Source organism: Acidithiobacillus albertensis (assembly GCF_001931655.1).
In the GTDB taxonomy this organism is placed as follows: Bacteria; Pseudomonadota; Gammaproteobacteria; order Acidithiobacillales; family Acidithiobacillaceae; genus Acidithiobacillus; species Acidithiobacillus thiooxidans.
The window spans coordinates 2367407-2421338 of sequence record NZ_MOAD01000001.1 but is presented as its reverse complement, the minus strand read 5'-3'; the positions used below and the strand labels follow the sequence as shown (position 1 = coordinate 2421338).

Genomic DNA, 53932 nt, shown 5'->3' with positions numbered 1-53932 from the left:
ATTCTGGACAGGGTGTTTCACCTGCGGCAAAGACTATTGAGACCACGTTCCTGAGGAACGTTTTGCAAGGATTTTTGGGAGGAATTGAACATGAAAGTGATTTTGCTGGAACGTATTAACAAACTGGGTCGCCTGGGTGATGTTGTCGAAGTCAAACCCGGTTATGGCCGTAACTTTTTGGTGCCCCAGGGCAAGGCAGTAGTGGCCAATCAACGGAATCTGGAAGAATTTGCCGAGCGCAAGGCGGCTTTGGAGCAGGTTGAAATGGAACGCCTGCAGGCCGCCCAGCAGCGTGCAGCCGCTCTGGCTGATGCCGTCGTGAAAATTGCCCTGCAGGCGGGTGAAGACGGTCGTCTGTTCGGTTCTGTGGGTTTGCACGATATCAGTGCTGCTCTCAAGTCACAGGGTCATGAAGTGGCGCATACCGAAATTCGTCTGGTAGATGGCCCCATCAAGCGGATTGGTGAATTCCCCGCCCGTATCCATCTGCACCCTGAAGTCGAGCTGGATGTCATGGTTTTTGTCGAGCGGGCCTGATTGCCGGGCACGCTGAGACGCGACCTTGTACGAAGAGGATGACTACGGCGGCGGGGTGAAAGCTCCGCCGCATTCCATTGAGGCCGAGCAATCGGTGATCGGTGCGTTACTGATTGACCCGGAATCTGCGGATCAGGTCATGGAAGCGGTCGCCGCAGAAGATTTTTATGAGCGTCGGCATCGTCTGATATTTCAGACGATCAGTAACATGCTCAATGCCGGTCGCGTCGTGGATGCGGTCACGGTGTCAGAAACCTTGCAGGATCATGAGCATCTCGCTGATGCCGGCGGTGTACAGTATTTGCTCTTGCTGGCCAATGAAACGCCCTCTGCGGCCAATGTGCTGGCTTATGCCCGCATTGTGCGTGAGCGGGCCACCCTGCGCCAATTGATTCGTGTCGGCCGGGAAATTGCCGAGTTGGCTTACCGGCCTGATGGGCGCGAAGCGCGTATGCTTCTGGATGAAGCCGAAAGTCGGGTTTTCCAACTGGCAGAAGGGCAACAGCGGGCAGGTAAAGGTTTTGTGCAGCTGAAAGAAGCCTTGCCCGCCGTAATTGATCGTATTGAGGCGGTCGCCCGTGACAAAAAAGGGGTTACCGGTCTGGCTACGGGTTTTGCTGATCTGGATGAAAAAACTTCGGGTTTGCATCCGGGTCAGCTGGTGATTGTGGCAGGTCGTCCCAGTATGGGAAAAACATCCTTTGCCATGAATGTGGCCGAGCACGTCGCCTGCGTTGAAGGCAAAAATGTGCTGGTGTTCAGCATGGAAATGCCTACAGACGAAATTGTTTTGCGGGCCTTGTCATCACGTGGTCGGGTCGATCAGCACCGTCTGCGTAACGGCACTTTGGGAAATGACGATTGGCCAAGACTGGCCCATGCCATTGGCGAATTGGGCACCGCCCCGCTTTTTGCCGATGATTCTGCGGCCTTGTCTCCTGCCGACCTGCGCTCCCGGGCACGCCGCCTGAAGCGCGAGCAGGGCCTGGATTTGATTGTGGTCGATTATCTGCAGCTCATGCAGGTTCCGGGTAGAGGCGATAACCGGGTGGCCGAAATTTCCGAAATCAGTCGTTCATTAAAAGCCCTTGCCAAGGAGTTGTCCATTCCTGTCATCGCCTTGTCCCAGCTCAATCGCAGTCTGGAAAACCGCACTGAAAAGCGTCCACAAATGTCGGACCTGCGCGAGTCCGGGGCCATCGAGCAGGACGCCGATCTGATCCTGTTTTTGTATCGGGACGAGGTGTACAACAAGGATAATGAAGAGGTAAAAGGCATCGCCGAAGTCATTATCGGCAAGCAGCGCAATGGACCCATCGGAACCGTGCGGATGAGCTTTTTCGGTGAATATACCCGCTTCGAAAATTATGCGCCAACGGGCGGCGAATACGGTCACTGAGTTTCTCCGGTTGCGCGCACAGCCATAATCCTAAAAACGGCAGTTGCTATGAGTGCTTTTTGCTCCGTTGTTCCTCGCCTGTTGTTCTAGGGCTCATCCTGCTGTCAGGAGAGAACTCGCCCTTCGGGCTCAAACAGCTCTCCTGACGGGCGCAGGATTTCACCAAGAACAACAACGGCTCAGAACAAAAGTCGCTACAAAGCACCCACGGCAACTGCCGTTTTTAGGATAATCATGAACATCACAGCCGCTGTAATGCTTCCCTCCGCCTGTCGTTTTCAGATTTAACGGCGCTTGGATTATCATAGCCCCATGACCCGCCCCATCATCGCCGAAATTTCCTCTTCAGCCTTGCGCCATAATCTTCAGGTGGCTCGTAATCATGCGCCTCAGGCCAGAATCATGGCGGCGGTCAAGGCCAATGCCTATGGTCATGATGTGCGTGTTTGTGCTCCGGTTCTGGCTGCAGCCGGTGTGGATGCTTTTGCCGTGGCCTCTCTGGAAGAAGCCGAAACGCTGCAAGCTTTGGCATTGAACAAGCCCATTTGTCTGTTGGGCGGTCCTTTTACAGCGGAAGAAGTACTGCTCGCCACCGAACGCGCTTACTGGCTGGTCATTCATGAAGATCGCCAACTGGCCTGGCTCGAAAGCCAGATCCCGCATCGTGCCCTGCAAATCTTCATCAAGGTGGATACGGGCATGCACCGTCTGGGCTTTGCGCCGGAACGATTGGGGGAGGTTTTTGCAAAACTGCAGTCCTATCCGCACTGGCAGGTGCTGGGCCTGATGAGCCATCTGGCGCGTTCTGATTGCCCGCAAGATCCATTCAATGATCAACAGATAGCGGTATTTGAGCGCATGGTCAAAGCATATTCAGGTCGCACGCTGGGCCAGCATAGTCTGGCCAACTCCGGGGCTGTTCTGAGTCTGCCTTCGACCCATCAATACTGGGTACGGCCGGGTTTGATGCTGTACGGATTATCGCCCTTCACCGGTAAAAATGGTGTGGATCTGGGCCTGCAACTGGTGCTTTCCTGGCAAAGTGAAATTGTCGCGACGCGCCATCTTCAGGCGGGTGACTGGCTGGGTTACGGCGCCACCTGGCAGGCAGCAGAGGCCTGTCGGGTGGGGGTTGTCGCAGCAGGTTATGGCGATGGATATCCGCGTCAGCTGGGATCAGGTGCTGCCATCAGGGTGGCCGGTCAGGAAACCCGTACTCTGGCGCGGGTCAGTATGGATATGCTTTTTGTAGATATTACCCATATTCAGGCAGATATTGGCAGCAAGGTGACGCTGATGGGTGGCGAAGGACCTACTCTGGAAACGCTCGCTCAGCAGCTGGATACCATCCCTTATGAAATGAGTTGCCGCATCCAGATGCGCGTTCCCAGGAGGCTGCGGGCATGAGTCGCGATAAAAATGTATTCGTGTGCCAGGATTGCGGGAGCAGCAGCAGCAAATGGCTGGGCCGCTGTCCGGATTGCGGGGCCTGGAACAGCTTTGTGGAACAGCGTGTCGAAAAAAGCAGTGCGCGATCGCAGACCGCTTTTGCCAATGCGAGCCCGCCCCAGTTTCTCCATGCGGTACCTTTGGAAGATGCTGGCCGAAGAACGACCGGATTGTCAGAGCTGGATCGGGTACTGGGAGGTGGCCAAGTCCCCGGTGCGGCTATTTTGCTGGGGGGGGAACCCGGAATCGGCAAATCGACCCTGCTTCTCCAGACGGCCCATCATCTCAGTCTGAGTAGCAAGGTGCTCTATGTGACGGGAGAAGAATCGGCGGCTCAGGTGGCCATGCGCGCCCAGCGTTTGAGCCTCGGGAAAAGTCCGGTGCGGGTTTTGGCTGAAAACCATCTGGAAGCCATCGAAGCACTACTGCAGGCTGAAAAACCCGATTTGTTGCTGATTGATTCCATACAGACCGTGTATACCGATAGCCTGCAGTCGGCACCCGGATCTGTAGCCCAGGTGCGTGAATGTGCCGCCCGTCTGGTGCGTTTTGCCAAGGCCAGTGCAACCACCGTCTGGCTGGTTGGGCATGTGACCAAGGAAGGTGCTATTGCCGGTCCGCGTGTTCTCGAACACATGGTCGATACGGTGCTGTACTTTGAGGGAGAAGCTGGCAGCCCCTACCGGATTGTGCGCGCCATCAAAAATCGTTTTGGTGCAGCCAATGAGTTGGGCGTATTCCAGATGCAGGAAGCCGGATTGAGTGAGGTGGCCAATCCCTCGCAGCTGTTTCTCTCCCAGCATGAAAAACCGGTACCCGGCAGTGTGGTGCTGGCAACGCAGGAGGGTACACGGCCGCTGCTCGTCGAGGTGCAGGCACTGGTGACCCCCAGCCCATTGGCTAATCCCCGCCGCGTCGCCATTGGCTTGGATCCCAATCGCCTGTCTTTGTTGCTGGCTATATTGCATCGGCATGGGGACAGCATGTTTTTTGATCAGGACGTATTTGTGAATATTGCCGGGGGAATCCGGGTCAATGAACCCGCCGCCGATCTGGCTGTGGCCTTGGCCTTGTTGAGCAGTTTTCGTAACAAGGCCTTGACGGGAAGACGGGTGGTGTTTGGAGAACTTGGTCTGGCCGGAGAGGTGCGACCCGTAGCCGATGCCCAGGGGCGTATTCGCGAAGCGGTCAAACTGGGCTTTAAGGGCGCGATTACTCCGCGTGGAGATCAGTTGCAGGCTCCCGGCACTTTCCAAGTCACTTCGGTACTGCGCCTGGGTGATGCTATGGATGATGCCTTTTCGGGATCTTAGAGAGATTTTCCCCAACGGGTTTTCATGGCTTGCAAAATCTTCAAGGAGTCGTTACGGTAGCGACTCTACAGTCGTCAATTTGTCACGTAATTTGCTGATATATGTGGTTTATTTTTGCTTTCAAAGAGGAGAAACACCATGCAGAAATCGTTGGGTCATTCTATTAAATTCGGATTGGTCGTGTTGGCGCTGGGAGGATTGGGACTAGTCAGCAATGTGGCTTTTGCCAGTGATGCCATGGCCGCAAGCCCGGCCCAGATTAAGGATTTTGCCCATGCTGTTGCGCAGATCAAACCCCTGAACGTGCAGGCTCACTCTGAAATCAGTCAGAAAGGCGTGAGTAAAGCCAAGCAGGATGCGGTCAAAAAATCCTATATGGAAAAAGTGGACAAAGTGCTGGCGACCAACCATCTGAGCGCCGGACAATATTCCAGCATGCTCAAGCAAACCCAGACTGATCCAGCCTTTGCCAAGCAGGTTGAAGCGGCGATGCACTAAAATCCAGATTGATGCGGCAAAGCCTTCAGGCCAACTGTCGTTTTTAGGTTGATTTGTGAGATAATAGGGGCATAGGAGGTTTACCTTATGCCCATACTTGAGTTACCTACTCCCGATTATCCATTCCGACGCCGTCAGCTCATGCAGAAAATGCATGACTCTGCCGTTGCTATTATTCCTACGGCTGTCCCCAAGCAGCGTAATAGTGATGTGCAATATCCGTTTCGAGGCGATAGCGACTTTTTATATCTCACCGGATTTGAGGAGCCTGAGGCCGTCCTCGTCCTGATTCCTGGACATTCTGAGGGGGAGCAAATTCTGTTCTGTCGTCCTCGTGATCCGGCTCGGGAAACCTGGGATGGGCGCAGGTCGGGCCTGGAGGGGGCGCTGGCCCAATGCCAGGTGGATCGCTGTTATTCCATTCATGACTTGAATGAGCAAATACCGGCGCTTCTGGAAGGCCGGGAGCTTCTGTTTTATCCCATGGGGCAAAACAGTGATTTTGACGCCAGAGTCATGCATTGGCGAAATCTGGCGAAAAGCAAGATTCGTCAGGGTATTCGTTATCCGCAGGAAGTAGTGGATGTCGGCGGTCTGGTTCATGAAATGCGCCTTTTTAAGGATCCTGCCGAGCTGGAGTGCATGCGGGCCGCCGTGGGCATCAGTGGTGCCGGACATCGTCATGCCATGCGCCAGTGTCAGCCGGGAATGATGGAATATGCCCTGTGTTCGGAAATTGAACATGTTTTTCGGCGCCTGGGTTCACCGAGCGTGGCCTATCCCAGTATTGTCGGTGGCGGTGAAAATGCCTGTATTCTTCACTACACGGAAAATAATGCGGAATTACGTGACGGAGATCTGGTTCTGATTGATGCCGGGGCAGAAGTTGCCGGATATGCGGGGGATATTACCCGTACTTTCCCGGTGAATGGTGTGTATAGTCCTGCCCAGCGGGAAATCTACGAAATCGTCCTGGCTGCTCAGGAGGCTGGAATTGCTGCGGTGCAGGCCGGGAGGCCGGTTTCTGATTATCACGATGAGGCGGTCAAGGTTTTGGTAGATGGCCTGCGTGATCTGAAAATCCTCTCAGGCAGTCGTGATGCCCTGATTGAACAGGGAGCGTATAAAGCTTTTTATATGCATGGTACCGGTCACTGGTTGGGCCTGGATGTGCACGATGTGGGACATTATCGCAATAAAGACAAGACCTCACGGAAACTGGAATCCGGAATGGTGTTGACGGTAGAGCCGGGTCTGTACTTTGCTCCGGCGAATCTTGCGGTACCGGAAAGGTGGCGGGGAATCGGCATCCGGATCGAAGACGATGTGGTGGTAACAGCGGCCGACCCCGAGATTCTTTCGCAAAATGTCCCTAAAAAAGTGGCAGACATTGAGGCCATGATGGCTGCGGGGCCGGCCTGAGCTGAAGTGTTCAGACGCCGCTGGTAGCGGGTTTGCTGGAATGCACAAAACGCAAGCGGGCTTTTCGAACACCAAAATCCATGGCTTGCTGGACGCTGCCCATAAGAATATCTGCGGCCATGTGGTAACGGGGATTCATGGTGTCCCATACGATGCCATGAATGATTTTTCCCGAAGAGAGAACGATGTTGATTTTTTCTCCACAGCGATTGCTGCCATTGCTGCGAAAGAAAAGGTCAGGTGACAGGGCGATCTGGTCAGGCCGGGTGGGTCCGCAGGCTGACATGCCAGGATTGCTATTGGTTTGGCTGGGTAAAGCGTTATATGCCGTAACCCGGCGCAAATAAAAAACTTGATGGTGGATGATGAGAGCGCCATCCCCTTGTGCAGCAGTGGATTCATTGCGGGTGTTACTATCTTGATCGCTGGTTTTTTCCAGGGAACCAGATTGAGAAGGGTTCATGACGTTGGCTGTTTTCGGAGTGAGTTGAGTGAGCATCCCGGCTGGTAATCCGGAAGAATTAAGTGCCAGCGCATTCGGTAATAATAAAGCCATCAGGGCAACGCCCATTCCTGCAGACAGACTTTTAATCATAGGGTTCTCCCACTTTGAGCTGGCATTCTGGAGCCGGTTTCCAGTCGAAACACAGACGGGTATTGTTCTCAAATCATGAAAAGGAACAATATTTTATAAAAAATGTTGAAAAAATCAAGGAGATAAATTAATTTTATTAAAAACAATTGGTTGCGATTGTGTACCGGCTTGTGCGTGGTGTTGCGCTGCCTTTTTTTGCCAGATGGATTCAAAAAACTAGTATCCATAGTGACGCTAAGACTAGCGTATAGTTATTTTTTTAGTTATGATCCCTCTGCTCGTTTTCCAACCCAACAAAGGAGACTGCTATGAGCAAGTTTACCACAGCTTTGAAAGTAACTGCGCTGATTTTGCCCTTGGGCCTGGCCGGTTGCGCTACCAGTTCTGACCTCGCTAAGGTTTCTGCCAAGGCTGATGCCGCGCAGTCCACCGCCAACGAGGCTCTTGCCAAGGCCAATGCCGCACAGAGCACTGCAACTGACGCTTTGAGCAAGGCTAATGCCGCACAGAGCACGGCTGATCAGGCCATGAGCACTGCCAATTCTGCCAACCAGAAGGCTGAAGAAGCCAATGAGAAGGTAGAGCGCATGTTCAAAAAGGCGATGATGAAGTAATTTTATCGTCGTACTGGATGTGCAAAGGCCCCGCCGGTTTCCGGCGGGGCCTTTGGTTTTTGGTGCTTACATGAGGCTATAGAAAGTTTGGTGTGGTCTTGGTTAACCCGCCTTGCGAAAATGCAAATCCACATGAATATCCACAAAAGGACACAGTACGCCCCCACTGGCTGACGCTCAATCAATCCGAGCTCCGTGAGTACCACCACATCATCATGTACGCGGCGCACATCTCGACCTATCTGCCGGGCCAGCTCGCGGATGGAGACATCCCCTAACCGCATAATCTGGCGTAGTAACGACCAGCGTAATGCCGTTAGTCGGCCAAGAAATACATCCGCCGATTCAAAATTCAGGGTTTCTCCTTGGTAGGTTTCAGACTGAGCAGCCTTGCCCGCACTGCGTAGAGCAGCCTGCCAGTCCGGTTGTACGGTAATGGTCAGTGTTCGCGCTTCCATCGTTCCACCTCTGCAATAAAATCCTCAATCAATTGATCCACACTGATAAATGCGTAAGCCGTTTCTTCATCGGAAAAGTGAACATGGTCGCCTTTGCCACGCTCATTATCATAACCAATAACCCCTCACCTTGACGAAACAAGGTATCAACATAATCATCAATATGAATCTGGATTGGGATGAAGAAAAAAGGCGGGCTACCATCGCGCATCGGGAACTGGACTTTGCAGATTGCGTAGAAGTGTTTGCCGATGTCACCTTTGAGTTTCCTGATAAGCGCAAGGACTATGGTGAAGCGCGTACCGTTTGCATCGGATTCCTGAAAAATCGCATGGTTGCGGTGGTGTACACGCAACGTGAGGATACCCGGCGGATTATTTCAATGAGGAAATATAATGAGCGTGAAATCAAAATCTACCGCGAACGTCTGGCTAGATGAAGACGACGCAGAGGAATTAACCGGTAAAGAACTGGATCACCCGGAAGGCCGCTGGCTGCAAGACGGTCAGCCCATAGAAACCAGACAAGGGCAAGCTGCCTTTCGTGCCCACTTACGAAAAAAGCAGGTTAATATGCTGATTGATCCGGACATTCTCGACTACTTTCGCCAAAAAGCGGGGCAACGTGGGTATCAGACGCTGATCAACCGCACCTTGCGGGAATCCTTGCTGGATGCCGTGCGCAAAGTGGTTCGGGAAGAATTGCACCATACGGACTAAAGCGGCTAGTGGTCTGTCCGCGAGGTCATTTAAGGGGGCATCATGAGCGTAGACCGTGATCGTGGGGTGGCGATTGTCAACGAGGCTGTAGACCCTCTGGATGGGGATACCGTGTTTGGGCAGCGATGGGGTAGTGGCGAACGCATCCGCATAACGCCCAAGGAATTGAATGCCCTGATGGAAGGCAAAATCATTGCCGTGGATGTCGAGGGTGAGTATGTGGTGTACCTTCAACTGGATGATGAATCCGAGGATTGAGCCTTGCTACCAACCATTGAAGTGGAAATTGATGCACAGGGACAGGTTCATCCCGTGGGGTTGGGCAAGCAGCTTCCGGCGTGCCGTGCCTTGTTGGCCTTGCTGACGCCGCTTGCCAACGAGGAATCGCTGCTTTCAGAATCCGTGCTGGCGGAAGACTGGTTGAAACCCTCAGAGGATGAGGCATGGACCTACTTGCAGCCGGTCAGGTAATACGGGGGAAACCATGATCAGCGAACTGGACACCGTCATTCTGGTGAAGGATCGACCCCATGAGGGTCTGGTGAAAGGTGATGTAGGGGCCGTGGTATTCATCCATGAAGGCGGAAAAGCCTTTGAGGTTGAGTTTACCACTTTGGCCGGTGATCCATTGGGGGTACTGACCTTGGCAGAAGATGAAATTCGGCCTATTTCCGCAAGGGATGTGCCGCATGTGAGGGTGGTGTGATGAAGTTTGGTTTTTTCAAGGGGAAGGGCAGAAGAAAAATCTGTGTTTGTTGTGGGGCATAGTCAATGAAACTTGCAGAAACCCAAAGGGCTTTCACCGAGTCCATGCGATCAAAGTATCCGAACCTGTTCCCTGAACCGGAAAATGAGGACTATGCCATCAATCGGTATGGGATAGAGGTCTATCAAGGCTGGTTTCCCATCGTTGAGCACATGATTGACCAGATTGCGGCCTACGCAGAACACCATGAGATTGACGATTTCTTGCGGATCACCCAGATCAAAACGGATTACTGCCTGTTGCGCTGCAATACAACGCTGCAGAACGATGAACTGAACCAGATCATCAACGCACATAACGAACAGGCTACTCACACCTGTGAACAATGCGGGAACCCGGGCGAAATTCGCGTGGAACGCCGTTGGAAGACTGTGCTTTGCGACATGTGCAATAGTAAAAAATGAAGACGTAGATCATTGAGGCAATAAAAACAGGGCGCACTGGCGACCAACGATTCCGCTGTGCAGTCTATGGGCGACGAAGCCCTGAAACTGATTGTCAAGGAAGTGGCCGATACTGTGCGCCAGAACACTCGCATCGACTGGTCCATCCGCGAACAGGCGCGGGCACATCTGCGGCGCATGGTCAAACGGGTTTTACGGAAACACGGTTATCCGCCTGATATGCAGGAAGGGGCGGTGCATACGGTTATTGAACAGGCTGAGGGGTTGGTGGCATAACCAAAGCCCGTTATACCAGCACGGCAATCTTGGCGTAACTTTGGAACCAGTCATCCTGAAAGACCGGCAAACCCGGTCCGTTCAGGCGGATACACCAGACGGCACCGTGCAGGTCCCATACAGCATGGCACAGACTTCGGGATGGTGCACAGAAGCCCCCACACTCAAAGAAGTTTCTCGCTGTTTGGCATCCAGTCCTGCCAGTAGCGGCACAATAGGGGATAATTCCACCGGCATTATAGTGCTTCCACCACCACCGCCGTCCCATAGGCCGTGACCTCATTCATGGCCTGCCCCTGTCCTGCATCAAACTCACCGGAATCAAAGCGCATCCCCAATACCGCGTTGGCCCCAAGGGAGCGGGCATGTTCCGCCAGTTGTTCCAGAGCATCATCACGGGTCTGAGCAATCATTTTTAAGTAGCCAGACTGTTTTCCGCCAAAAACGGCACGGATACCGCCCAGAAGATTGCCGACGATATTGCGGGACCGGACACCCGTACCATAGACCGGCCCAAGGACCCGAACCACCCGCATACCGGGGCAGTCGTTGATGGTGAGTATCAGGATATTATTTTCCATCACCATCCCCTTCATCGTCCATCACAGGTCCAGCACCCTTAGTAATTACAAATCCCCGCCACGGAAAGGCGGTCCCGGACTGCATCAATGACACGCCGGCGATCCGGCATGGCCAGACGGCCTATGCGTTCCGCCATGTCCATCTCTACAGTGGCGATTTTTGCTGAGCGCACCACCGATGCCACCGGCAGGCCGACACCTGCGAGATCGGCAATCTCAACATCTCCGGGCCACCCCCTGTTTTCCGCGCTGGTGACCATGAGTACCCACAGCAGACGTAGAGACCCTGTACCGTTGTTGATAGCAAGGACCAGAGCGGGGCGGTACTGATGAACAGGTCGGTTGGTATAGGGGAACGGTAGCCTTACGACATCCCAAACTTCACAACTGCCCATAGGCCCGTCGATCTGCTTCGCTGTCCCATTCGGAAAATAGCACGAAGGGGTCTTCCTCAGCTTCTTGAGTCGCTTTACTCAGAATGACCCGGCCATCCTCAATGCGGTAGGCGATCGCATCCCCCTCACGAAGATGCAATGCAACCCGCACCGGCTGCGGAATGGTAGTTTGGGCCTTGCTGGTCAATTTGCTGGTAATCATGGCGCTCATGCATGCGGGTTCCGAGACGACTTATGGTAAGGATATTTCTTGCTATCTACAAGCCTTGATAAAAATTAAGACGCAGAAAATCACTTAGCAAGCATCGCTAAGTGATTGTCTTATATGGGGTGGCTGACGGGGCTCGAACCCGCGACAACCGGAATCACAATCCGGGACTCTACCGACTGAGCTACAGCCACCATATTGGAGAGAACGCATGATACAACGGCCAAAGTCTGGCCGCAAGGCGACAGGCAGGAGTTAATTCTCAGTCCATGAATAATGAGCTGACAGAGTCTTCTTCAGCAATGCGACGAATGGTTTCCGCCATGAGTTCGGCGACCGACAGTACGCGAATTTTCGGGCTCTCCTGCGCTTCTTTACTGAGCGGAATGGTATCCGTCACCACCAGTTCATCCAGTTCAGAGCGCGCTATCCGTTCCATGGCCGGTCCGGAGAGAACCGGGTGAGTACAATAGGCGCAGACCTTGACTGCCCCTTGGGCTTTGAGGGCATGAGCAGCCTCACAAAGGGTATTGGCGGTATCTACCATATCATCTACCAATACGCAGGTGCGTCCTTCGACGTCACCAATAATGTTCATAACCACGGATTCATTGGGGCGGGGACGGCGTTTATCGATGATGGCCAGATCCACTTCCAGCCGTTTGGCAATAGCGCGGGCACGAACTACACCCCCTACGTCAGGAGAAACGACAATGAGTTCCGGGTAGCTTTTCCGCCAGATGTCACCCAGTAAAATGGGGGAGGCGTAAATATTATCCACAGGAACATCAAAAAACCCCTGAATTTGATCTGCATGCAGATCCATGGTCAAAACCCGATTGGCCCCGGCGCTGGTGATGAGGTCCGCCACCAGCTTGGCCGTAATAGCCGTGCGCGAGCGGGATTTCCGGTCCTGGCGTGCATAACCAAAATAAGGCATGGCAGCAGTAATCCGGTTGGCCGAAGCGCGTTTCAGGGCGTCAATCATGGTGAGTAATTCCATGAGATGATCATTGGTAGGTGCGCAGGTGGGCTGAAGGACGAATACATCGCGCCCCCGGACGTTTTCGAGGATTTCGACAAACACTTCGCCGTCACTGAAAGAACTAACCTCGGCGCGACCAAGGGGGATTTGCAGAAAACGGGCTACTTGCGCAGCAAGAACAGGATTGGCGTTTCCACTGAACACCATAAGATTGCCGTGGGCCATGTGATGTCATTCTCTCTGTGCAGGTGGCAAAACAGTCCGAGGACAATTGGCTGGGGCGCCAGGGATCGAACCTGGGAATGCCGGAATCAAAATCCGGTGCCTTACCGCTTGGCTACGCCCCAATAACTCATTGCTCGGCAGGATCAAATAGAGGATGCCGATTACATCCTTTAACTGCCCAGGATCGCCATGGCAAAGGTACTTGTCCAGCGATGATCCGGGCGCTACTTGCATCTTCTGCAACCCCAAAAACACAGGCACCGCTCCCCGTTAAACGAACATCGCGCAATCCATGACTTTTCAGCCATTGGATAGCGGATTCGACCTCCGGGTAGCGTGCACATACTGTGCTTTGCAGGGTATTTTCCATGACCCCGCCGAGAAACGCGCCTATTGTGCTGGGCGGGTGCTGTCGTGTCAATTCTGGAGCGGTAAAAATTTCCCGGGTACTGACAGCAATGCCGGGATGTACGAGTACATAATGAGATTCGAGTACCTCATCCAGGGCGGATAGCTGTTCACCGATCCCTTCTGCCCAGGCGCTCTGTCCAAAAATGAACACCGGAACATCCGCACCCAGTTGGGTGCCGAGTGCCATCAGCTCCTGGCGGGTAAAGCCGGTTCGCCAGAGGCGGTTGAGTACTATCAGGGTGCTGGCGGCATCCGAGGAGCCTCCGCCAATTCCGCCGCCCAGCGGCAGAACCTTGTCGATGTGAATATGGACACCTTCCTGGATGCCAGCGCTTTCCATCAGCAGGCGCGCCGCACGGATGGTGAGATCATCTGCCTCAGCGACGGTTGCGGCTCCGCCACTTCGGGAGAATTGGCCGGCGGGTCGCGAACTGAATTGTAGCTGATCGGCAAAATCAATAAATTGAAAAACGGTCTGCAGTTCATGGTAGCCGTCGGGCCGTTGTCCGACGACCCGGAGCATCAGGTTCAGTTTTGCCGGGGCAGGGTAGGAAATGCTCATGTTTATTCTGCTTGACCCATTTGCCACTGAGTAATGGCCATACGCAGGGCAATGCCATCCGGACCATTTGCCTGCAATAATTTGGGCATAGTCAGTCCGCCGACGGGGGTATATTGCAAATAGTGGACCTGCCAGGGGCCGCTGCGGAGAATGTTCGGCAATCCTAAAGCGTTGTTGCTGATGGTGCTGGTGTTACCGCGCAAGCCGAGCATCCAGTCCGGCAGCTCCGCAGCCGGCAGTTCGACATGCAGGACCATGCTCAGTAGCGTGGACAGATTACGAGCTTGCCGATGTTCTCCGGTGATGGTTTCCAGATGAGCACCGGAAGCCTCTACCGTGATGCGTGCCACGGTTCTGCCCAGAGGGTCATAAATGGAAAGTTCCTGCAGCCGGGGCGACTGTTTCCAGCGAAAGCCAAAGTTTTCATTCTGTTTGGGTGTGCTGAGGACGGCTTCGCCACTGGCACGCCAGTATTTCAAGCTGGAAATTACCTGATTACGCTCCGCTGTGGGGAGAACGTTGGTATGACTGGGGGCTACGGGGGAAATGGTCGCGCAGGCCGAGAGCGTCAAGGCGAGAATGGCCCCGGCACCGAGTTGCAGTGCCCGGTTCAGCCTCATAAAAAGAAAAATTTTGCGAAAAGAAGGTCTCATGGCTGGCGGGTCAGTTCCTGGCGGAGAGGAGTGTCGTTGGGATTTTTGTCCAGCGCCTGTTGCCAGACGTTACGGGCTTCCTGATGTTTGCCGAGAGCCCAGAGGATACGTCCCAGGTGCATGCTGAGTTCGGGATCATCAGGAAGGGCCTGGTGGGCTTTTTGCAGGTATTCCAGGGCTTTCTGGTTGTCGCCCTGACGATGATGGAGCCAGCCGATACTGTCCAGAATCTCCGGGTTTTCGGGTTCTAGTTCAATCGCTTGGTGTAATAGCGTGCTGGCTTCGGAGAGGTTCTGATTTCTTTCCACAAGGCTGTAGCCCAGAAAATTATAGGCCTGGGCATTATCAGGGGCGAGCTGAATGACCTGATGCATGGATTTCTCCATGGCTGGAAAATCATGGAGTTGTTCCTGGACGGCACCTTGGGCATACCAGAGCTCCGCATTTTCCGGAAGACGTTCGAGAGCTTGCTGAAGTATTTGCAGGGCCTGCTGCAGGTGGCCGCTGCCTTGTAACAAATCGGCCTGGAGCAGGGGAATCTGCGCCTCTTTGGGGTGAGCGGTTGCCAGAGTTTGCAGACGGGTCAGGGCTTTTTTATGGTCACCCAGCTGATACTCCACGCGTGCACTGTGCAGCTCCACTTCTGCATACAGGGGGCCGGAGTGAATGCGCTGGTACCATTGCAGAGACTCCGCCCAGTGACCCTGGGCTTCATACAATCGGCCCAAATAGTAAATGGGTGCGGGGGATTGGGGCGCGAGATCACGGGCGCGCTGCAGATTACTTTGGGCTGCAGGCCAGTTGTGGCGTTCAATGTCCATGATCCCTAAGGACAAGGCGATTTCAGGATTATCCGGGTGTTGCCGCGCCATTCCCTGATAAATCCGGTAGGCCTGGGTCGTGCCCCCCATTTTCAGATAAAGCGCGGCCAAGTACTGGTGGGCTTTTGTCGCGTCTGGATGATGCGCTGTAAAAGACTGAATACTGTGCAGGGCCACGGTCGGTCCTTGGGTGGTTTGCAGGGCCTCGGCCAGTTGAATGGCAGCTTCCTGCCAGTCAGGTCGCAGGCTGAGCGCTTTTTCCAGCCAGGTGATAGCATGATCGGGATGGTTCTCGATCAGATCAATCCGACCCAAGGTGTAATAAGCACTGGCAGAGTTTGGATTTTTGCTGGCCAAAGCAGTTAATAGTCGCTTCGCTTCGCCACTTTGGCCGTGGGCAATCAGTAATTCCGAGAGTTGCAGGGTGATTTTGGGATCATCCGGAAAACGCGCCAGAGTTGCCTGGAGCAGGTTGATGGCTTGCTGTTCTTGACCTTTGGTCAGCAGCAGTGCTGCCTCAAACTGGTCGGCCTTGGCGCTGTTAGGTGCCAGTTCCCGCCATTTTCTGGCCAGGGTCAGGGCGTCATCAAAATCCCCGAAGCGGGCGGTAGCCTGGGTGGCGCGCTCCAGAACATTTGCCTCGGGTGCCAGTTTGGCTGCTTCCGCCCATGCCGGTATGGCGAGCTTTGGCTCCTGCTGCAAGGTCGCAAATTCGGCAACCAGGAGGTAATACAACTGTTCTCCAGTCATCCCGGCAGGCTTGGTATCGGCCACAGCATTCCCAGCGATAAGGCTGAGCAGTATTCCTGCCACCATGCCGCTCAGCTTGCTTCTCATACCATCTGCTCCGGATTGATCATTCAGCGAGCACAATAACTGCTGGCGCAGCGGCTTGCAATCCTGTGCGCGGTCAGCGACAATTCAGCCCCTCCATCGTCGCTCTGCAGGGACGGTCGCTGCTATTTTCTGCTTTGGTCTAAGTCATCATACTGCCCCGATTGCGGTTCGGGAAAAGGTCGCCTTTTCTCCGGAATCGCTGGCTGCAGCTTACCGCGATCTGCTTGATCAGGGACTCGTCAAGGAAGCTCTGATTGTATCTACCTGCAACCGCACCGAAATTTACGTGCATGGCGGCCATGGGTCGAATCGTCAGGCCTTGCAGAACTGGCTCTGTGCGTTTCATCAGATTGATCCCCGTTCTCTGGATGGACACATTTATTACTCCAGCGACGCAGAGGCCGTCCGCCATCTGTTTCGGGTAGCCTGCGGCCTCGATTCCATGATTATTGGTGAACCCCAGATTTTGGGACAGGTGAAAGATGCCTATCAGGCAGCTGCCGACAGTGGTGCAGCCGGTCCAGTCTTGAATCGCCTGCTGCACTGGACGTTTCGGGTTGCCAAACGGGTGCGTTCGGAAACCGCCATTGGCTCTGCCCCGGTGAGTGTGGCCTATGCAGCGGTCAGTCTTGCCAAACAGTTGCTCGGGGGTCTGGAAGGTCGCTCGGTATTACTGATCGGGGCTGGAGATACCATAGAACTGGTGGCTACCCATTTGCGGGAGCACGGCGTAAGCACTTTTGCTGTGGCCAATCGCAGCTCCGAACGTGGTGAGCAACTGGCCGCAAAGTTTGCGGGGAATGCCCATACCCTGGAAATGATCCCCAGTCTTCTGCATGACGCTGATGTGGTGGTGAGCTGCACGGCCAGCACCCAGCCCATTGTCAGCCGTGAGGCGGTGTCTGCCGTCATGGCGCAGCGTGAACGCGGTGATCTGATGCTGGTGGATCTGGCCGTACCCCGGGATATTGCCCCCGAAGTGGAAAGCATTGAGCAATGTTATTTGTACACGCTGGACGATCTGAATGATATTGCCCAGGCAGGAATGCGGGCGCGACGTGAAGCCGCTGCAGCTGCCGAGTTGATCATTGCCGATGAAGTGGGCCAATTTCAGCAGTGGCGCGAAAGTCTGGATGTGGTGCCGGCTATCCGCCGCCTGCGCGATCACGTGGAAGAACGGCGTCAGGAGGAAGTGCGGCGTTTTCAGCATTATCTGGATCAGGGCCAGGATCCGCACGCGGTTCTGGATGCTTTTTCCAAGGCGCTGATCAATAAAGTGCTGCATGATCCCATTGCGACCTTGCGCCAGCCCTGCCAGGAAGCCACCAATGAGAGTCTGGTCGCGGCGTTGGACATTCTTTTTCATCTCAGTGATGCTGAAGGATGAGCCTCAGTCCGCGTTTGCAGGGCCAGCTGGAACAGTTAGCCTTTCGCTTTGAAGAGCTGAGCCAGATGTTGACCAGCCCTGAGTTGGTCAATGATACCCAGCGCTTTCAGAGTCTTTCCAGGGAGTTGGGTGAAATCAGTCCCATACTGGATTTGTTACGCCGTCACGAACAGCGCCAACGCGATCATGACGAGGCGGAAAAAATGCTGCTTGAAGAGCGCGATCCCGATTTGCGGGAAATGGCCCATGACGAGCTGGCGAGCGCCAAAAAGGATCTGGAGGAACTGGAAGAGTCCTTGCGCTTGCGTTTGTTGCCCAAAGATCCCAATGATGAGCGCAACGTTTTCGTGGAAGTACGTGCGGGGACCGGGGGAGAAGAAGCCGCTCTGTTTGCCGGCGACCTGGTGCGCATGTATACCCGTTATGCCGAGAGTCAGGGTTTTACAGTGCTGTTGTTGTCCGCATCGGAGTCGGAGCGGGGCGGCTACAAGGAGGCCGTGCTGGAAATCAGCGGGCGCGGTGCTTATTCCCGACTCAAGTTTGAATCGGGCGGCCATCGGGTTCAGCGCGTCCCGGAAACTGAAGCCCAGGGGCGTATCCATACCTCCGCCTGTACGGTGGCGGTATTGCCGGAGGTGGATACGGTCAGCGAGATTAATATCAATCCTGCGGATCTGCGAATTGATACCTTTCGAGCCAGTGGCGCTGGTGGTCAGCATATCAACAAGACCGATTCGGCTATCCGGATTACCCATATTCCTTCGGGTCTGGTGGTAGCCTGTCAGGAAGATCGCTCACAGCACAAAAACCGCGCCAAGGCGATGGCCTTGTTACAGGCCCGACTGCTGGAAACAGAGCAGGAGAAACAGCAGAGCAGTGCTGCACAAACCCGGCGGCTTTTGATTGGTTCCGGCGATCGCTCCGAACGCATTCGTACTTATAATTTTCCGCAAGGACGCCTGACGGATCATCGGATCAATCTGACCTTGTACCGGCTGGAAGCTATTCTGGCGGGAGATCTGGATGCCGTGATTGAGCCGCTGATCAAGGAATATCAGGCCGATTTGCTGCAAAATCTGGGTGATGATTAGTCTTCAGGATTGGCAGCGCCATCTGGGTGCACAGTTGGCGGCAGTCAGTGACCAGCCTATCCAGGAAGCGCGCTGGTTGATGACCCATGGTCTCGGTCTCCGTTCCACGGAACTTTTGATAAACCCGCAAAAGGTTTTGACTCCCACTGAAAGAGCACAATTACAGACACTGCTGGACCAGCGACTCAGCGGTGTGCCTCTGGCTTACTGTCTGGGTGAATGGTCCTTTTATGGACTGGATCTGATAGTCACTGCTGCAGTATTAATTCCTCGTCCCGATAGTGAATTGCTGGTCAGTCTGGCGCTTATGGAGAGTCAGGTAGAGGATGACCTGCAACTGCTTGATCTGGGCACAGGGTCCGGAGCGCTGGCCCTGGTGCTGGCCCGTGAACGGCCGCAAGCCAGCGTTTTTGCGGTGGAGCAAAGCCCGGAAGCCTTGACCGTCGCCCGGCTGAATGGGGATCGAATCGGGGTGAAAAACATCCAGTGGTTGCAAGGTGATTGGTATACTCCCCTGGATCCGAACCTGCGTTTTGATCAAATTATTTCCAACCCGCCTTATCTTGCCAGTAATGACCTCCATCTGCCGGACTTACGGCATGAGCCCAGGACTGCGCTGGTGGCTGGTCCAACGGGTCTGGAATGTCTGGAACCTATTATTTTCGGGGCCCGTTCGCGTTTGCATCCGGGGGGACGTATTTTGCTGGAGCATGGTTGCGAGCAGGCTGCTGCGGTGCGCACACTCCTGCATGACCACGGTTTTCAGCAGGTACAGACGCATTGTGATCTGGCGGGCAGAGAACGTGTAAGTAGTGCCAGGAGCCCTGATCATGCCTGAATTACCGGAAGTGGAAGTGACCCGTCTGGGAATCAGTCCGCATCTTTTGGGAAAAAATCTGCAGGGCGCGATTGTGCGTGAATCACGTTTGCGCCTGACTGTGAATGCGGACTTGAGCGCGCAGGTTGCCGGTCAGAAACTGGAGCAAATAAGAAGGCGCGGCAAATATCTGCTGCTGGATTTGCAACGGGGCAGCATTCTGATTCATTTGGGGATGAGTGGACACTTGCGGGTACTCCCGCAGGACACTCCGGTGGAGAAGCATGATCATGTGGACCTGCTTTTTGCTCAGGATACGTGTTTGCGTTTCCATGATCCCCGCCGTTTTGGCGTGCTTTGCTGGCTGAAAGAAGCGGATACGCACCCATTGATTGCCCGCCTTGGTCCCGAACCTCTGGGCGAGGATTTTTCCGGAGCCTATCTCCATGCTCAGAGTCGTCAGCGCCAGATTCCGGTAAAAGCCTTTCTGATGGATGCGCATCAAGTGGTGGGTGTGGGAAATATTTACGCCAATGAGGCCCTTTTTGCCGCAGGCATTGATCCGCGTCGCCCGGCCGGACGCATCTCTCTGGCTCGCTACACCCTCCTGGCCGCAGCCGTGCGTGTCGTGCTGGAAGCTGCTATTCAGCAGGGGGGGACGACTCTGCGCGACTTTACCCGACCAGATGGCAGAAATGGATATTTTCGACTATCTCTGGCGGTATACGGACGAGAAGGACAAGCCTGTATCCGCTGCGGAAAAGCTTTGCAGGGGATACGCATCGGCGGGCGGGCGACCACTTATTGTTCCCATTGTCAGCACTGACCTGTCGGGAGTACCCATGAGCATTGAGCAGTCGATTACCCGGTCACCGATTTTGGAGGGCCTGTCTGCATTGAACCGCTGGCGCCAGGATCTGGTTAGTGGTCTGCACGAAATGGCAGCACTCACTGCCGACCTCGGCCTGCTGCCCAGCGGAACCATGCTGCAGCTGGAAACCCTGGCTTATGATACAGAGCAGGACAGTCTGCGCATTGCTTTTGTCGGGGAGTTTTCCCGGGGTAAAACCGAACTGATCAATGCCTTGTTTTTTTCGGATATGGGCCAGAGACTTCTGCCTTCCAGCTCCGGGCAGACCACCATGTGTCCCGTGGAAATTCGCGGTGCGCCGCAAGGACGTCCCGGTCTGCAGCTACTGCCCATCGCCAGCCGCAGCCTCGATGTCAGCATTGAAAAGCTTAAGAAGGCGGGAAGCGCCTGGCGCAAGTTCCCCTTGTCTGTGGCAGACAAAAAGGAGCGTTCCGAGTCATTGGCGCACTTGACGGAAACGGTTTGCGTGGCCGTAGAAGATGCCCGGCGTATTGGTCTTTGCCCGCCGCTGAACCGTACCCCCAAAAATCGCGAACGCACGGTATGCCCCTCTTGCGGATTGGGTAAGGTGCTGATTCCGCGCTGGCGACACGCCATACTATATCTGGCTCATCCCGTCCTGGATGCAGGCTTGACGGTGCTGGATACTCCGGGGCTCAATGCCATTGGTGCCGAGCCGGAACTGACCTTCAGCATGCTGGCAGATGCAGACGCTATTGTTTTTCTTCTGGGTGCAGACACCGGAGTAACGCAAAGTGATCTGATGATCTGGGACCAATACCTGATGCGCAATGCCCATCAAAAGCAAATTGTACTTTTGAATAAAATTGACACCCTTTGGGACGAATTACGGGAAGAGGTTGATATTAAACAGGAAATTACCCAGCAGGTGGCTAATACGGCAACCCGCTTACGTATCAACCCTGATCAGGTCATTCCGGTTTCCGGTCAAAAAGGCCTGGTTGCCCGAATCCGTCAGGATGCGGAGCTGCTGGAGCGCAGTGGCTTGGCCGCGCTGGAACGCTCCATAGCGGAAGTACTTTTGCCAGCGCGTCATGAAACCATCAAGGAAAAATGCCGAATGCTCATAGAGCGGGCGGTGCTGGATCAAAAAAATATGTTGCAGGATCAGCGCCATCGTCTTTTAGCCCAAATGGATAGCGTACAAAGTCTCAAGGACCGTACGGCTGAAAAAATCCCAAAACTGGTTGCACAGCACCAAATCCTGCTCAAAAATTTTGAGCAGGATCGACAGGCTTTTGAAGAGAAAAAAGCCCGGTTTCGCCAGGCAGTGGAAGAGTTGTTGCTGATTCCTCTGGCTCCCAATACCTTTGATCTGGTGATCAGCAATGCCAAGGCGGAAATGCTCTCAGCCTGGACAACTGCAGGAATTGTCGAGCGTTTCCGGCAGTTTTTCAGTGAAGCCATCGCCCACTTTGATCGGGCACTGGAGGGCGCACAACAAGTGTCTGCCATGGTCGCGGAAGAATATCAGGCCTTGCAGAAGCGTTACCGCCTGCCCTCCTTGCGGGCCGTGCCCTACGCCATGATGCCCAGACGTGCGGAATTGATGGATATGTCTGAAAGCTACGAGCGTTTTGGAATGATGCTGGAAATTGCGGTAAACACCCAAAGTAGCGTGGTGCGCAAGGCATTTTTGACGGTAGCGGGTCGTACCCGGGATTTTGTCGTCGAAACCCGTCGGGAGGCGGAAAACTGGGTGGATGAAATCATGGCCGTCATGAACCAGCAACTCCAGCTATTTCATCAAAATGCCGAGGAAGAGCTGAATTCACTACAAAGTATTGCCACGACTATGGGTAATATTGATACCAGAGTACAGCAGCTGGAACAGAGTCTTGCCGAGATTCAGGAGCAGAGTGACCGGCTGGATCGCCAATCCGCTCCACTCCTGAGTCTGCTGCGAGCGCCTTTCAGGCCTGTCCGGTAAGTTGCCGGAATTTGCTTTGCAGTTGTTCAGCAGATTCTGCATGGTCAGGATCTTTGCTGATACAATCCACCGGACAGACTTCCATGCACTGGGGCGTGTCGTAATGGCCAACGCACTCGGTGCAGAGCTTGGGGTCAATGACATAGATATTCGGCCCCATGCTGATGGCGCTGTTGGGACATTCGGGTTCACAGACATCACAGTTGATGCAGTTGTCATCAATAAGCAGAGACATTTATTTCTCCTTGGATCAATAGCATATTCTACTTTTCTGAATGGCCTAGGTCCACTCCGTTAAGAAAATGTCTTTTCAGGGCGCCGGCTACAGCAGGATGGACAAAAGCGCTGACATCTCCGCCCAGGCGACTGATTTCCCGAACCAGGCTGGAGGAAAGAAAAGTATGCTGATCAGAAGTCATCAAAAACAGGGTCTCAATTTGCGCATCCATGCGGCGATTGATGGAGGCCAATTGAAATTCATGCTCAAAATCAGAAATGGCGCGCAACCCGCGCAAAATCAGATGGGTTTTTTCTTCCTGCAAGAGGTGGATCAATAATCCGGAAAAAGCGCGTACCCGGACTCCCGGAATGCCTGTGAGGGTTTCCGTGGCCAGGGCGACTCTTTCAGTTAGAGGAAATATGGGATTTTTGGGAGTTTCCGAGGCGATGGCCACCACGACCTCGTCAAAAAGCTGGGCAGCGCGGCGGACCAAATCTTCATGCCCATGGGTGATTGGATCAAAAGTGCCGGGATATATAATCCGTCTGGGCTGAGATTTTGTGCGCATGTGCTCCTACTGCTTGCTAAACAGGGTGTAAAAAGCATCACCACAATGTCCGTGGCGATAAGGCTGCCAACCTTGAGGAATATCTGCCGCCTGCCATTGTTCCGCAGCCGAGCTTTCCAGGTAAAGCCAGCAGGGTTTTTCCGATGTTGCGCAGGCAGCAAAACAAGACGCCAGACGCTGCGGCCAGCCCTGATCAAAGGGCGGATCAGCAAACACTATATCAAAGGAAGGCGCATTCTGCTGTAGATAGTGCAGAGCATTCTTGCCGGCAAGCTGGCTTTCCGGAATCCCACAAGCCTTGAGATTCTGTAACAACAGGGCGCGATGCCGGGGATTTTTTTCGACAAAAACCACTTCCTTGGCATCTCTTGACCAGGCTTCCAGCCCCAAAGCGCCACTTCCGGCGAAAAGGTCCAGAACCCGCGCGCCTGCAACCACCCCGCCCAACCAGTTAAACAGTCGTTCACGGACTACCCCGGGCGTAGGGCGAACGCCTGAATCTGAGGGGGTCAACAGCCGGCGACCTCGATGCCGTCCAGCAATGATGCTGACGGTCATGGATTTTTACCCCAAATTGCCGGTGACAGATAGTCATCAGCGATGGGCGCATTGTTCGCTGCGCTGCTTCGGTGGATAATGCAACTATTCATAATGTCTGAGGTTCTGCCCGTTCAATGGTTTTTAACTGGTTCAAGCGTAACAAAAGCCCTTCTCAGGAGGAAATGACAGAAGCCGCTGACGCAACTGTCCAGCCTGAGCCTGCTGAGGAAAAACCTGAGACTGTTCTGCCTGCACATGTTGAGGCAGTACCAGAAGCCGCATCTGAAGATGAGACCACCCCGCCACCCGCACAGCTATTGGAAGAGCCGGAAGATCAACCAACGGAGTCTCCCGATATGGCGTTGCCTGCTGCCGAACCTGCCGCTGGTTCCGTGCAAAAAGGGCTTTTTGCACGACTACGAGAAGGTCTGAACCGGAGTCGGGAGCAATTTACCGAAGGCGTCGGCCGACTGGTCCTGGGTAAAAAAGTCATTGATGACGAATTGCTGGAAGATCTGGAAGCGTTATTGTTACAAGCGGATCTGGGTTCTGCAGCGACTCGGGAAATCATGGCCTCGGTGACGGAAAAAGTGCGTCGTAAGGAACTGACAGATCCTGCCATCCTGAAAAAAGCCCTGCGCGATGCGTTGCTCGATATTTTGCGGCCGCGTGCGGAACTCTGGGTGCCGGAAAAGGGACGGACGCAGGTATTGATGATGGTAGGCATCAATGGTGCCGGGAAAACGACGACTACGGGCAAGCTCGCCGCACGCTGGAAAGCCGATGGGTTTTCCATGGTGCTGGCGGCCGGAGACACTTTTCGGGCGGCTGCGGTTGAACAGTTGCAGGGCTGGGGACAACGGGTGCAGGTTCCGGTAGTTGCGCAGGGAACCGGTGCGGATAGTGCCTCGGTAGTTTTTGATGCGTTTGCGGCGGCGCGGGCCCGATCTGCCGATCTGCTCATTGCCGATACTGCAGGACGCCTGCATACCCAAGACCATTTGATGGAAGAACTGAAAAAAGTCAAAAGAGTACTGGCAAAGCAGGATCCCGAAGCGCCCCATCAGGTCTGGTTGGTGCTGGATGCAGGAACCGGACAAAATGCCCTGAATCAGGCCCAGCAGTTTCATGAGGCTATTGGTCTGACGGGTATCTGTATTACCAAACTGGATGGCACCGCCAAGGGCGGGGTGGTGGCGGCTATTGCCAAGGCTTTGCCGATTCCGATTCGTTACATTGGTGTAGGCGAACAGGTGGCTGACTTGCGTCCCTTTGATCCAGAATCTTTTGTTGATGCCCTCTTCGCGGAGCCGAAGTCATGATTGAATTTGTCAATGTCACCAAACATTATCCCGGCCGCCATCATGTGCTGCGTGAACTGAATCTTAAATTGCCGACCGGGCAGATGGCTTTATTGACTGGGCCTTCGGGGGCAGGCAAAAGCACGCTTCTGAAATTGTTGCTGCGTCTGGAGGACGTCAGTCATGGCACGCTGATGGTCAATGGCGTGGATGTTTCGACCCTGAGAAAACGCCATATCCCCGCCTATCGTCGGCGCATTGGGGTGGTTTTTCAGGATCACAAATTATTGATGGATCGTGACGTGTTCAATAATGTCGCCCTGACTTTGCAGGTCAGTGGGGTATCTGGAAAGCAGATTCAGAGCCGGGTAAGGGCAGCGCTGGAAAAAGTCGGATTGGGTAACCGGATTCATAATTTGCCGGCCACTCTGTCGGGCGGCGAACAGCAGCGGGTGGGGATTGCCCGGGCCATTGTGCATACCCCGGAAATTTTGCTCGCCGATGAGCCGACCGGTAATCTCGATGGTTCGTTGAGCACGGAAATTCTGGATCTGTTCCGGGACTTTCATCAGCACGGTACCACGGTTCTGGTGGCTACCCATGACCAGTCCCAGGTAGAACGTTTGAGGCTCCCCGTCTTTCATCTGGAGCAAGGGATGCTACAAAATTCCAAGGAGAAATCCGCGTGAGTGCCTTACATATTCGTCGGGAAGCCGCCCAAAATGCCTTGAACACCCTGCTGAAGCAGCCGTTAGCAACGCTAATGACCATTTTTGCCCTGGCTATTGTGCTGGCGCTACCTGTGGGCCTTTTTGCGGCGCTCAATAATCTCCAGCAATTGTTGGGGCAATGGCGAAATCAAGCCCAGATTTCACTTTTTCTCCATCAGGATGCTACAGAGCAAGACATACAGCAGCTGCAGAAGCAGTTACAGGGCAGCACCGGAGTCGTCAATGTGCGCTATGTCGGTAAGGAAGCCGCATTGAAAACGTTTGAAAAAAACGCCGGAATGACGGCTGCCATCAAAATTCTCGGAGAAAACCCACTCCCGGCTTCGTTTATTGTTGAACTGAATCCATTATCTGAAAGTCCGGCGGCCTTGCAGGCGCAAGTTCAGGAGTGGGCGCGTCAACCCGGAGTTGCCAGTGCCCAATCCGATTTGCATTGGGTGGCGCGTCTGCAGGCCATTCTGGCCCTGGGTAAAAGGGCTGTCTGGATTTTGGCCATTATGTTGGCCGTGGGCGCAATTCTGGTTATGGGTAATACCATTCGCCTGCATATTGCCCAGCGCCGCGATGAAATTGATATTGCCAGTCTGGTGGGGGCAACGCGGGCCTTCATCCGCCGGCCATTTTTGTATCAGGGACTGATTCAGGGGGCCATTGCCGGAATACTGGCCTGGATTATTATTGCGATTACCATCGCGATTTTGCAGGAACCGGTTGATCGTCTGGCGACTTTGTATGGTACCCGGTTTCAGCTTTTAGGCCTGACAGGTCTGGAAGGACTGATCCTGATTATTATCAGCGCTATTCTTGGTTGGCTGGGTTCACGCCTTGCAGTGGGTCAACACCTCGACCATACTTTTTCATAATGGATGAGCTGCCCTTGAAAATATTGTTCGGGATCCCCATCTAATTCACATGTTGTATATGTATTGAGAGGCTCGGCCCAGTTTTTGGAATAAAGGAACCAGCTGCAGATCTTGAGAGTCCAAGGTATGTTGATTGTTGCGAGGACTAACTATGAATGAACTTGCTATAGCCAGTAGGGATTTGGTCAGCGCCGACGGGCTGACGGCTTACCTGCGTTTTGTCAATGCCCAGCCCATGCTGGAGCCTGAAGAAGAGCGGGATCTGGCCCTGCGTCTGCGCGATCATGAAGATGTCGAAGCGGCCAAATCCCTGGTGCTCAGTCATTTGCGCTTTGTGGTGCGGATTGCCCGTGGTTATCGGGGCTACGGCCTGCAGGAAGCCGACCTGATTCAGGAAGGGAATATCGGCCTGATGAAAGCCGTCAAGCGCTATGATCCTGATCATGGCGTACGCCTGGTCTCTTTTGCTGTACATTGGGTCAAAGCGGAAATTCATGAATTCATTTTGCGCAACTGGCGTATTGTCAAAGTGGCTACCACCAAGGCCCAGCGCAAGCTGTTCTTTAATCTGCGTTCCAGCCGAACCCACACGGGCTGGTTGAGTGGTGAGGAAAGTGCGGCCATTGCTGAAGATCTTGGCGTTACCCGGGAGCAGGTGCTGGAAATGGAAGGCCGGATGACTGGGCATGACTATTCCCTGAATATGGAGCCCGATGAGGAAAGTGGTCATTCGCGGGTCATGGAACTGGCTGATCCTGCGGAGTCCACTGTTGAGCAGCTCCTGGATAGGGATTGGGACGAGCACCAGCATACCGTATTGCAGAGTGCCTTGTCGGCCCTGCCTCAGCGTGATCGCTACATCATTGAAAACCGTTGGCTCAGCGAAGATCCCAAGACCTTACAAGTGCTGGGTGATGAGCTGGGAGTTTCTGCAGAGCGTATCCGCCAGCTGGAAAAAAGCAGCATGGGCAAGCTGCGGCAGAAAATGCTGGCACTCAGTCCGGCGGCCTGAAACGATGCTGTTGTTTCATATTGATGATGCAGGACGCTGGCCGAATTTGTTGGCCAATGTGCGCAACGCAGCGGCGGCGGATCCCGATCAGGCGCTGCGCGTCATTGCCAATGGTCAGTCCCCGGTATCATTGTGGGCGCATGGTCACTGGCGGCGGGAAATCGAAGAGCGGATCAGCGCCGGTTTATGTGTGGATTTTTGTGAAAACAGTCTGCGCAACATGGGCCTCGACCCAGCCGCCCGGCCTGCTGGCAGTTACCTGGTTCCGGCGGGCGTCATTGCCATTGCCCAAGCCCAGGCGGCTGGAGCGTTTTATCTCAAGCCCTGAGTTCCGTTCCGGTAACACACTCTGAACCCGGTCTATAAAATATAGCGGGACAGGTCTTCGTCCTGGGCCAGATCCTGCAAGCGCCCATCCACATATTCTGCATTGACTTCGACGCTGGGCTGACTCAGGTCTGGCGCTGAAAAAGCCACTTCTTCCAGTAGGCGTTCCATGATGGTATGCAGGCGACGGGCGCCAATGTTCTCGACCCGTTCGTTGACCTGTTGCGCGATTTCGGCTATGCGTCGTACGCCATCATCAGTAAATTGCAGGGTGACCCCATCACTGGCGAGCAGGGCGCTGTACTGGCGCACCAGCGCGTTTTCCGGCTCCTGCAGAATACGGACCAGGTCTGCCGCACTCAGGGCATCCAGCTCTACGCGAATAGGGAGTCGTCCCTGCAGTTCCGGGATCAGGTCCGAAGGTTTGCTGAGATGAAATGCCCCGGAGGCAATGAACAGGATATGATCGGTTTTCACCACGCCATAACGGGTGCTGACGTTGGACCCTTCCACTAGCGGCAACAAATCCCGCTGCACCCCTTCCCGGGAAATGTCGGTCCCCTGCTGACTACCGGAGCGGACTGCCACCTTGTCAATTTCATCGATGAAAACAATGCCGCCCGACTGCACCCTTTCCAGGGCCAGGGCCCGTACTTCTTCTTCATTGACCAGCTTGGCAGCTTCGTCATCCGTGAGCAGACGCCGGGCTTCCGCCACCGGCACCTTGCGGGTGCTGGTTTTACCCTGAGACATATTGGAGAACATATCCCGCAGCTGGTTGGTCATTTCTTCCATACCCGCTGGCGCCATGATTTCCACCCCCGCTTTGGGAGCAGCAACCTCAATTTCGATTTCCTGCTGATCCAGTTTGCCTTCGCGGAGCATCTTGCGGAATTTTTGGCGGGTCCCTTCATCGCTGCGTGGCACCGTGCTGTCCCGGGGGCCAGGAATCAACGCATCGAGAATGCGTTCTTCGGCCATTTCTTCAGCGCGCTGGCGCATGGCCGTTTGGCGTTCACTACGAATCATGTCTACGGCCGTTTCGGTCAAGTCCCGGATAATGGATTCCACATCCTTGCCGACGTAACCCACTTCTGTGAATTTGGTGGCTTCGACCTTGATGAAAGGGGCGTTGGCCAATTGCGCCAGACGGCGGGCAATTTCGGTTTTGCCGACGCCGGTAGGCCCAATCATCAGGATGTTTTTGGGGGTGATTTCCTGATGCAGGGGGGCAGGCACCTGGCCGCGCCGCCAGCGGTTGCGCAGGGCAATTGCCACTGCACGCTTTGCGTCAGACTGGCCGATGATGTACTTGTCCAGTTCCTGGACGATTTCACGGGGGGTCATTTCAGACATGCTCATAGTTCTTCAATCGTATGGTTGTGGTTGGTATAAATGCAGATGTCCCCGGCGATGCCCAGCGCCCGTTCGGCGACCTCACGTGCTGGCAACTCGGTATTTTCAAGCAGGGCACGGGCTGCAGAAAGGGCATAGGGACCGCCGGAGCCAATGGCAATAATGCCGAATTCCGGTTCCAGCACATCGCCCTGGCCGGTAATAATCAGACTTTGCTTATCATCCGCAACGGCCAGCATTGCTTCCAGTCGTCGCAATACCCGGTCGGTGCGCCACTCTTTGGCGAGTTCAACAGCCGCCTTGGCCAGTTGTCCGGGATGGGCTTTCAGTTTGGCCTCGAAGCGTTCGAGCAGGGTAAAAGCATCGGCGGTAGCACCCGCGAAGCCAGTCAACACCCCCGGTTCAATACGCCTTACCTTGCGGGCATTGCCTTTCATGACGGTATTGCCAAAAGTTACCTGACCATCTCCGGCCATCACCACATTGCTGCCGCGTCGCACGCAAAGTATGGTGGTGCCGTGCATGGGTAATGCATCTGTCATAACTTATCCTCGGTTTCCGGGCGTTTTGTGTGTCTGGCGCGCGGGTGCGCCGCATCATATACATGCGCCAACTGCTGATAGTCCATATGGGTATAAATAGCCGTGGTTGCAATACCTGCGTGTCCCAAATACTCCTGCACGGCGCGCAAATCTCCGGCGGACTGGAGAAAATGGCTGGCTGCACTATGGCGCAGGGTGTGGGGATGAATATGCTGCCCCAGGCGTTTTTCTCCCATTTCCTTCACGCGGATCTGAATGCTGCGAACACTGAGGCGATGACCAGCGGCATTGAGCAGTAAAGCATTTTCTTCAAGCAGATGCTTGTCCACAAGCAGAGCATGGCGTAGGGGTAAATACAGATCGAGCATTCGCCAGACGCTTTTCCCGGCCGGAACAATGCGCTCCTTGCTGCCTTTACCCATGACCCGCACGGTCCCGCCATGACGATCCAGATCCTGCAGGTTCAATCCCGCCAGTTCACTGACGCGCAGGGCGCTGGAATAGAGCAGTTCCAGGATCAGTTGATCGCGGCTCTGCGCAAAATTGGGGGCTGTAGAGGGCTTTTCGACAGGGTCCATCAACTGTTTGGCCTGATCGACGGTCAACCAGTCCGGCAGGCGTTGTTCGGATTTAGGCATCATGATGCCCTGCACCGGATTCGACAAATCCGGTGATGCCTGTTGCAAATGCCGATACAGGGCACGCAGGGCGGCGAAGCGTCTGCGCAGGCTGCGCACGGCCACTCCGCGACTGCGTTCCGCCATCAGATAAGCGCGCAAATCGCCGGGCTGAATATGGGCAATGTCCTGATGTCCACGGCTTTGCATAAAGTGCAACCAGCCTTGTAAGTCGCGATGATAAGCCGCGACGGTGGCAGGGCTGCTGCGCCCGCTGCGGGCAAGCGTCTCTGTGAAGTCGGTGACTGCTTCCTGCATCAACATGGGGTCAGGCAGCGATCCAGAGCGGCCGTCACCAGACGGGCAATTTGATTGAGCAAATCCGCACCCGCATCCTTGGCATAACGCTCGGGATGTTGACTGCCCAGCACAATGCCCGCCTGAATATGCTGGCCGACCAATGGAATCAGCGCAAAAGATTCCAGAGCTGCGCCCTCGGCTGCAAACAAAGTGCTTCGCAGGCTTGGATTGATAGAAAGACCAGTGGCCGCTTGGGTGGGCGGCGAGCCGTCCAGTATCTCCAGAAAATCCGCTTCTTCAAGCACCGTAAACTGGGGTAGACCCGACACCGGCGTGCGGGCTATTAGGGCCAGCGCCTCCACCTGAAAACCTTCGTGCAGCCGGGTCAGCACGGTATTCAAGGTTGCCGGACAGTCCGGCGTGTTCAGCAATTCGGTAGCCAGATCAGAAAGGTGCAGGCCCAGCGCCGCATTTTGTTGGGCGGCACCCAGCAGGGCGGCAATGCGTTGCTGCAGACGGCTATTTTCGTCGCGTAAAACCTGTGCCTGTCTTTCCAGCAGGGAGGAGGCGGACCCGCGACCGACATGGGGAAGGGTCAGGGACAGTAACAAATCTTCCTGATCCCATAAATATTGCGGATGTTCGAGCAGGTACTGGCGGACTTGTTCTGCCTGAGCATCGTGTTCGGGGGCTGTTGCCAAATTAATCATCCTCCCAGTGGGTATCGCTGTAGCGTTCGGGGGCACTGTGTACTTCCAGCGCCGCGATCAGATGGGCGAGGGTTTCGCCTTCCTGATCTGTCAGTTTGTGCAGAAAAGCCAGATCCCGGGCGTCGCAGTTCAGGCTGTCAGCTATGGCTTGTACCGTGGTGTTCTGCATGAGGATGTCCCCCCTTGTCTGTCAAACAATGCGTTATAAGAGCCAGGTTCCGTCAAAAACCACCTGCGCTGGTCCTGTCATCATAACGGCTTGTCCTGGTCCTGCCCATTGAATGTGCAGGCGACCCCCCGGAAGATCTACCGCAACGGCCGGGTCCAGCGCTCCCCAGCGGATTCCAGCCACCACCGCCGCACAGGCATTACTGCCGCAGGCCAGGGTTTCTCCTGCACCACGTTCCCAGACCCGCAGAAGAATATGGGAGCGGTCACAGATTTCCATGAATCCGACATTGCAGCGCTGCGGAAAATCCGGGTGCTTTTCGATTTGCGGCCCGAGCTGGGTGACGGGTGCAGTGGCCACATCCGGCACGCGCAGCACGGCGTGCGGATTACCCATGCTGAGTGCGGCCAGGCGCAGTGTGTCATGATGGACTTCCAGCAGGTATTCGGGGCCTTCTTCCAGGGTTTTAAAAGGAATGGCCTCCGGAGCAAAACGCGGAGCCCCCATATTGACGCTGACCTCGCCGTTTTCGAGAATGCGCAGTTGCATTTGTCCGGATTGGGTTTCTACCTGAATGACTTCCTTGTCACTGAGCCCGGCGCGGCGGACAAAAACCGCAAAGCAACGCGCACCATTACCACACTGGGCAACTTCACCGCCGTCCGCATTGAAAATGCGATAACGAAAATCACAGTCTGGGGACTGGGGGTTTTCTACCAGCAGGATTTGATCGCAGCCGATACCAAAATGGCGGTCAGCCATGGCGCGGATTTTTTCCGGCGTCAGATGGACCCGCTGGCGGATACCATCGAACACGACAAAATCATTGCCGAGGCCATGCATTTTCGTGAAATTCAGTACGCTACGGGCAGTTTGATCAGTTTTAGCTATCATGGACAAGAGTTTAGCACGGACTAAAGCGGAAGGCTCGAAAAGGGCCAGTGTCATCATGGCAACAAAAAAGCGCCAAGGAAAACCCCGGGCGCTGCTATGTTCTTGGCTGGGGAACGTGGATTCGAACCACGGTTAGCGGAGTCAGAGTCCGCTGTCCTGCCGCTAGACGATTCCCCAAGAGTGGCGGCGATGATAGCTTTAGGCCAGCTTCCCTGTCAAACCGGATTGCCGGATCAGGTGAAAATAACCCTGGCTTTGTATTTATTTTGCCGACGTTGTAAAAAAGGTGTTGTCAAAATGTTGCATAGTGTCCACACCGGTGCTATAACTTGCACCGTAGTATCCAAACAATGCTCTCGAGGAGGAGCTTTATCATGAAGAAGAATCTTATCGCTTTGGCCGTTGCGGCCGCAGTTTTGGTTCCTGGAGTGGCTTTTGCTGCAGATAGTGACACTTCCAGCAAGGTATTTCTGCCTGAGAACTCCCAGGATACCGGTCCTATCCTCTATGGATTTGCCCAGATTACCGGTAGTCAGCAGTTTGGCAGTTCAGGAAATGAAGGTCTGATCTTCGGTGCTCATCGTATCCGCTTGGGTGTTAAGGGTACAGCCGTTCCTGGAGTGACCTACAATTTCCAATATAAGTGGGACGGCGCTTGGATGAGTGGTGGATCCCTTCAGGGCGCAAGTAAATTTTTCCCTGGAGTTGAGGGTGAATCCGGCGTTCAGGATGCGGAAATAAATTTCGCCTTCATTCCTGAAGTGCAATTAAAAGTTGGTAAATTCCGCGTGCCTGTCGGCATGGAGCGGACTCAGTTCGGTGGGGATGACTTGTGGTTTATCCAGCGCTCTATGAATCAGTCCATAGGTGCAGACCGTAGTGCGGGTGTTATGTTCCATAGTCCTAACGTAATGGGTACCGGAATCTACTACAGTGCGGGTATATTTGATAACCATTCTCTGGATGGGAACAATGCGTTTACGCTCTTTGGTAATAATCCACTGGGTTCTGAGTACGCAAATGTAGGTGTGCCTTTCGGTGGTCCCAGCGTTTTGGGTGGTTCCTATGCCCAGACACGAGTTGGCGGAGTTCTGACGAATGGTACTGGCAAATATCTTTTTGCGGGAATGGTTGGCTACAAGCTAAATCCTCTTCTCAATGTTGAATTATCTGGTGCCCGTGCAGACACTTTAGATTCAGCCCCGGGTTATGCAAAGCAAATTGATTCTTGGAATGTGGGTGCTCGTGGCGGCATGATGGGACTTAAGTATATGGCCGAATATAGCCATGTAACTAGTTATCAGGGCATCGCCGGTCTTGGTGCTCAGGATTGGTATGTAGCTTTAGCTGCTAACCTTCATCAGATGACCTTGACGCCGGATTGGTTGGATATTGAGCCAGCTTTCCGCTTCGAGCGTTTTAACTGGACTGGTGACAACAATCTTGGAAGTCTTAACAATTACACAATTGGGGTAAACTACTCCTTCAATCCTAACAATCCTTACGCGGCCCGCATTCAGGCTAACTATGTGATTCCGCAGGGTGGTTCAATGTATCGTCAGGCGTACTTGGGACATGATGGTGCTTTTGGATCAGGCTCGGTTCCTGTCAATGGATATATCTACAACACCATGGTGTTGCAGTTCCAGGCTGGTTTCTAAGTCAAAGCAATTCCCGGGCGGCTTCGGTCGCCCTCTTGCCGCCCCTTTGGGGGCGGTTTTTATTTGCTTTTTGAGCAAGATACCGTTATAAGAAAACCCGCTGCGGGGAGGCTTGATCCCGCGTTTTTTCTTATGACCGTTTTGGGGAATATCAGTGGCTCGTCAAATTCGTAATATCGCTATCATCGCCCACGTTGACCATGGCAAAACTACGCTGGTGGATCAGTTGCTCCGTCAGTCCGGTACTTTTGCCGCTCACCAGCAGCTGGAAGAGCGGGTGATGGACAGCAACGATCTTGAAAAAGAGCGCGGCATTACCATTATGGCGAAAAACACGGCGGTTCAATGGGGCGATACCCATATCAACATTGTTGACACTCCCGGACATGCCGACTTCGGTGCTGAAGTAGAGAGGGTGTTGGGTATGGTGGATGGTGTACTGCTGCTGGTGGATGCCGTCGAGGGCCCTATGCCGCAGACCCGCTTTGTGACCCGCAAGGCGCTGGAACTGGGTCTGAAACCCATTGTCGTCATCAACAAGGTAGACCGCCCCGGTGCTCGCGTCGACCATGTCATCAGCGCCACTTTTGATCTTTTCGACAAACTCGGTGCTACCGAAGAACAACTGGATTTCCCGGTTATTTACGCCTCTGGTCTGCAGGGCTATGCGGGTGAAGATCCTGAGGTGCGCTCGGGTGACATGAAACCCCTATTCGAGATGATTCTGACCCATGTGCATGCCCCGGAAGGTGATCCGGAAGGCCCTTTGCAAATGCAGATTGCCGATCTGGATTACTCCAGTTATGTGGGTCGTATTGCCATTGGCCGGATCCGCCGTGGTTCCATGAAACCCGGCCAGGATATTGTCCTGATTCATGGTGTGGATCAGACCCAGACCAAGGCGCGGATTTTACAGTTGCTGGGTTTTGATGGCCTCAAGCGGGTGCCCTGGGAAACGGCTACGGTGGGCGATATTGTGGCGGTGACCGGTATTGAAGAGCCTTCCATTGGTGCGACCATTGCCGCGCCGGAAGCGCCCGAAGCCCTGCCCTGGAAACCGATTGATGAACCGACCCTGAACATGACCTTTCAGGTGAATACCAGCCCCTTTGCCGGTCGCGAAGGCAAGTTTGTGACCAGCCGCCAGTTGCGCGATCGCTTGTACAAGGAGTTGCTCATTAACGTGGCGTTGCGGGTGGAAGATACGGATAATGCCGATGTGTTCATGGTCTCCGGACGCGGCGAGCTGCATCTCACCATCCTCATTGAAAACATGCGCCGGGAAGGCTATGAACTGGCCGTATCCCGTCCCCGGGTGATTCAGCGTCAGGTGGATGGTGTCTGGGAAGAGCCTTATGAAGCCTTGACCGTAGACGTGGAAGAAACCCATCAGGGCACCATCATGGAGCGTTTGGGCATCCGGCGCGGTGAATTGCAGGACATGATGCCCGATGGTCGTGGCCGGGTGCGTCTGGAATACAAAATTCCCGCACGCGGTCTGATCGGCTTTCATACCGAGTTTCTGACGGCCACTTCCGGTACAGGGGTGATCAGCCATATTTTCGACGGATACGGTCCGGTCAAGGGCAGCATTCCGGCGCGTAATAATGGTGTGTTGATTTCTGCAGAAGAAGGCGAAGCAGTGGGTTTTGCCCTCTTCAATCTGCAGGATCGGGGGCGGATGTTTGTCAGCCCCGGCGATAAGGTTTATGAAGGCATGGTGATTGGTATTCATAGCCGCGACAACGATCTGGTAGTCAACCCCCTCAAGGAAAAGAAACTGACCAACATGCGGGCTTCAGGTTCTGATGAAAACATCATGTTGACGCCACCCATCAAGATGACGCTGGAAGCTGCGGTAGAGTTTCTGGCCGACGATGAACTGGTGGAAGCAACACCCCAGTCCATCCGGATTCGCAAGCGCTATCTCACAGAAAACGAGCGTAAAAAAGCGTCACGTGGCGGTGCCGGAAACGGTTAAGCCCTAAAAACGGCAGTTGCCGTGGATGCTTTTTGCTCCGTTGTTCCTTACCTATTGTCCTAAGGCTCATCCTGCTGTCAGGAGAGAACTCGCCCTGCGGGCTCAGACAGCTTTCCTGACGAGCGCTGGATTTCGCCAAGAACAACAACGGCTCGAAACAAAAGTCGCTGCAAAGCACCCACGGCAACTGTCGTTTTTAAGTTAAGAGGACCTTGCCCCCTTAACACGCTGTGTTCGGTGGCTGACTGCAGGCCCTGAAGCTGCAACGCTTACCGGGCTTGATATTTTATGCGGTCTTTTCCAGCGTGATGAGGCGGAACCAGCCGCCCATGGCACCCGGTTCGTTACGCATACACTGCAATTCCGGGCGCTCTGCCAGAATTTCCTCAAAGGTCAGATCGGTATGGGTGGCCACGGCACCCGCTACCCGACCCAACGCACGTCTTATCCATGCTTTTTGGCCGGGGCGTAAAAATTTGTCGAGTAGCAAAATCCGGCCCCCGGGTTTGAGAACCCGGCTGGCTTCTGCCAACGCTTTGCCGGCATTGGGGACCACCGCCAGAATCAGATGCATCACCACAAAATCGAAGGTCGCATTGGCAAAGGGCAGTACTTCGGCGTCGGCCTGAACCAATGGGATGGTGCTTGGCAGATTTTGCGCGCGGCGCAGCATGGCGTGGGTCAGGTCAATGCCAATGGCGGTACAGTGATTTGGCAAAAAGGGAATGTCCAGCCCGGTGCCAATGCCATCAATTAAAATCTGACAGGACGCATTCTGGGGGATTTGGCGGAGGCTGCGCTGACGTAAAGGTTCGGAAAAGCCGCGTACTGCCTGATCGTAAATGGGCGCCCAGATGCCGTAGGCGCGTTGCAGGCTGCTGCGGCTCAATGAAATACCGTAGCGACGGCCAGACGAAATGCAGGAATGGGGCTTTCGAAGGTTTCCCCATCTGCAGTAATCCATTCGTAACTGCCGTGCATGCTGCCTACAGCCGTAGAGAGAACTGAGCCGCTGGAATAGCGAAAGCGTTGTCCAGGCTGCAGAGTGGGCTGTTCGCCGACTACGCCGGGACCTTTGACTTCCTGGATATGGCCTTCGGCGTCGGTAATAATCCAGTGACGGTTGAGCAGCTGTGCGGTTTGCGGGCCGTGGTTTTCAATGGTGATCTGGTAGGCAAAAGCATAATGCGCCTGCTCGGGACTGGATTGTTCGGGAATATATCGGGTTTCTACGGTGATCCGAATGTCTGTGGGGGCGTTTTCTGCCATGATCTTTACTCCGGGCGTTGAGCCGCTAGGATAATCAAGAACCAGTCTAACGAGCGGGAAGCCACCTGCCAAGCCGCTTCAGCGTCGTTTGTTGGGCGTTTTTGCAGCAGGCCGGAGCCGATACAGGATGACAATGCGGCCAATACGGCCAATGATTTCGGCGTGACTGGCGCTGACCAACCGGGTAATCAGGGCATCGCGCAGCGCACGTTCCACTTGGGGCAAGCGGACTTTGATGAGTTCGTGAGCATCCAGAGCGATTTCCAGTTCGGCGAGCAGGGCATCAGTGACGCCCTGAGCACCAATCATCACAACCGGTTTGAGGGTATGGGCCTGACCGCGCAGGTTTTGTCTTTGTTTGGCGTCCAGCATGGTATCCTCGTCAGACAGATGATTCGATAAATGGTGGACGGGAGTGTACGTTTGCGCGATGCGGTGGTCAAAGGTCGGAGGTTGGTGCAGTGGCTAGAAGTAAATCCAGTGAAAAATGGCTGAAAGAACATTTTCGGGATGTGTTCGTGCAGCGTGCCATGAAAGAAGGATATCGTTCCCGAGCAGCCTATAAATTACTGGAAATTCAGGAGAAGGATCGGCTGATTCGCCCCGGTATGCGCGTCCTTGACGTAGGTGCCGCGCCGGGCGGCTGGACCCAGGTGGCCGCCCCGCTCATCGGCCGTAACGGACGGCTGGTGGCTGTGGACCGCCTGGCTATGGATCCGGTCGCCGATGCCACGGTAATTTGTGGTGACGTTTACGAAGATGCGGTGATGGCCGCCTGTCGGGAGGCCCTGCCGGAAGGTGCCGATCTGATCATGAGTGATATGGCTCCCAATATGTCCGGGATTGCCAGTGTCGATCAGGCGCGCGCCATAGACCTGGCGGAGCTGGCGCTGGATATGGCCCAACGCTGGCTGCATCCGGGCGGGTCACTGTTGATCAAGGTGTTTATGGGGGCGGGTGCTGAAGAGCTGCGTCGTGCCCTGCGCAAGGATTTCAAAAAAATTGTGGTACGTAAACCGGAAGCTTCCCGCGCCCGTTCTACCGAACAGTACTGGCTGGCGCTGGACTTTCAGGGAGTTGCACAGGAAAGGTTGGACAACGCGCCAGCGAGTTCCCTATAATCTGCAGCACGCGCAGTTAGCTCAGCTGGATAGAGTGTCGGCCTCCGAAGCCGAAGGTCACTGGTTCGAATCCAGTACTGCGCACCAAAAAAATCATTATGTTAGTAATTCTTCTTGCCCAGAAACATCGTCTCGTGACCACTCCGTGACCATTTCGTGACCGAATCGTGACCAATCACTGAAGCACATCAACTTTTAAGTACAGCTAATTGAGTATTAGCTTCCGTGACCATTTTATACGTTCACCTCAGCTGTTTTTGACGCACTATGAACATGTTCATATATCTCGCCTACGTTACATTCTAAGAATTCACATAGCATGTCGATGGTTTCGAGATCTACGCGATTCGCTGTTTCGTGATACAAACGAGAAAGTGTCCCTCTGTTTATTCCTGTTGCAGCGCATACATCAGATATCTTTAAACGCTTTTCACCCATGATGCGTGATAAGTGACATTTTAGCATTAGCCTTCTCCGTATAAAGTGATCTCCTCCAGAGCAAAAAGTCTTGCAATGGGGCAAAATAGTGCTATTATGATCTACAGGAGGTCGTTTGGTTTGCTCGTAAGCATACGCAACCTTCTGGAGATCATTATATGTTCACAATCGGAGATGAGCCAATGTCAAAAACCTATTTAACCACTTATGAATTGTCTGAAAAGATCAAGTATGACCCTCGTACTATCCGAGATCGACTGAAGGATTCTGTTCTTATTGAAGGAAGACATTATTTTCGGCCGTTTGGGGGACGCAAGATCCTCTACATTTGGGAAGTTATTGAAGAGGATATGGCCACAATGAGTCTGTCTGGGCATGGCACAGCGATTCCCATGGCTAATGGGGGAGCGTGTCATGGCTAGTATCAATGTTCGCAAAGATCTTGGAACTCTATATTTTGATTTTCGTTATGCAGGAGTTCGTTGTCGTGAGCAAACGGCACTAAAAGATACGCTAGTTAATCGGCGTATCATGAAAAATACCCTCAAAAAAATGGAAAAGGAAATGGTAGAGGGGACTTTTGATTATCATCGTTATTTTCCTGATGGGCCTAATGGTCACCGGTTTCATCGTGGTGGGAAGGCTCCACTCGCATCCAAGATCAAGAGGGCTATACCCGATACTGAAGTTGTTGGTACCCCCACTTTCGCAGAATTCGCAGAGTTATGGTTGGGAGAAATGCGGATTCAGTGGAGGGAAACCCAGTACCATACGGTGGAAAATGCATTGCAAAAGCACCTGTTGCCCGTGTTCGGGGAGCAGAGGGTTGGCCAAATCACCAAGGGAGATATTCTTGCGTTCCGTTCGGGCCTCGCCAAAGTCCCCGGACGGAAAGGGAAAACCCTTTCTGCTTCAAGAATCAATCATATCCTCACACCCTTGCGGATGATCCTCAACGAAGCGGCCAACCGCTTTGAGTTTACCGCACCTTATCACGGAATCAAAAGCCTGAAGGTTCCCCGTACGGACGTGGAACCTTTTTCTCTGGAAGAAGTGGATATGATTTTGCGGAATGTGCGTGCTGATTTCCGTGATTATTATTTGATTCGCTTTTTTACCGGGTTACGGACCAGCGAAATTGACGGTCTGCGTTGGGAAAAAGTAGATTTGGTACGACGGCAAATTTTGGTACATGAAGCCCTAGTGAATGGACAAGTTGTTCCCACTAAAAATGATGGCTCCTATCGGGCTGTGGAAATGTCACTTCCGGTATACCAGGCGTTTAAGGCCTTACACGAGAGTTATAATCAGGGGGGTAACAAGAAGCGTGCACCGAATGATTATGTTTTCTGCACCCGTGAGGGAACGCCTCTGCGCCATGACAATGTGACCAAGCGGATTTGGTATCCATTATTACGATATCTGGACCTTAAACCACGCAGGCCCTATCAGACACGACATACGGCGGCAACGCTCTGGCTTGCCGCAGGGGAAAGCCCGGAGTGGATTGCCCGGCAAATGGGTCATAGCACCACAGAAATGCTTTTTCGGGTGTACTCTCGTTACGTACCCAATCTAACCCGTCAGGATGGGTCGGCCATGGAGCGTCTCATCTTGTCCCACTTACCGTCCGTGACAGGAGGGGATCATGTCTGAAAAAATGCTTTTATCTGCGACGGCCATACCAAATCCCAGGGATTTTACAAAAGTCCACAGCAATATTTTGGATCGGCTGGTTACAGCGCTTGAGGTGGCTTTTGTCTTGCCGGATCCTCTAACGCTCAGTATGGCGCTCGGTGAAGCCGTAGATATCTCCTCAAAGGCGATGTTGCGGAACTGGATATGTCGGCTCTTGCTGGATATGGATGAAGCGCAGGCTGCACAGCGGCTTCCGGAAATCGTCCAGCGCCTGGATCAGGCACTGAACAACTATATGGAGGAAAATGCAGCACCCTCGTGAACTTCTCGTCTATCAGCGATATTTCGTGCTTTCCAACCTGCAGCGACGGACCAGCCGCTACGGACAACCATTTTGTTCCTGCTGTTTGACAACGCCAGAAGGGCGTCAGTGGACAGCCTACTGGTGGCAACCCTTTCCCTATCGAAGCAACTGGCCGGATGGGGTTGAGGTGTATGTCAGTGTGCGTCCACGCCGCATGGGGCAGGCATGGGTATTGGACATCTTCGATCTGCAGCCGACCGCTTTGGTGGAGCCATTCCCACAAAATGGTACAACGTTCTGCTTGCCCAGATGGTTAATTCAAAAAACCGTCTACCCCGTTCTGCTTCGAGAACTGTGGGCACAGATCCAAATGATCAGCAGTACTCCCTTACGTGTTTTTAATCAGCGTATTTTACTCGATCCGGAAATCAGTCTCTTCTGGATTATGATTCCGGCGAGTCATGCCCACCATCATGCCGAGACAGGAGGTTTACTGCGCCACTCTGTGGAAGCCCTGCGGCTATTATCGCGGACTGAATCGATGACGTTGCTGGAATGGGAAATTGCCCGCACTGCTATTCTGTGGCATGACGTGGGTAAAATTATTGGTTATGACGCGAATGGACAGCGCAATATGGAAGGCTGGACCAGCGCTCATGAAGAAGCCACGGCAGAGGTGCTGGCTATGCACCTGGCCCGGCTGCGGCGACAGTCCCCAGAACTGGTAACTGCGCTTAAAATTCACTGGTCGGGCCGCACTTCCCGGCCTTTGATGCCGGGCCGCCTTTGGGTGGAATCGTGTGATCGTATGAGTGCCGCGATGGATAGCCGTCGGTTGGCCTTTGAGCAGCAGCCTGCAAAAAACCAATTCGCGCAGTTGCCTGGACCCGGACCAACAACCCGTTTTTGGCGGCTGCAATCCCGTAAAAAAGCGGTCAGTTAAAAGCTTCGTTAAATATTCTCTGTGGATTCAGATGGTATCTTCCCCTGCATGGCTTTGCCCTTCTATAATGATAAAATCGTTCAACAGAGGATCTACGCAATAGGAATCTTTTTGTGTAAAGAATGGTCTGAAAAGGGGATATGAAGACAGATACAGAAAGTGAAGATCGCACTCCTTTAAACAAGCCCCATAAATCAGGGGGTAAAAAATCCGCAGCTGTCATCCCCCTGGACTGTCCGCAATTTCAGTGCTGTATGGCCGCAGCGGAAAATGATCCAACAATCTCTGCAGATGATCTTTTAGCGATGTTTCGGGATATTGGAGTGCATGGATCGTTACTGGAACTGGAGGTTGTAGCCTCCAATCTGCAGCAAATACTTGAGCTAATAGAATCTTTTGAGGGTTGGCCAGAATTGCCTGACGAGGTGTTGGGATGGCGACCACTTCTTGACTGGATTTTGCGTCAGGATACGAGTGTGATTCCTGCATCAGAGTATTTCAAAACTCCACATAAGTCCCCCTTGAGTGGCGTCTGTACAACCTCCCATCCTCTTTATGCCTTGTTATGGTGGACAACCGATCGAAGCCAGTTGGAATATTGGCATTTATTGCAAGGCCATGTGCTTTTGGCGCATCTCAGATTGATCAGTAATGATCCGGGAAGATACTACGATTACAGGACAAGTTTTCGAGCACCCTACAGCGATATTTTGAACCGTACTTATAAGGCTGGCGTATTATTACGAGAAATTTCTGTTCATTATGCCGCAAGCTCTGCGGAATTATTGCGGCCAGATCGGCCGCCTCAAGAACTGGCTGAATCACTTTACTATTTTTGGGAACATTTCGCCAAGGGTAAAAAGAAAGCTTCATCGCAGGTACAGTCGGGTGAAGACGAACTGGACGATCAAGAAGCGTACGAAAAAGACCTGAATGTTTATCTGCTTAAGACGCATAGGGATACCTTTCGCAGCCACCTGCGGGACTTTACCAGTATGTTGTCCACTGCTTACGAACTGCGTTCTTCAACAGAACGCTCAGGAAGCCATGGCGGTGGCAGCAGAGAGACCATTCAGGGGTTTTTGCCTTTGATGAACCTTGATTTGGATCAGGCAGAGCCAGATTTTAGTGATCCTCACAAACCCGTGCGAGCACTATATAGAAGAGTGGAAGCAGCGAGCAGCTTTGGGAGTAAACGCGGTGGAGCAGTCAGATATCAGATAGAGTTTGATATTGAAGAAGACGAAAATGAAGGCGTGGTTTTTATTGATGCATTGCCTATATGTTCACGGAAGTCTGGTGGCGGGGCTGCCAACCTGGTCACTACGGTATTGCAGGGACGTGCTCGCGCAGAAGCGCTAGAAAACCAGCTTTTCCTCTGGGATTATGAGTATCTGACTGATTCGGCCATCCAGCATCTGCGGCGCAACATGCCGGGGGATTTCTCAGAAGCACTGCATAAAAAAGGTGCTAAAGCATTTTTGCGGGCACAGAGTCTGGCATTGTTGGCCGTTTTACTGGGTACCGGCGCAGGAATGACCTTGAGCTGCCAGCTAAAGTGGGTGCAGAGCAGACAGGATCTCACGGGACACCATCAGTTTGCTTATCAGTTTGGTGCTAGTGAGCAACCCGGTTTATGGTATGTCTGGATTGCTCCGCCCAGTAGTTGGGGAGGAAAATATGACAAAGCCCAAGATTTATGCGCTGATATTCAGGACTCCATTTTATGCCTGCCGGATGTAGGCAGGTATGGTCAGTATTTGAATCTGCTATTGCATCAATATCCTGATTTGCGCAGTTCGTCTCGTATTTTCAAAAAACAGAAGACGTCTTATCAGAGAGATATCAAGGAATATTTGCGGACGATCGATCCCTCAGGCTATCTTACTTTGGGCCGTGTGGAAGACTATCTCTGGCGTCGATGTGCGGGGACGGGGGACATTGGAGAGGCAGGATTGATTTATGCGAAAAAGCAGCGCCTCGGACGGGTGCGACGCTTTTATACCACGCTGCCCCGAGCAAAGCTGGTAGACCGTTATATCCAGATTATGGAGCAGACATCGGATATTTGTTGGCCATCTAGTGATTCTGAGAGTCTGTCACGATCTTTGCCAATAGATTCTACAGGATATTTGGGCTCTTTGTTTCGCCCCAAAGCCGGGGTGATCCAGTCAGGAGTCAGGGCGTTAGAGGAGCTGCTGGATCGGCAAGGTAGGTCGCTTTATGCTTCTGCCAAAAATCGTCTCAAGAGTCCACAAGAACTTCGAGCAGATTGGAGCAGTTATTATAATCATTATACACTTTACACGTGGTTATATTTTGCCTATGCCACCGCTTCGCGGACGATCTGTAAACCCTTTCCAGAAAATCCCGCAGAAGGAACAACATCAGGTTTTATAGTACATCAAGACAAAGATACGCTCGATCAATCCCATCTGCGTTTGTTATGGGTGCCAGAACTTTTGCTCCACCAGCTGCAGAATCAATGGAATCTGGCCGTCCAGCAGATAGAAGAGTTACAAAATCGGCGCTTCCGTGATGACGTAATGGGTAGTAGTTTTTTCATGGAAGGCAATAGAATGGTAGCCTTATGTCCCAAGAACTTACGACCTATGTTAGAACAGTTCCTGGGTGGTGACATGCCTGTGAATAGCCATCGCCGATTCTGTCGCAGTCATTTGCTTGAACAGGGGTGTCCCGGTGAAATTGTGGATGCTTTCATGGGACACTGGTATGCCGGAGAGTCTCCGTGGAGCCGCTATTCCAGCCAGTCAGCACTCGCCTATGTGGCCGAATTGAAGCCTTATCTGGAGAGGATGCTGGATACCTTGGGTTTTCGTTTACAGCCACTACCTACACAAAATGCAGTGTTTCATCATTGATGGTTAATCCGGATATTTTTATAAAGCTTCACGGCCCAAAAGTTTCAGTAAAGCTTTTTGCAGACATTCGTAAGGAGCTTTTGCAGTTGCCTGGGCCTCGTCGTGGGCAGTTTTTTTTCAGTGAAGAGGATGTTCAAAGCTATGAGTTATGGGTATTAGGAGAAAAAGCTTCGGGCTACGCCCAACGAAAAGTCGATGATGGAATACCCTACAAAAGGTTTTTGGATTGCCTGCAGGGAGAAGTAACTGGTGGGAGTGTCACGGATACAAGCCTGGAACAGCTGGCCACTACGCTGCATGACCGGGTTCTGGAAACCTTTGTTCCTTTTGCCAAGGAAGAAAAGACCGTAGCCAGAGGTAAAACGATACTCAAGTCGCGCTTGCGCGCCCAAGCTAAGTGCCTGCAATATTTTAGCCTGCTGATTCGGCGTGGGAATCAGGTATCGTTATGGGAGTGGTGTCCTCCTGTGGTCCCCTCGATCCTCGAACGTGAAGCTACGCCCTTTCAAAGGGCGCCTTTGGCAGACTACCAGCAGGTGCTGAATGCCCGAAAATTTTTGGAACAGGCTTTACAGCAAAGAGCCTCACCGCAGCAACTTGCAACTGTGCTTGATCAGACCAGTCGGGAAGGGGAGATACTACTTGCAGCACTTCTTTTTGGTGGATTAGGAGAGTTAGCTGCGTTAAAAAGTGTTCTCCAGCAGCTCCAAAGGCGACAAAAACTGACGATATTTGAATCCATGGAATTGGCGTTCTGGGACTTGCAAATACCTATGTTTCGGGGTGGTGTGCGATTACGGCGCTGGTTTCCGGATCCTTTTTCAGAAATACTGATCATGCGATATCTGCAGGATTACCCATCACCGGAAAGTGAAGTGGAGCCTGCCGAAAATCCAGATGTAGAAGTTTCTGCTCAGAATATCCGCGTACGCATGACCGCTGTGTTGCGCAGATGGCCTCGCGTGGGGCGTCGGCATATCCAACCCGCTACGTTATTCAGAGGCATGACTCAGGCCCTCCGCCTGGAATTACCCCAGTTTCTCGGAGCTTATGCACAGGGCGTTCTGGAGGCCCATGCGTTGGCCAGTGGCAGCTGGTGGCGTATCCATGGTTATCCGGTCCCAACAGAATCAGCCGTCAAGGCAGTGGTGAACAACGCCGAAGATTTGGTGCTGGAAAGCGCGCCAGAACTGATCGAAAGCACGGTAACAGTGGCTTGGTTGCATCAGTTGCGACAAATTTTGCTGGCCAAAAATCGCAGCGATGCCTTCACGCAATTGAGTGCCTTCCTGAATGAAACCGCCATAACAGACCCTTTGGGACAGAGAATGTTTCTGTGGGCCAGGCACTTGTTGAAGGAGGGTTCTTCCTTTCGACATCGTCTGGCTATGTCGACTATACGGCGTTATGTCAGTCGTCTTGCCGCTCTGATGTTGCAAGCGCTTGAAAACACGCGACAGATAGAAAGCTTTGGTGAGCCGTCTTGGCGTCAGCTTTATGAAGATTTGCTGGAGCAGGTCGACACTGTACATCAGCGTGCTCATTTGATCCGCGCAATTCGTGAATGGCATCAGTTTCTGGTAGAAACTCAAGGGGCGGCTGTTTTACATCTCCAAGATCTGGGCGGATTCCAGATGGATGTGATTCCTGATGCTCATGGGATCAGCGAAGTTGAATTCCTGCGACTAAAAAAATTACTACGCGATGGGCGGCACACACTCCACCACCAGCAGTTACCTGATTTGCTGGAGTTAGTGGTTATTTTGGGCTATCGCTGTGGATTACGCCGTATGGAAGTGTTGCGCCTGCGCATCAGTGATTGTCATCTGGAAGGGCAAGCCCGTTTATTAATACGGCCATTCAGCGAGCGGCGTCTGAAAACCCGTCATGCAACGCGCGCTCTGCCACTCAACGTACTGCTGAAAGACAGTGAGCTGGAACTCTTGCGGAAGTGGATGGTGTATCGAGGGGGAAATGGCGCGCGTTCGGTAGAGGAGTATTTGTTTGTCCTGCCCGAGATTGGCCACAATCCTATCGCCCAGGAAACGGCGATGTCACGCATACATGAAGATCTACGTCGGGCAACGGGTGATGATCATCTCCATTTTCACCATCTGCGCCATAGCTTTGCCAATCAGATCTTATGGAGGCTGATGTTGGCTGATATGAATCCTCAATATTTGCCACGGTACTATCAGAAAGAACAGGCATCCGCGCGGCGGTTTCGCCAGGCTTTGTTGGGGGTGGATCACGTCAATCGTAAACAGTTGTATGTGGTGGCCGCTCTATTGGGACATTCCAGTCCGGAAATCAGTCTGAATCATTATTTGCATAACTTGGACTTGATTTTGGGTTTATCTTTGCGTGCGCAGGTGGCTCAGGCCCGAAACGTGAATGATTGGTTGAATATCTTGAAGGGATCGTTGAACGAAAAAACCTTGTACCGGGCTTATAACCAGGAAGGCATCGACGGATTACTATCCCGACTTCGAAAAAAAATGTCGAGGACTAACCATAAGCCTGCCCGAAGTATTGAATGGAACGCATTAGTTGCCAGTATTTCTTCTACTGAGGTGGGGGAGCCAAAGGATGGAATGGAGCTTGGACGGTTGATTGAGCGGGTATGGTATTTACTTTTGCAGGGTTTTACCCAATCATCTGTGATTCAGCATCCCCAAGATGTCGTACAGGAAAAGATCTGGTTACCCATAGCGGAAGATGCCGATTTGAGTGCTCAACAATTAGCTCGAATGGCGGGGAAGGCGCAGTCCATATTTGCGCAGAAAAGTCGAATGGGACCGCGCCTCAAGTCTATAATTACCCCTCAGTTCGGCGCAGGCAAGCTGGAAATTTCCCTACCCTTGAGGCCTGCAACCCAGATGGACAGGAAGCATCTGGAAAAATGCTGCCAGGATTCTGGCGAATGGCGGATAAAGATCCGGAATTTTTACGCACCACACTGGATACTTATCTGGAAAGAGCGTGGCGCAGTGAGCCGGGACATTTGCTGGTGCGATCTCCTACAAATGATGGAGAAGTGTCGCTGGCCAATGCTTTTAAGCAGCTCTTGCTTGGTTTGGGGATTTCCCCACGCAACATTCGCTATCTTAGTTTTGATGCGGGAAAGAAGCGTTCCCGCTCACGTGCATTATGGTGGAAGGCGCTACATCTCAACAAGCGGGATGTGATTGGTGTGAAGAAAATCTCCAATAATCAGGATGGTATGGACCGAGCTTGGCTGCAGATCTATCCCGTTTTTGAGCAAGCAGGAAAGCGTCCGAATGGCATGTCCCCAGCGTTCAGCTATTTGATGGTGATGGGCGCGATAATTTTGGAGGGGGAATGACTCACCGAATTTACAGGGCCTTATATGGATGATCCCATGATGTTTTCGATGTTGGCATGTTGAGGTCTAGTTTAGTGTTGCATCTGTCTTAAGTGGCTGTTGGCGCGAATGACCTTTTGCAGGATGTCGCGGGCGGTTTTGGTCCAGATGAACCTAAAAACGGCAGTTTCTCCTGCTGAAATGACCTTATCCATCTGATAGGATGAGGTTTTCCCTGATGATGGAGGTTCACCCGATGGGTGAAGCAGAAAAACACCCGCAGAAGGCTATTCCGGCGGCGGTGCAGACCATGATAGTAGACACCCTGGGCGGTCGTATTCAGGTATCCTGGGACCAGGAATCTGCGGCAACGCCCATGGGCCAGATGGTGTTTTTTGCCGCCTATCTGGAGACCACGGGTCTGTTTGACACTTGGGTGGAAGAAAGTCCCTTGCACTACACCAGCCCCAATGCCCCACAGAAACGGGACGTGCTGGGGACCTTGTTCCTCTCTATTCTGGCGGGTCACCGCCGCTATGCCCATGTCACGGCCTTACGTAGCGATGGCGTGAGTCCCAATATTCTGGGGATGGGCAAGATCGTCAGTGAAGATGCCCTACGCCGGGCGTTAAGCAAAATCCCCGAAGCCGAAGGGACGGAATGGATGCGCAAGCATCTGTTCAAAAGCGTGGTGGCCGCCTGCCAGACCCCCTGGATTCTGGATATCGATACGACCGTCAAGCCCCTGTTCGGGCATCAGGAAGGCGCGGAAGTGGGCTACAATCCGCACAAAGCCCGGACGTCCCTCCCATGCCTATCACGCCTACTGGATAGGCAACCTGCGCTTGCTGCTGGATGTAGAAGTTACGGCGGGGAATACCACCGCGTCCAATCATGCCCAGCCCGGCTTGAATCGCGTCCTGGATGCCCTGTGTGCTGAACAGCGTCCCTATCCGGTTCGTGGGGACTGCGGCTTTGGCAATGACGCCGTGATTCGGGAAATGGAGTCCCGGCAGCAACCGTACCTGTTCAAATTGCGCCAGTCCCCGCGTGTCAAGCGCCTGCTACAGCGCGTTTTTACCCGCCGGGACTGGATAGATGCGGGACAAGGCTGGGAAGGCCGTGAGGATACGATCCAATTGGCGGGTTGGGCGCAAAGTCGTCGGGTCGTCATCCTGCGGCGCTTGCTGAAGGAAAACCTGATCGCCACCCAGGAACAGCGCGGTCAACTGGCCTTTGCCTTTGTGGACCGACGCCAGACCAAGGTCTATGAATATGCCGTCTTGGTGACCGATCTCTCCGAGGGCGTTTTGAGTGTCGCACAGCTGTATCGTGACCGGGCAGATGCTGAGAACGGCTTTGACGAACTCAAGAATCAATGGGGATGGGGTGGCTACACCACCCGGGACCTGGCGCGTTGCCGACTTTCTCCGCGCGCCGTGGGGCTGATCTACAACTGGTGGAGCTGGTATACCCGGCTGGCCTTCCCGGAAATGCGGAAGGAGGCTATCACCAGTCGCCCATTACTGTTGTCCGCCATCGGCCGGAGCACCAAACACGCGGGACAGACCCATCTGTATTTGATCCCGATGCACGCCGCACAAAAAAAGATCGAACGCGGAATCGAAAATATTTGCAATGGGTTAAAGACCATCCAGCAGACTGCGGAGCGGTTGCTGGGAGTAAATCCTTGGGACCTTCTTGTCAGCTACATCGTCGCCCAAATTACCCAAAAACCATGGGTGCCACCCGGGGCTTTCCCAGCCCTTGTCGGACCGTAACTGCTTTTTCTAGGGTTATAGGAATTCCCTACATTGACCAAACCCGCCTATATAAAAAAGAGGTTCTGATGAACTAAACGGAATTTATTGCTGCCCTGGCTCGTCATGGGGAGATGTCCAAAGTGGATGCCGAAAACTGTTTTCAGGTGTTCCGTCATACATTAGAAACGGAATTGCCCGCTGCCGGAAAAATTACCTTTCCGGGATTCTGTACGTTTGAAATCGTGGATAAACCCGCGCGGAAAGCCCGGAATCCTGCGACGGGACAGGAAATTGAAGTACCTGCCAAGAAAAGTATCAAGTTCAAGGCGGGGAAAGAGTTTGCCGGGAAAGTGAATCACTGAGGAACAGAAAAGGAGAAAACATGACCGAAGGGAAAAAACGGGTGCGGCGCAGCCCGGAACAGCGTCTGGCCGATCTGGAGAAAAAGCAGGCAGAGATTCTGGAACGCCAGAAAGCGGCGATAGCCAAGATTGAGGCGGCGAAAAAACGGTTGATGCAGTCCCCTACAGCCCGTAAGGACCGAATGGAGCAGGACAAGCGCTTTGTAAGGGCGGCACAGGTGTTGGCACCGGAATGGGATGCGCGACACTTTATCGCGGCCCTCGAAAAAGCCCTTCAGGAAGATGCACAGGCCTTGCAGGAACGAGGGGAAGCTTTGTTGGAAGAACATGGCAAGGCCCGGCGGGGACGGCGGCCAAAGGTCCATTAAGCATGCGGTCAGGGCAGGGGGCCGCAGGGTGGATGGTCCTGAACGGGTACAAAATGAGCAGTTTCTGATTTTTTGTCTTATAAAGGCCAGGTTCATCCAGGGCTGGTCCCGTCCAGTCAACGGACTACGGACCTGGCCAGTCGATTAATTGAGAGACTCGGTTCACGCCCTATCAGGAGGTCAGACATATTCTTTTGGCCCATTCTCCGGCACAACTGAGCGTCAATAGCTACGCGTTGCAGGCGCAAGCCTATCAACCGTGTGCGGATAAATCCTCCGCACAGCTTTGTGCAGATTTATAGGATCGGCAATCAGCAAGGAATTCGACAAAGCAGATTCCCCCGGTCAAGAAGGACACGATGCGGCTGGCTCAGTCTCAACACATCGGGACTACGTGATCTGGACAGATCACTGGACCAACATTGACGTATCACACTGTTTATCATGCTGTTTATCTCAATATTTTCATATTGAGCAATACAGTGATAAATATGATTAAATACAGACGGATAGATAACGAACTGTTCAGTGACAATAAAGTATCATCCCGTTTGAGGTCTTCTTCTTTGCGTGCGATTCATTTCCAATGACGGCAATCATAACGAATAAGGTTAGATCAGTGGCTTTGTACGATCTGACCTTATAGGGGTCGCTTCAGAAAACAGAAAATAAAGCACACTAAGCCGGTTGCAACGGTCGTAGTGGCCTGAACTTGCCTGAGCCGATCTTGGCGCTGCTGCGCCAGAGGTAGTCGCCGGTCAGGTGGATGTGCTCCCAGCTGAGCGGCGACAAGTATTGCAACAGCGCGTCATCGATGGCATGCCCATTGCCGCGCAGCGCATGCGCCGCCCGCTCCAGATAAACCGTGTTCCACAGAACGACAGCCGCCGTTACAGAGGGAAAGACCTCGTCTTTGGTAGGAGGAACCAATCGTGAGAACACACAGAAAATGCGGACCGCGCAATGGTCTATTCGCTTTTATTCACATTCAAACGCGCTTTAAGGCGCATCGCTATGCCGGTTATTGCAGAATCCACCTGCCTGGTGCCTCCTGCTCCAAGTGGTGTGCACCTGGCCATTATATCGATACGGGGCACCGGGGTTGCACCTTAAGACGGCAGGTATGGCTCAAACACCAAGGCCTGCGCCGGTTAGCCCATCATCAATGGCATCAGAGCATCCCCTGGGGGAGATTGAAAAAATGGGGAATAATGGGGCTGCACGACACACGACTGCTCTAATTCATGATGACGTTGAGAACGATGGTCCCAGGAGAAAAAGTGGAATACGCGCAATTCAAAATAGGAGCATCCTTCAAAACGGCAACAGGCACCTGGCGATGTACGGATGTAGGCACCAGAACCATCCCTGCCATCCATATAGCATATGCGGACGGCAGCCCTGTTTGTGCGGATTCCTCGTGGTTCAATGGACCGCCCTATGCGGTCGTTGAAGAAGTTTTCGATGCCTATGATTTTGGTGGATGCTACACCATGGATGATCCGGAGCCGTTCTGAGCAACAGGCCAGATCACCAAGAAGAAACTATTCGGGGAGAATATGTGCCACAGCGTAAAAAAGATCCGGGAAAGGAGGACGTCATGAAGTAACGACTCACAGCAGGAGAAACTTCATGTCGAAAACCATTCGGCGGCGTAGCGCCCGATACGAATATCGTTGGGTATTATCGGATTGGGTCAGTTTGCCCTCAAGATCTTTGCTGCGGCAGCGGATTGCCCCGCATTCACCAGAAGGGCGGAAACGATTGGCCAAATTTCACTCAGACAGCCAGCGCACCATGAAGATGGTACCCTCGTACTTCCGGCGGATTTGCAATCGAAAAAATCGGCGGGAAAACCAGCAGATACTCCGTCGTTTTTCCCGCGTGGGAGATTGGGATGGTGGCCCCGTCATGGTGCCAAACAAATCCAATGCGTTGTTGTATTGGTGGTAAGGCTGTTGTTTCACACAAGGGGCTCACCGCAGAAGGATGCGCCGCCATTCGCTCCTGAAAATGCGGCTACTTCAGTAAACGAGAGTAAATCATTCCGGTGGCCGGCGTCACTGATCTGTTTTCCATCGTTTTCCGGAAATCGGCGGTTTGTGGCTCAGCCCCCCAGAATCGGCCAGAAACCCACCCGCGAACAGCGCGCAAGGGGGAAACGGCGGCATTGATTCGACAGCTGGTCCAGAAAACCCGACGGCAGTATCACTATGTGGGGAGAATTCCCATACGTTCTTTCAGGACCCGACGGATGCAGGCGCCTCTTGTCATCTCTCGGGATGCTTGTGAGTAGCAGGATGATTTCCTGCCAATCCAAAAACCGTCTAGTATAAGCGTTAAGGGCTAAGTGGGGGGCAAGTGGAGGCTTGTCCTGCGCTGATGATCGATATTCAGAGGAGTACCTGGAATGCATGCCGTCTTACCTTCTATCCTTTCCGAATTTGAAACCGCTGATCAGGAGGCGAGTTACACAATCTGGTTGCGTACCAAGGTTGCGTCAAGCCTGGCAGATAAGCGACCCGGCATTCCACATGACGCGGTGATGGCCGAAATGGACGCCATCATCGCGGAAGCGGAAACTGACGCGCCAAGAAAAGGTTAATTTGTTACCCATTATCTGGCGGGCGTCCGCCCGCGATGACCTGGCGAATATTCTTCGCTACATCGCCAACGAGAATCCATCTGCCGCACGACGGATGAAACGCCTGTTGGAAGAATCTATCTTGCCTACTGCTGAACATCCCTACCTGTATCGTCAGAGCGAGCGCATTCCTGGCCTACGCGAGATCGTTGCCCATCCGAACTACGTCGTTTTCTATCGGGTGGCAACCGCCAGTATTGAGGTGGTGAATGTGGTGCATGCCCGCCGCGAATTCCCGGTCTCTACTCAAAAATGAGTAGACTCACCGTAATGTCTGATGATCGGCCCTCCTGGGTGGCATAGGAACCGAGCAAAACCGGGCAATCTGCCGTTCAGGGTTTTGGGGCCACGAGACAGAATGATGCTTTGTGTCTCGCCTACAATCCACAGGGAGATCCTCCCATGTTATCCGACATGCATCCCTGTTACACGGCACATATCAGTAGCGTCGAATTCTCGTTATGCAACAAGTGAAACTCCCTCTCAGACCTGCGAATAACCAAGAACTCGCATTTTGCGAGTCGCTCACCCGCAGCAACATGAGCGCGTACCTCGCAACAAGAAAAATTCCGTGGGATACGGCTCGCTTTGTTGCTAGTGTAGTGTTGCATTCTGTTTGCTGCTTAAGTGGCTGTTGGCGCGAATGACCTTTTGCAGGATGTCGCGGGCGGTTTTGATCCAGATGAAAGGTTTGGGATGGGTGTTGTGGTGGTCGATGTACCCCTCAATGGCCTGGATGAGTTCTGGCACACTGGTGAACACCCCACGACGTAACCGCTGGGTCGTGATATCCCGAAAGAAACGCTCGACCATGTTGAGCCAGGCCAGGATGCCGAAG

66 protein-coding genes, 4 tRNA genes and 2 pseudogenes (1 of these 72 only partly in view) are annotated in these 53932 nt (G+C 53.4%); 43 read left to right on the top strand and 29 right to left on the bottom strand.

Annotation, left to right across the window (positions count from 1 at the left end):
* The 7 genes from BLW97_RS12575 to pepP all read left to right on the top strand — a co-directional run.
* Positions 1–54 carry the end of a DUF2232 domain-containing protein gene (locus BLW97_RS12575; protein ID WP_010637681.1) on the top strand. It extends 864 nt beyond the left edge of the window, so only the last 54 of its 918 coding nucleotides appear in the window; its start codon lies beyond the left edge, outside the window; its stop codon occupies positions 52–54.
* A gap of 36 nt (positions 55–90) precedes the next feature.
* Complete coding sequence (rplI, locus tag BLW97_RS12570; RefSeq protein ID WP_010637682.1) at positions 91–537, top strand: 50S ribosomal protein L9; 447 nt, start codon at positions 91–93, stop codon at positions 535–537.
* Between the two features lie 25 nt (positions 538–562).
* Complete coding sequence (gene dnaB, locus BLW97_RS12565; protein WP_024892885.1) at positions 563–1936, top strand: replicative DNA helicase; 1374 nt, start codon at positions 563–565, stop codon at positions 1934–1936.
* A gap of 312 nt (positions 1937–2248) precedes the next feature.
* Complete coding sequence (alr, locus tag BLW97_RS12560) at positions 2249–3343, top strand: alanine racemase (protein WP_075323327.1); 1095 nt, start codon at positions 2249–2251, stop codon at positions 3341–3343.
* Positions 3340–4698: a DNA repair protein RadA gene (gene radA, locus BLW97_RS12555; RefSeq protein ID WP_075323326.1), complete on the top strand. Its 1359-nt coding sequence runs from the start codon at positions 3340–3342 to the stop codon at positions 4696–4698. Before alr ends, radA begins: the two co-directional genes overlap by 4 nt.
* A gap of 138 nt (positions 4699–4836) precedes the next feature.
* Positions 4837–5196, top strand: coding sequence for a DUF4168 domain-containing protein (locus BLW97_RS12550; protein WP_024892888.1), 360 nt, complete (start codon positions 4837–4839; stop codon positions 5194–5196).
* Positions 5197–5283: 87 nt separating this feature from the next.
* Entirely contained in the window at positions 5284–6618 is a 1335-nt protein-coding gene (gene pepP, locus BLW97_RS12545) for a Xaa-Pro aminopeptidase (RefSeq protein WP_075323325.1), read from the top strand.
* Between the two features lie 10 nt (positions 6619–6628).
* Here pepP and BLW97_RS12540 read toward each other — a convergent pair whose 3' ends face one another.
* A complete protein-coding gene (locus BLW97_RS12540; RefSeq protein WP_075323324.1) occupies positions 6629–7213 on the bottom strand; it encodes an RlpA-like double-psi beta-barrel domain-containing protein in 585 nt (194 codons plus the stop codon).
* A gap of 308 nt (positions 7214–7521) precedes the next feature.
* On the opposite strand from BLW97_RS12540, the gene BLW97_RS12535 reads away from it, so the two are divergent.
* Complete coding sequence (locus tag BLW97_RS12535) at positions 7522–7827, top strand: Lpp/OprI family alanine-zipper lipoprotein (protein WP_024892891.1); 306 nt, start codon at positions 7522–7524, stop codon at positions 7825–7827.
* A gap of 2 nt (positions 7828–7829) precedes the next feature.
* Here BLW97_RS12535 and BLW97_RS12530 read toward each other — a convergent pair whose 3' ends face one another.
* Positions 7830–8285, bottom strand: a complete 456-nt coding sequence (locus BLW97_RS12530) for an HVO_A0114 family putative DNA-binding protein (protein WP_242947808.1) — start codon at positions 8283–8285, stop codon at positions 7830–7832.
* Positions 8267–8404: a toxin-antitoxin system TumE family protein gene (locus BLW97_RS20060; RefSeq protein ID WP_237747392.1), complete on the bottom strand. Its 138-nt coding sequence runs from the start codon at positions 8402–8404 to the stop codon at positions 8267–8269. The genes BLW97_RS12530 and BLW97_RS20060 overlap by 19 nt, the downstream gene beginning before the upstream one ends.
* 44 nt (positions 8405–8448) lie before the next feature.
* Between BLW97_RS20060 and BLW97_RS12525 the strand changes: the two genes are divergently transcribed.
* The 7 genes from BLW97_RS12525 to BLW97_RS12495 all read left to right on the top strand — a co-directional run bounded on the left by BLW97_RS12525 (position 8449) and on the right by BLW97_RS12495 (position 10450).
* Positions 8449–8724 (top strand): BrnT family toxin, encoded by a 276-nt coding sequence (locus tag BLW97_RS12525; protein WP_075323323.1) that lies wholly within the window; start codon positions 8449–8451, stop codon positions 8722–8724.
* Entirely contained in the window at positions 8681–9004 is a 324-nt protein-coding gene (locus BLW97_RS12520) for a BrnA antitoxin family protein (RefSeq protein WP_075323322.1), read from the top strand. The genes BLW97_RS12525 and BLW97_RS12520 overlap by 44 nt, the downstream gene beginning before the upstream one ends.
* A gap of 42 nt (positions 9005–9046) precedes the next feature.
* The gene (locus BLW97_RS12515) at positions 9047–9262 is read left to right on the top strand and encodes a hypothetical protein (protein WP_075323321.1); all 216 of its coding nucleotides are present in this window, start codon (positions 9047–9049) and stop codon (positions 9260–9262) included.
* A gap of 3 nt (positions 9263–9265) precedes the next feature.
* Positions 9266–9475, top strand: a complete 210-nt coding sequence (locus BLW97_RS12510; RefSeq protein WP_075323320.1) for a hypothetical protein — start codon at positions 9266–9268, stop codon at positions 9473–9475.
* A 13-nt stretch (positions 9476–9488) separates the two neighbouring features.
* Complete coding sequence (locus BLW97_RS12505; protein WP_010637715.1) at positions 9489–9710, top strand: DUF4926 domain-containing protein; 222 nt, start codon at positions 9489–9491, stop codon at positions 9708–9710.
* A gap of 65 nt (positions 9711–9775) precedes the next feature.
* The gene (locus tag BLW97_RS12500; protein ID WP_010637716.1) at positions 9776–10174 is read left to right on the top strand and encodes a hypothetical protein; all 399 of its coding nucleotides are present in this window, start codon (positions 9776–9778) and stop codon (positions 10172–10174) included.
* Between the two features lie 36 nt (positions 10175–10210).
* A complete protein-coding gene (locus tag BLW97_RS12495; RefSeq protein ID WP_278278527.1) occupies positions 10211–10450 on the top strand; it encodes a type I restriction enzyme endonuclease domain-containing protein in 240 nt (79 codons plus the stop codon).
* A gap of 81 nt (positions 10451–10531) precedes the next feature.
* On the opposite strand, the gene BLW97_RS19470 is transcribed toward BLW97_RS12495, so the two are convergent.
* The 10 genes from BLW97_RS19470 to BLW97_RS12450 all read right to left on the bottom strand — a co-directional run bounded on the left by BLW97_RS19470 (position 10532) and on the right by BLW97_RS12450 (position 16128).
* On the bottom strand, positions 10532–10687 hold the full coding sequence (locus tag BLW97_RS19470; protein ID WP_157999020.1) for a hypothetical protein: 156 nt from the start codon (positions 10685–10687) through the stop codon (positions 10532–10534).
* A complete protein-coding gene (locus BLW97_RS12490) occupies positions 10687–11031 on the bottom strand; it encodes a YbjQ family protein (protein ID WP_010637719.1) in 345 nt (114 codons plus the stop codon). The genes BLW97_RS19470 and BLW97_RS12490 overlap by 1 nt, the downstream gene beginning before the upstream one ends.
* A gap of 38 nt (positions 11032–11069) precedes the next feature.
* Positions 11070–11426 carry a type II toxin-antitoxin system PemK/MazF family toxin gene (locus BLW97_RS12485; protein WP_075323318.1) on the bottom strand — a complete coding sequence of 119 codons (357 nt, stop codon included), beginning with the start codon at positions 11424–11426 and terminating at the stop codon, positions 11070–11072.
* Positions 11413–11628 carry a type II toxin-antitoxin system PrlF family antitoxin gene (locus BLW97_RS12480; RefSeq protein WP_040429177.1) on the bottom strand — a complete coding sequence of 72 codons (216 nt, stop codon included), beginning with the start codon at positions 11626–11628 and terminating at the stop codon, positions 11413–11415. Before BLW97_RS12480 ends, BLW97_RS12485 begins: the two co-directional genes overlap by 14 nt.
* A 124-nt stretch (positions 11629–11752) precedes the next feature.
* Positions 11753–11828: transfer RNA gene (locus BLW97_RS12475), tRNA-His, on the bottom strand.
* A 68-nt stretch (positions 11829–11896) separates the two neighbouring features.
* Positions 11897–12844 carry a ribose-phosphate pyrophosphokinase gene (locus tag BLW97_RS12470; RefSeq protein WP_010637724.1) on the bottom strand — a complete coding sequence of 316 codons (948 nt, stop codon included), beginning with the start codon at positions 12842–12844 and terminating at the stop codon, positions 11897–11899.
* A 47-nt stretch (positions 12845–12891) separates the two neighbouring features.
* A tRNA-Gln gene (locus BLW97_RS12465) sits at positions 12892–12966 on the bottom strand.
* Between the two features lie 5 nt (positions 12967–12971).
* Positions 12972–13817, bottom strand: a complete 846-nt coding sequence (ispE, locus tag BLW97_RS12460) for a 4-(cytidine 5'-diphospho)-2-C-methyl-D-erythritol kinase (protein WP_065973422.1) — start codon at positions 13815–13817, stop codon at positions 12972–12974.
* A 2-nt stretch (positions 13818–13819) separates the two neighbouring features.
* Positions 13820–14470: a lipoprotein insertase outer membrane protein LolB gene (gene lolB, locus BLW97_RS12455; protein ID WP_010637729.1), complete on the bottom strand. Its 651-nt coding sequence runs from the start codon at positions 14468–14470 to the stop codon at positions 13820–13822.
* Complete coding sequence (locus BLW97_RS12450; protein WP_024892909.1) at positions 14467–16128, bottom strand: tetratricopeptide repeat protein; 1662 nt, start codon at positions 16126–16128, stop codon at positions 14467–14469. Before BLW97_RS12450 ends, lolB begins: the two co-directional genes overlap by 4 nt.
* A 55-nt stretch (positions 16129–16183) precedes the next feature.
* Here BLW97_RS12450 and hemA point away from each other — a divergent pair, with 55 nt between their 5' ends.
* From hemA to BLW97_RS12425, 5 genes are read left to right on the top strand one after another with little or no spacing between them, the layout of a single operon-like run.
* On the top strand, positions 16184–17515 hold the full coding sequence (gene hemA / locus BLW97_RS12445; protein ID WP_031569940.1) for a glutamyl-tRNA reductase: 1332 nt from the start codon (positions 16184–16186) through the stop codon (positions 17513–17515).
* Positions 17512–18606, top strand: coding sequence for a peptide chain release factor 1 (gene prfA, locus BLW97_RS12440; protein ID WP_075323317.1), 1095 nt, complete (start codon positions 17512–17514; stop codon positions 18604–18606). The genes hemA and prfA overlap by 4 nt, the downstream gene beginning before the upstream one ends.
* Positions 18599–19444, top strand: coding sequence for a peptide chain release factor N(5)-glutamine methyltransferase (gene prmC, locus BLW97_RS12435; protein WP_075323316.1), 846 nt, complete (start codon positions 18599–18601; stop codon positions 19442–19444). The genes prfA and prmC overlap by 8 nt, the downstream gene beginning before the upstream one ends.
* Positions 19437–20249, top strand: coding sequence for a bifunctional DNA-formamidopyrimidine glycosylase/DNA-(apurinic or apyrimidinic site) lyase (gene mutM, locus BLW97_RS12430; RefSeq protein WP_075323315.1), 813 nt, complete (start codon positions 19437–19439; stop codon positions 20247–20249). The genes prmC and mutM overlap by 8 nt, the downstream gene beginning before the upstream one ends.
* A gap of 16 nt (positions 20250–20265) precedes the next feature.
* Positions 20266–22245: a dynamin family protein gene (locus tag BLW97_RS12425; protein ID WP_075323314.1), complete on the top strand. Its 1980-nt coding sequence runs from the start codon at positions 20266–20268 to the stop codon at positions 22243–22245.
* Here BLW97_RS12425 and BLW97_RS12420 read toward each other — a convergent pair.
* From BLW97_RS12420 to rsmD, 3 genes are read right to left on the bottom strand one after another with little or no spacing between them, the layout of a single operon-like run.
* Complete coding sequence (locus BLW97_RS12420) at positions 22229–22480, bottom strand: YfhL family 4Fe-4S dicluster ferredoxin (protein ID WP_075323313.1); 252 nt, start codon at positions 22478–22480, stop codon at positions 22229–22231. The genes BLW97_RS12425 and BLW97_RS12420 overlap by 17 nt on opposite strands.
* A 28-nt stretch (positions 22481–22508) precedes the next feature.
* Entirely contained in the window at positions 22509–23033 is a 525-nt protein-coding gene (gene coaD / locus BLW97_RS12415; RefSeq protein WP_024892912.1) for a pantetheine-phosphate adenylyltransferase, read from the bottom strand.
* Between the two features lie 6 nt (positions 23034–23039).
* Entirely contained in the window at positions 23040–23591 is a 552-nt protein-coding gene (rsmD, locus tag BLW97_RS12410) for a 16S rRNA (guanine(966)-N(2))-methyltransferase RsmD (protein ID WP_075323312.1), read from the bottom strand.
* A gap of 164 nt (positions 23592–23755) precedes the next feature.
* Between rsmD and ftsY the strand changes: the two genes are divergently transcribed.
* The 5 genes from ftsY (at position 23756) to BLW97_RS12385 (ending at position 27808) form a co-directional block, all read left to right on the top strand.
* Positions 23756–24895 carry a signal recognition particle-docking protein FtsY gene (gene ftsY, locus BLW97_RS12405; protein ID WP_226831519.1) on the top strand — a complete coding sequence of 380 codons (1140 nt, stop codon included), beginning with the start codon at positions 23756–23758 and terminating at the stop codon, positions 24893–24895.
* Entirely contained in the window at positions 24892–25563 is a 672-nt protein-coding gene (gene ftsE, locus BLW97_RS12400) for a cell division ATP-binding protein FtsE (RefSeq protein ID WP_075323310.1), read from the top strand. Before ftsY ends, ftsE begins: the two co-directional genes overlap by 4 nt.
* Complete coding sequence (ftsX, locus tag BLW97_RS12395) at positions 25560–26468, top strand: permease-like cell division protein FtsX (RefSeq protein WP_075323309.1); 909 nt, start codon at positions 25560–25562, stop codon at positions 26466–26468. The genes ftsE and ftsX overlap by 4 nt, the downstream gene beginning before the upstream one ends.
* A 151-nt stretch (positions 26469–26619) precedes the next feature.
* Positions 26620–27480 (top strand): RNA polymerase sigma factor RpoH, encoded by an 861-nt coding sequence (gene rpoH, locus BLW97_RS12390; RefSeq protein ID WP_075323308.1) that lies wholly within the window; start codon positions 26620–26622, stop codon positions 27478–27480.
* A gap of 4 nt (positions 27481–27484) precedes the next feature.
* Positions 27485–27808 carry a hypothetical protein gene (locus BLW97_RS12385; protein ID WP_075323307.1) on the top strand — a complete coding sequence of 108 codons (324 nt, stop codon included), beginning with the start codon at positions 27485–27487 and terminating at the stop codon, positions 27806–27808.
* 32 nt (positions 27809–27840) lie between these two features.
* Here BLW97_RS12385 and hslU read toward each other — a convergent pair whose 3' ends face one another.
* The 7 genes from hslU to BLW97_RS12355 form a co-directional block, all read right to left on the bottom strand.
* On the bottom strand, positions 27841–29163 hold the full coding sequence (gene hslU / locus BLW97_RS12380; protein WP_024892919.1) for an ATP-dependent protease ATPase subunit HslU: 1323 nt from the start codon (positions 29161–29163) through the stop codon (positions 27841–27843).
* Positions 29164–29165: 2 nt separating this feature from the next.
* The gene (hslV, locus tag BLW97_RS12375; RefSeq protein ID WP_075323306.1) at positions 29166–29705 is read right to left on the bottom strand and encodes an ATP-dependent protease subunit HslV; all 540 of its coding nucleotides are present in this window, start codon (positions 29703–29705) and stop codon (positions 29166–29168) included.
* The gene (locus tag BLW97_RS12370; RefSeq protein WP_010639816.1) at positions 29702–30646 is read right to left on the bottom strand and encodes a tyrosine recombinase XerC; all 945 of its coding nucleotides are present in this window, start codon (positions 30644–30646) and stop codon (positions 29702–29704) included. Before BLW97_RS12370 ends, hslV begins: the two co-directional genes overlap by 4 nt.
* Positions 30640–31332 (bottom strand): DUF484 family protein, encoded by a 693-nt coding sequence (locus tag BLW97_RS12365; RefSeq protein ID WP_242947806.1) that lies wholly within the window; start codon positions 31330–31332, stop codon positions 30640–30642. The genes BLW97_RS12370 and BLW97_RS12365 overlap by 7 nt, the downstream gene beginning before the upstream one ends.
* Complete coding sequence (locus BLW97_RS19655; protein WP_010639806.1) at positions 31325–31501, bottom strand: hypothetical protein; 177 nt, start codon at positions 31499–31501, stop codon at positions 31325–31327. The genes BLW97_RS12365 and BLW97_RS19655 overlap by 8 nt, the downstream gene beginning before the upstream one ends.
* A 33-nt stretch (positions 31502–31534) precedes the next feature.
* Entirely contained in the window at positions 31535–32452 is a 918-nt protein-coding gene (gene dapF / locus BLW97_RS12360) for a diaminopimelate epimerase (protein WP_413541260.1), read from the bottom strand.
* 46 nt (positions 32453–32498) lie between these two features.
* Positions 32499–32572, bottom strand: a tRNA-Gln gene (locus BLW97_RS12355).
* 197 nt (positions 32573–32769) lie between these two features.
* Between BLW97_RS12355 and BLW97_RS12350 the strand changes: the two genes are divergently transcribed.
* Both BLW97_RS12350 and typA read left to right on the top strand, forming a co-directional pair.
* Entirely contained in the window at positions 32770–34056 is a 1287-nt protein-coding gene (locus tag BLW97_RS12350; RefSeq protein ID WP_075323304.1) for a porin, read from the top strand.
* Between the two features lie 154 nt (positions 34057–34210).
* Positions 34211–36037, top strand: coding sequence for a translational GTPase TypA (typA, locus tag BLW97_RS12345; RefSeq protein ID WP_075323303.1), 1827 nt, complete (start codon positions 34211–34213; stop codon positions 36035–36037).
* A 286-nt stretch (positions 36038–36323) separates the two neighbouring features.
* Here the strand turns inward: typA and BLW97_RS12340 are convergent, their stop codons facing one another.
* From BLW97_RS12340 to BLW97_RS12330, 3 genes are all read right to left on the bottom strand, one after another.
* Positions 36324–36926, bottom strand: coding sequence for a class I SAM-dependent methyltransferase (locus BLW97_RS12340; RefSeq protein WP_075323302.1), 603 nt, complete (start codon positions 36924–36926; stop codon positions 36324–36326).
* Positions 36923–37306 (bottom strand): Co2+/Mg2+ efflux protein ApaG, encoded by a 384-nt coding sequence (apaG, locus tag BLW97_RS12335; protein WP_024892925.1) that lies wholly within the window; start codon positions 37304–37306, stop codon positions 36923–36925. Before apaG ends, BLW97_RS12340 begins: the two co-directional genes overlap by 4 nt.
* Positions 37307–37384: 78 nt before the next feature.
* The gene (locus BLW97_RS12330; RefSeq protein ID WP_075323301.1) at positions 37385–37678 is read right to left on the bottom strand and encodes a YhbY family RNA-binding protein; all 294 of its coding nucleotides are present in this window, start codon (positions 37676–37678) and stop codon (positions 37385–37387) included.
* 89 nt (positions 37679–37767) lie between these two features.
* Between BLW97_RS12330 and BLW97_RS12325 the strand changes: the two genes are divergently transcribed.
* On the top strand, positions 37768–38427 hold the full coding sequence (locus BLW97_RS12325; protein WP_024892927.1) for an RlmE family RNA methyltransferase: 660 nt from the start codon (positions 37768–37770) through the stop codon (positions 38425–38427).
* 10 nt (positions 38428–38437) lie between these two features.
* Positions 38438–38514 (top strand) — tRNA-Arg (locus BLW97_RS12320).
* Positions 38515–38661: 147 nt separating this feature from the next.
* Here the strand turns inward: BLW97_RS12320 and BLW97_RS20445 are convergent.
* Complete coding sequence (locus BLW97_RS20445) at positions 38662–38892, bottom strand: helix-turn-helix domain-containing protein (protein ID WP_075323300.1); 231 nt, start codon at positions 38890–38892, stop codon at positions 38662–38664.
* A gap of 131 nt (positions 38893–39023) precedes the next feature.
* Between BLW97_RS20445 and BLW97_RS12310 the strand changes: the two genes are divergently transcribed.
* The 10 genes from BLW97_RS12310 to BLW97_RS12270 all read left to right on the top strand — a co-directional run bounded on the left by BLW97_RS12310 (position 39024) and on the right by BLW97_RS12270 (position 50450).
* Positions 39024–39287 carry a hypothetical protein gene (locus BLW97_RS12310; RefSeq protein ID WP_207650596.1) on the top strand — a complete coding sequence of 88 codons (264 nt, stop codon included), beginning with the start codon at positions 39024–39026 and terminating at the stop codon, positions 39285–39287.
* A complete protein-coding gene (locus BLW97_RS12305; protein ID WP_075323299.1) occupies positions 39280–40521 on the top strand; it encodes a site-specific integrase in 1242 nt (413 codons plus the stop codon). The genes BLW97_RS12310 and BLW97_RS12305 overlap by 8 nt, the downstream gene beginning before the upstream one ends.
* Positions 40514–40825 carry a hypothetical protein gene (locus BLW97_RS12300; RefSeq protein ID WP_075323298.1) on the top strand — a complete coding sequence of 104 codons (312 nt, stop codon included), beginning with the start codon at positions 40514–40516 and terminating at the stop codon, positions 40823–40825. Before BLW97_RS12305 ends, BLW97_RS12300 begins: the two co-directional genes overlap by 8 nt.
* Positions 40809–41750, top strand: a complete 942-nt coding sequence (locus BLW97_RS12295) for a TraI domain-containing protein (RefSeq protein ID WP_075323297.1) — start codon at positions 40809–40811, stop codon at positions 41748–41750. The genes BLW97_RS12300 and BLW97_RS12295 overlap by 17 nt, the downstream gene beginning before the upstream one ends.
* A 140-nt stretch (positions 41751–41890) precedes the next feature.
* On the top strand, positions 41891–44632 hold the full coding sequence (locus BLW97_RS12290; RefSeq protein ID WP_075323296.1) for a hypothetical protein: 2742 nt from the start codon (positions 41891–41893) through the stop codon (positions 44630–44632).
* 86 nt (positions 44633–44718) lie between these two features.
* Positions 44719–47820, top strand: a complete 3102-nt coding sequence (locus tag BLW97_RS12285; protein ID WP_158025166.1) for a tyrosine-type recombinase/integrase — start codon at positions 44719–44721, stop codon at positions 47818–47820.
* Between the two features lie 393 nt (positions 47821–48213).
* Complete coding sequence (locus BLW97_RS20055; RefSeq protein ID WP_169829319.1) at positions 48214–48897, top strand: hypothetical protein; 684 nt, start codon at positions 48214–48216, stop codon at positions 48895–48897.
* The gene (locus tag BLW97_RS12280; protein WP_242947805.1) at positions 48803–49738 is read left to right on the top strand and encodes a transposase; all 936 of its coding nucleotides are present in this window, start codon (positions 48803–48805) and stop codon (positions 49736–49738) included. Before BLW97_RS20055 ends, BLW97_RS12280 begins: the two co-directional genes overlap by 95 nt.
* Positions 49739–49824: 86 nt before the next feature.
* On the top strand, positions 49825–50082 hold the full coding sequence (locus tag BLW97_RS12275; RefSeq protein WP_278278526.1) for an HU family DNA-binding protein: 258 nt from the start codon (positions 49825–49827) through the stop codon (positions 50080–50082).
* A 20-nt stretch (positions 50083–50102) separates the two neighbouring features.
* On the top strand, positions 50103–50450 hold the full coding sequence (locus BLW97_RS12270; protein ID WP_075323294.1) for a hypothetical protein: 348 nt from the start codon (positions 50103–50105) through the stop codon (positions 50448–50450).
* A 678-nt stretch (positions 50451–51128) separates the two neighbouring features.
* Here the strand turns inward: BLW97_RS12270 and BLW97_RS12265 are convergent.
* Positions 51129–51344 (bottom strand): annotated as a pseudogene (locus BLW97_RS12265) (Tn3 family transposase); the annotation flags it as partial.
* A 386-nt stretch (positions 51345–51730) separates the two neighbouring features.
* Between BLW97_RS12265 and BLW97_RS12260 the strand changes: the two are divergent.
* From BLW97_RS12260 to BLW97_RS12245, 4 genes are all read left to right on the top strand, one after another.
* On the top strand, positions 51731–51967 hold the full coding sequence (locus BLW97_RS12260; RefSeq protein ID WP_075323292.1) for a hypothetical protein: 237 nt from the start codon (positions 51731–51733) through the stop codon (positions 51965–51967).
* Positions 51968–52082: 115 nt separating this feature from the next.
* The gene (locus tag BLW97_RS12255) at positions 52083–52403 is read left to right on the top strand and encodes a hypothetical protein (protein WP_075323291.1); all 321 of its coding nucleotides are present in this window, start codon (positions 52083–52085) and stop codon (positions 52401–52403) included.
* Between the two features lie 457 nt (positions 52404–52860).
* Positions 52861–53055, top strand: coding sequence for a type II toxin-antitoxin system RelB family antitoxin (relB, locus tag BLW97_RS12250; protein ID WP_065957929.1), 195 nt, complete (start codon positions 52861–52863; stop codon positions 53053–53055).
* A 1-nt stretch (position 53056) separates the two neighbouring features.
* Positions 53057–53350: a type II toxin-antitoxin system RelE/ParE family toxin gene (locus BLW97_RS12245; protein ID WP_065957927.1), complete on the top strand. Its 294-nt coding sequence runs from the start codon at positions 53057–53059 to the stop codon at positions 53348–53350.
* Between the two features lie 338 nt (positions 53351–53688).
* Here BLW97_RS12245 and BLW97_RS12240 read toward each other — a convergent pair.
* Positions 53689–53932, bottom strand: a pseudogene (locus tag BLW97_RS12240) (IS630 family transposase); the annotation flags it as partial.

Excerpts from the sequence above, each read along its gene's own strand:
- rplI (WP_010637682.1), top strand. The coding sequence starts at position 91 with ATGAAAGTGATTTTGCTGGAACGTATTAACAAACTGGGTCGCCTGGGT.
- alr (WP_075323327.1), top strand. The coding sequence starts at position 2,249 with ATGACCCGCCCCATCATCGCCGAAATTTCCTCTTCAGCCTTGCGCCAT.
- radA (WP_075323326.1), top strand. The coding sequence starts at position 3,340 with ATGAGTCGCGATAAAAATGTATTCGTGTGCCAGGATTGCGGGAGCAGC.
- BLW97_RS12550 (WP_024892888.1), top strand. The coding sequence starts at position 4,837 with ATGCAGAAATCGTTGGGTCATTCTATTAAATTCGGATTGGTCGTGTTG.
- pepP (WP_075323325.1), top strand. The coding sequence starts at position 5,284 with ATGCCCATACTTGAGTTACCTACTCCCGATTATCCATTCCGACGCCGT.
- BLW97_RS12540 (WP_075323324.1), bottom strand. The coding sequence starts at position 7,213 with ATGATTAAAAGTCTGTCTGCAGGAATGGGCGTTGCCCTGATGGCTTTA.
- BLW97_RS12535 (WP_024892891.1), top strand. The coding sequence starts at position 7,522 with ATGAGCAAGTTTACCACAGCTTTGAAAGTAACTGCGCTGATTTTGCCC.
- BLW97_RS12530 (WP_242947808.1), bottom strand. The coding sequence starts at position 8,285 with ATGGAAGCGCGAACACTGACCATTACCGTACAACCGGACTGGCAGGCT.
- BLW97_RS12525 (WP_075323323.1), top strand. The coding sequence starts at position 8,449 with ATGAATCTGGATTGGGATGAAGAAAAAAGGCGGGCTACCATCGCGCAT.
- BLW97_RS12520 (WP_075323322.1), top strand. The coding sequence starts at position 8,681 with ATGAGCGTGAAATCAAAATCTACCGCGAACGTCTGGCTAGATGAAGAC.
- BLW97_RS12515 (WP_075323321.1), top strand. The coding sequence starts at position 9,047 with ATGAGCGTAGACCGTGATCGTGGGGTGGCGATTGTCAACGAGGCTGTA.
- BLW97_RS12505 (WP_010637715.1), top strand. The coding sequence starts at position 9,489 with ATGATCAGCGAACTGGACACCGTCATTCTGGTGAAGGATCGACCCCAT.
- BLW97_RS12500 (WP_010637716.1), top strand. The coding sequence starts at position 9,776 with ATGAAACTTGCAGAAACCCAAAGGGCTTTCACCGAGTCCATGCGATCA.
- BLW97_RS19470 (WP_157999020.1), bottom strand. The coding sequence starts at position 10,687 with ATGCCGGTGGAATTATCCCCTATTGTGCCGCTACTGGCAGGACTGGAT.
- BLW97_RS12490 (WP_010637719.1), bottom strand. The coding sequence starts at position 11,031 with ATGGAAAATAATATCCTGATACTCACCATCAACGACTGCCCCGGTATG.
- BLW97_RS12485 (WP_075323318.1), bottom strand. The coding sequence starts at position 11,426 with ATGGGCAGTTGTGAAGTTTGGGATGTCGTAAGGCTACCGTTCCCCTAT.
- BLW97_RS12480 (WP_040429177.1), bottom strand. The coding sequence starts at position 11,628 with ATGATTACCAGCAAATTGACCAGCAAGGCCCAAACTACCATTCCGCAG.
- BLW97_RS12470 (WP_010637724.1), bottom strand. The coding sequence starts at position 12,844 with ATGGCCCACGGCAATCTTATGGTGTTCAGTGGAAACGCCAATCCTGTT.
- ispE (WP_065973422.1), bottom strand. The coding sequence starts at position 13,817 with ATGAGCATTTCCTACCCTGCCCCGGCAAAACTGAACCTGATGCTCCGG.
- lolB (WP_010637729.1), bottom strand. The coding sequence starts at position 14,470 with ATGAGACCTTCTTTTCGCAAAATTTTTCTTTTTATGAGGCTGAACCGG.
- BLW97_RS12450 (WP_024892909.1), bottom strand. The coding sequence starts at position 16,128 with ATGAGAAGCAAGCTGAGCGGCATGGTGGCAGGAATACTGCTCAGCCTT.
- prfA (WP_075323317.1), top strand. The coding sequence starts at position 17,512 with ATGAGCCTCAGTCCGCGTTTGCAGGGCCAGCTGGAACAGTTAGCCTTT.
- prmC (WP_075323316.1), top strand. The coding sequence starts at position 18,599 with ATGATTAGTCTTCAGGATTGGCAGCGCCATCTGGGTGCACAGTTGGCG.
- mutM (WP_075323315.1), top strand. The coding sequence starts at position 19,437 with ATGCCTGAATTACCGGAAGTGGAAGTGACCCGTCTGGGAATCAGTCCG.
- BLW97_RS12425 (WP_075323314.1), top strand. The coding sequence starts at position 20,266 with ATGAGCATTGAGCAGTCGATTACCCGGTCACCGATTTTGGAGGGCCTG.
- BLW97_RS12420 (WP_075323313.1), bottom strand. The coding sequence starts at position 22,480 with ATGTCTCTGCTTATTGATGACAACTGCATCAACTGTGATGTCTGTGAA.
- coaD (WP_024892912.1), bottom strand. The coding sequence starts at position 23,033 with ATGCGCACAAAATCTCAGCCCAGACGGATTATATATCCCGGCACTTTT.
- rsmD (WP_075323312.1), bottom strand. The coding sequence starts at position 23,591 with ATGACCGTCAGCATCATTGCTGGACGGCATCGAGGTCGCCGGCTGTTG.
- ftsY (WP_226831519.1), top strand. The coding sequence starts at position 23,756 with ATGACAGAAGCCGCTGACGCAACTGTCCAGCCTGAGCCTGCTGAGGAA.
- ftsE (WP_075323310.1), top strand. The coding sequence starts at position 24,892 with ATGATTGAATTTGTCAATGTCACCAAACATTATCCCGGCCGCCATCAT.
- rpoH (WP_075323308.1), top strand. The coding sequence starts at position 26,620 with ATGAATGAACTTGCTATAGCCAGTAGGGATTTGGTCAGCGCCGACGGG.
- BLW97_RS12385 (WP_075323307.1), top strand. The coding sequence starts at position 27,485 with ATGCTGTTGTTTCATATTGATGATGCAGGACGCTGGCCGAATTTGTTG.
- hslU (WP_024892919.1), bottom strand. The coding sequence starts at position 29,163 with ATGTCTGAAATGACCCCCCGTGAAATCGTCCAGGAACTGGACAAGTAC.
- hslV (WP_075323306.1), bottom strand. The coding sequence starts at position 29,705 with ATGACAGATGCATTACCCATGCACGGCACCACCATACTTTGCGTGCGA.
- BLW97_RS12370 (WP_010639816.1), bottom strand. The coding sequence starts at position 30,646 with ATGTTGATGCAGGAAGCAGTCACCGACTTCACAGAGACGCTTGCCCGC.
- BLW97_RS12365 (WP_242947806.1), bottom strand. The coding sequence starts at position 31,332 with ATGATTAATTTGGCAACAGCCCCCGAACACGATGCTCAGGCAGAACAA.
- BLW97_RS19655 (WP_010639806.1), bottom strand. The coding sequence starts at position 31,501 with ATGCAGAACACCACGGTACAAGCCATAGCTGACAGCCTGAACTGCGAC.
- dapF (WP_413541260.1), bottom strand. The coding sequence starts at position 32,452 with ATGATGACACTGGCCCTTTTCGAGCCTTCCGCTTTAGTCCGTGCTAAA.
- BLW97_RS12350 (WP_075323304.1), top strand. The coding sequence starts at position 32,770 with ATGAAGAAGAATCTTATCGCTTTGGCCGTTGCGGCCGCAGTTTTGGTT.
- apaG (WP_024892925.1), bottom strand. The coding sequence starts at position 37,306 with ATGGCAGAAAACGCCCCCACAGACATTCGGATCACCGTAGAAACCCGA.
- BLW97_RS12330 (WP_075323301.1), bottom strand. The coding sequence starts at position 37,678 with ATGCTGGACGCCAAACAAAGACAAAACCTGCGCGGTCAGGCCCATACC.
- BLW97_RS20445 (WP_075323300.1), bottom strand. The coding sequence starts at position 38,892 with ATGCTAAAATGTCACTTATCACGCATCATGGGTGAAAAGCGTTTAAAG.
- BLW97_RS12310 (WP_207650596.1), top strand. The coding sequence starts at position 39,024 with ATGTTCACAATCGGAGATGAGCCAATGTCAAAAACCTATTTAACCACT.
- BLW97_RS12305 (WP_075323299.1), top strand. The coding sequence starts at position 39,280 with ATGGCTAGTATCAATGTTCGCAAAGATCTTGGAACTCTATATTTTGAT.
- BLW97_RS12300 (WP_075323298.1), top strand. The coding sequence starts at position 40,514 with ATGTCTGAAAAAATGCTTTTATCTGCGACGGCCATACCAAATCCCAGG.
- BLW97_RS12295 (WP_075323297.1), top strand. The coding sequence starts at position 40,809 with ATGCAGCACCCTCGTGAACTTCTCGTCTATCAGCGATATTTCGTGCTT.
- BLW97_RS12290 (WP_075323296.1), top strand. The coding sequence starts at position 41,891 with ATGAAGACAGATACAGAAAGTGAAGATCGCACTCCTTTAAACAAGCCC.
- BLW97_RS20055 (WP_169829319.1), top strand. The coding sequence starts at position 48,214 with ATGGGTGAAGCAGAAAAACACCCGCAGAAGGCTATTCCGGCGGCGGTG.
- BLW97_RS12270 (WP_075323294.1), top strand. The coding sequence starts at position 50,103 with ATGACCGAAGGGAAAAAACGGGTGCGGCGCAGCCCGGAACAGCGTCTG.
- BLW97_RS12255 (WP_075323291.1), top strand. The coding sequence starts at position 52,083 with ATGTCGAAAACCATTCGGCGGCGTAGCGCCCGATACGAATATCGTTGG.
- relB (WP_065957929.1), top strand. The coding sequence starts at position 52,861 with ATGCATGCCGTCTTACCTTCTATCCTTTCCGAATTTGAAACCGCTGAT.